Below are 57,671 nucleotides of genomic sequence, written 5' to 3' on the forward strand. Positions count from 1 at the left end.
ATTCGACTAAATTCTAGTGGTTTTTTCAAATCTTCCGATTCTATTACTCTTATTCTTTTGTTCTAAGATCTCTCTTAAAACGGCTGTCAATTCAATATGTCTAGGAACGTGTTCTTATCTTGTTTTTAACTCCTTTTAACACTTGTTAAAGTGTTTCTCGAAGCGGGTGCAAAAGTACAACTTTCTTTTTAACTGGCAAGAAAAATTTGAAGTTTTTTTGAAATAAATTTTATCTCATTTTCTTCTCTTTTCTTATCAATCTATCAAGGAACTTTGCGCGTTTTGCGGGGTGCAAAGGTAACATCCGTTTTCTAATCTCACAAGCTTTTTTAATCTTTTTTGAAAATAAATTTTCTACTTTGATTAACTTTACTTGCCAGTATTTAAAAGAACCTCTGCGTCATTGCGGGTGCAAAACTAGCACCTTTATTGTGTTATTCAAGCTTTTTTAAACCTTTTTTTTACCCTTTTCTTAACTTTATCTTTAAACTACTGAAAACATGCTTTTTGAAGTACGAAGTTTTTCAAACAAAACAACAATCTAATAGCCGATGAACGTCATTTCTAATCAAAATCACCTATTTCAGTACGATCGGATGCTTTCAACTTCCCTCTTTTATTTACCATAGCTTTCAAAATTCAATCTCTATTCATGTTATAACAGCTCTTCAACGTGCATTACTCCTTCAAAGCAGTCTGCCTTTACAGTATTCGAACAAAAAAACTACTCTAGATCAATAAAATGGTTTTATCCTATACCTTATATAGTAACAAACATCCCTTTTCCATTCGCTCCTATATATTAGGTAAGATCATATACGTCAAAACAACAAAAAGCTCTGGTGTATCGAAATCCGCGTTAGGGATAGCAGCGTAAAGCCCACAGTCCCGTTGAGTCTCAAACTCAATGGAACGAGGACTTGAAGCGAATAGCCCGACTCATTATATAAAGAAAGGCGATTACCCTTTACGATAATCGCCTCTCTGTATTTTATAAGGAACGCCAAAATGAAACTCTAATTGAAACGGATGACAGGAAACAGCTCGCAATAGAAAAAACATCTCTTTACCTATATATAAGGAGTCCGACTTTGTATTTAGACCTATATAGCAACAAACCTTACATATATATTGTATGTATTTCTGCAATGCTCTATATTTGCATTCTTAAAATAATAAACAATGATTAAGATTACTTTACCCGATGGGTCAGTTAAAGAGTTTGCTTCAGGGGTAACACCGATGGATGTTGCCAAAAGCATAAGTGAAGGATTTGCCAGAAATGTGATTTCGGCATCATTTGATGGTACAACTGTAGAAACCACAACTCCTTTGACGACGGACGGTAGTCTTATATTATATACATGGAATGACGAAGGTGGAAAAAAGGCTTTTTGGCATTCTACTTCACACGTAATGGCACAGGTTTTAGAGGAAATGTATCCAGGGATAAAATTAACTCTTGGACCAGCAATATCTAATGGATTTTATTATGATGTAGATTTTGAAGATCAAAAAATCACAGATGCTGACTTCAAAAAAATTGAAGATCGTGTTCTTGAAATAGCAAGAGGAAAGCATGAGTTCAAACTACGACCTGTTTCTAAAGCTGACGCTTTGGAACTATATAAGGATAACGTTTACAAAACTGAATTGATCACTAATCTTGAGGATGGAACAATTACGTTTTGCGATCATGATACCTTTACTGATTTATGTCGCGGTGGTCACATTCCAAATACCGGAATAATCAAAGCGATGAAAATAATGAGCGTTGCCGGTGCTTACTGGCGTGGTGATGAAAAAAACAAACAGTTAACCCGTGTTTATGGAACTTCGTTTCCCAAACAAAAGGATTTAACAGAATACCTTCTATTATTAGAAGAGGCAAAACGTCGCGACCATAGAAAACTAGGAAAGGAATTGGAGTTATTTGCTTTTTCACAAAAAGTTGGAGCAGGTTTACCATTATGGTTGCCAAAAGGTGCTGCGTTGAGAGATCGTTTAGAGCAGTTTTTGAAAAAAGCACAGAAGAAAGCGGGTTATGAGCAAGTAATCACACCACATATAGGTCAAAAAGAATTGTACGTCACTTCAGGTCATTATGCGAAATATGGTGCAGATAGTTTTCAACCCATAAGTACTCCAGCTGAAGGAGAAGAGTTTTTATTGAAACCGATGAACTGCCCTCATCACTGTGAAATATATAATGTAAGACCATGGTCTTACAAGGATTTACCAAAGCGTTATGCTGAATTTGGTACAGTTTACAGATATGAGCAAAGTGGCGAATTACACGGTTTGACTCGTGTAAGAGGGTTTACTCAGGACGATGCACACATTTTTTGTACTCCTGAACAACTGGACGAAGAGTTTAAGAAAGTAATCGACTTGGTACTCTATGTATTTGGTTCATTAGGATTCGAAAACTTTACGGCTCAGATTTCTTTGAGAGATAAAGAGAATAGAGATAAATATATAGGGAGTGATGAAAACTGGGAAAAAGCAGAAAATGCCATCATTAATGCCGCTGCAGACAAAGGTTTGAAAACCGTTGTTGAATATGGCGAAGCTGCTTTCTATGGCCCGAAGTTAGATTTCATGGTGAAAGATGCTTTGGGAAGACAATGGCAGTTAGGAACTATTCAAGTAGATTATAACCTACCAGAACGTTTTGACTTGACCTATAAAGGATCTGACAACGAATTACATAGACCGGTGATGATCCATAGAGCTCCTTTTGGTTCAATGGAACGATTTATAGCTATTTTACTGGAGCACACTGCAGGAAATTTCCCGCTTTGGTTAATGCCAGAACAAGCTATAATATTGTCTTTGAGCGAGAAATATGAAATATATGCGAAAAAAGTTTTAGATTTGCTAGAAAATCACGAAATTCGCGCCCTCATTGATAATAGAAACGAGACAATCGGGAAGAAAATCAGAGATGCCGAAATGCAAAAAACCCCGTTTATGTTGATCGTAGGCGAGGAAGAAGAGAAAAACGGAACCATCTCTATCCGTCGTCACGGACAAGAAGGAAAGGGAAATATCAGCGTTACAATAGAAGAATTTGTTGCTATTGTAAACGAGGAAATCAATAAAACATTAAAAGTATTCACAGTTTAACTTAAATTATAAAGTCATAGCAATAAGAAGCAACAGAGGTTACCAACCTCGCGTAGAAAAAAAAGATGCCCACAGAATAAACAGTCTTATTCGTGGTGTACAAGAAGTGAGACTTGTAGGTGAAAATATTGAGCCAGGAGTTTTTAAACTTTCAGAAGCTTTAAGATTAGCTGACCAATTTGAATTGGATTTAGTTGAGATTTCCCCTAATGCTGAACCTCCGGTTTGCAAAATCATGGATTACAAGAAATTTGTTTACGAGCAAAAGAAACGTGATAAAATCCTAAAAGCGAAATCTACACAAGTAGTCGTTAAGGAAATTCGTTTCGGACCTCAAACAGATGAGCATGATTATGAATTTAAGAGAAAGAATGCAGAAAAATTCTTGAAAGAAGGAGCCAAATTGAAAGCTTTTGTTTTCTTTAAAGGGCGTTCTATTATTTACAAAGATCAAGGTCAAATCTTACTGTTAAGATTAGCAACTGATCTTGAGGAATTTGGAAAAGTGGAAGCCATGCCAGTTCTGGAAGGAAAGAGAATGATTATGTTCATTGCTCCGAAGAAGAAGAAATAAATACGTCATAAGTTCAAAAGTCTTAAAGTTAGACTTTATGACTTTTGACTTTAAGACAAAACGATAAGTAAGTAAGAATAAATTAAAACACTAGGAAAAAATGCCTAAAATGAAAACCAAATCTAGCGCCAAGAAACGTTTTAAAGTTACTGGTTCTGGAAAGATTAAAAGAAAGCATGCTTTTAAAAGTCACATCTTGACTAAAAAATCTAAAAAACGTAAATTAGCATTGACACACTCTGCGCTAGTTCACAAAACAGATATGAAAAGCATCAAACAACAATTAAGAATTATTTAATAATTCTTTAGGTTAAAACAATTTAAAATAACCTTGGAGTATGGCCATTAAGTGCTTTTGATTCAATTCAAGCCGCCTACTACAAAAAAACAATAAAATTATGCCAAGATCGGTAAATTCAGTTGCTAAAAGAGCAAGAAGAAAAAAAATAATGAAGCAAGCCAAAGGTTTCTTTGGTAGACGTAAAAACGTTTGGACAGTTGCTAAGAATGCGGTAGAGAAAGCAATGTGCTACGCTTACCGTGACAGAAAAGTGAACAAAAGAAATTTCCGTGCTTTATGGATTCAACGTATCAACGCTGGAGCTAGATTGGAAGGAATGTCCTATTCACAATTCATGGGTAAAGTAAAAAAGCATAATATCGAATTGAACCGTAAAGTTCTTGCCGATTTAGCGATGAACCACCCAGAAGCTTTCAAAGCAGTACTTAATAAAGTAAAATAAACGTTTTATCAACTCAATTTAGATTACTTACTTATAGAAAAACCTCAATCGAAAGATTGGGGTTTTTTGTTTATAATTCCATTCAAAATTGATACTATATACTCATCAAACAACTTTTATAATAAATTTATTTTAAGTAATTTCGAAAAATGTTTTTTAAAAAATTATACTTCCCAGTTTACATCGCCGTATTAATAGTCTTTACCTTTTTACAATTCTGTAATAAAAAGCCTAAAGACAACACTCCAAAAAAATTTGATCGAGTAGAAATTAATAAAATTTTAGAACTAGGTTATAAACACCATGAAATCTTAAAATATGACAGTTCTTATTATTATTTTAATAAAGCTAAGTTTGTTGCTGAAATAAAAAAGGATACTTCCATAATTATTCATTCACTAGGATGGATGGCACAAATTCAAAATAATTTAGGAGATTATTCTGGCAGTGAGACTACAGCTATCGAAGCCCTTCATTTGTTAGAAAACACAGACAAATATCCTTATGGAGAAACGAACATTTACATCACTTTAGGTAATACTTATTTACAAACATATGATAATGACAATGCCATATTTTATTTCAATAAGGCAATAAACTCAAAAACGGATGAAGATATAAAATCTGGTATAAAAAATAATATAGCTATGGCCTACACGGAAAAAGGTAATTATAAAAAAGCTATCAAGATTCTCATTCCGTTACTTTTAAATAAAAAAGAAATAAACAGCCCAGAAACATTGGCTAGGATTAACGATAATTTAGGACATGCCTATGACAAAACAGCAAACCCTAAAGCATTATACCATTTAAATCTAAGCTTAAATATTAGAGAAAAAATAAAAGACAGCAGGGGCATCACTTCTAGCTATACAAATCTATCACAATATTATAATAAAAAGAATAAAACTATATCTCTCTATTATGCAAAACTAGGTTATTTCTCAGCCGTTAAGCGAAAAAATATACTTGATCGTATGAACTGTTTAGAACTATTAATACAAAACAGTTCAGGAGATGAGCTAAAAAAACATTCACTCGCTTTTATCCATATAAATGACAGCATCAACAAAGTTAGGCAAAAAGCCAAAAATCAATTTGCAAAAATAAAATACGATTTTAAAAAAGAAAAGGATGAAAATCTAAAATTAAAAGCGCAAAAAGAACTTGAATCCGAAAAACAAAAAAATAAAAATATACTTTTATATGCTATAGTTGCAATTATTACTGTGGTTAGTATCGTGATAACAAATCTAATACTAATTAAAAACAGAAAAGAAAAAATAAAAGTCTCCTACAATACTGAGATTCGAATTGCAAAAAAATTACATGACGAATTGGCCAATGATGTGTATCATACAATGGCTTTTGCTGAAACACAAGATTTATCGGATAATCACAATAAAGAAATACTCATTTCTAATCTAGATACCATTTATTTAAGGACACGAAATATTTCTCGTGAAAACAATACTATGGAAACTGGTCCTTTATTCATGTCAAATTTGAAAGAAATGATGTCTGGATTTAATACAGACAATGTAAACGTAATATCAAACGGTATTGAGACAATTAATTGGAAAACCTTAGAACTAAATAAGAAAATAATCGTTTACAGGGTGCTACAAGAAATACTCGTCAACATGAAAAAGCATAGCCAAGCTAGTTTAGTTGTATTAACTTTCAAAGAAAATAAAAATAAATTACAAATAGATTACACTGATAACGGGATAGGAGCAACATTTGAACAATTAAATTCAAAAAATGGACTACAAAATGTGGAAAACCGTATTAAAGCTATAAAAGGAACAATTACTTTTGAGAGTAAATCCAGCAAAGGATTTCGAATACATATTGTTTTCCCAATATAATACCAATTCCTATGTTCAAAAAAGTTTTAGTTGCCGAAGATTTAGACTCTATCAGCATTTCCATAGTTAAAGTACTTGAAGAACTTGATATCCTAGAAATTCATCATGCCAAATACTGTGATGACGCTTTTTTAAAAATACAAAAAGGATTACATAACAGTACACCTTATGACTTACTAATTAGTGATTTATCATTTAAACCAGACCATCGAGAAAGTAGATTTTCATCTGGAGAAGAACTTATTGAAGCTGCAAAAAAACTCCAACCAGACCTCAAAACTATTGTATTTTCTATTGAAGATAAATCCTTTAGAATAAAATCTCTCTTTACAAACTTAGAAATAAATGCTTATGTTTCTAAAGGTAGAAATAGTATACCCGAACTCAAAAAAACAATTCAACGTATTTATAACAATAAAGAAGAAAAATTATCTACTGAATTGTCTTTAGCTTTAAGAGATAATTCTCTTTTTGAAATTGAATCGTATGACATAGCGCTTTTGAAATCATTATCAAAAGGATTTACTTTAGAGAATATCTCATCTGAATTTAAAAAATCAGGAATTGTACCTAATGGCAGTAGTAGTTTGGAAAAACGTATCAATAAGCTCAAAATATATTTCAAAGCTAATAATAATGTTCATCTTATCGCAATAACAAAAGATTTAGGACTGGTCTAGTCTACATTTTTACTCTTCATAAAGCGAAAGTCTAAAGAATAATTGAATTATTTCTGCAATTGTTTAATGTTTTTATTAAAAAAATAATGCTTTTACGGTTTCCCGTAAGGATATGATTTATAAAGATCTTAGGTTTATCCCATAAATTTAAATCAATATAAATGGCCAATTTTACAAGAGAAGATTTAGCATTTTCAGGATATTCTCAAACTATAAATCTGCAAAATAACACAAATCATATTGAAATTCTTAACCGAATTTATGTTGATAAAGTAGAAGAATATGAAGTAATTCATTTTTGCAATGAATTTTTGAAAAAATATAAAGTACCCAAAACAAAAGCAAGTTTTCAAAAAGTAGAAAGCTTTTTACAACATTCCGCATTAGAAAACGAGGTTTATAGAACTCAATTACAAGACTGGATTGCGAGCAATTGGATAAAAATATAACAATTATTTTATTTTTTATCAGATTTAAAAATCGGAATGAAATTGAAAATATCATACTTCTTAAAATGAAAAAAAACATCCTGTTAGGTCTTCTACTTGTAATATTGTTTTCTTTTCCTTCAAAACAATCGTTACAAATTCATTTAGAAAAGGTTCCTAAATATGAAGGTGATGGTTCATTGACTGACAAACTTAACAACAAAATTTTAATCTCTGAACAAGCTATTAATCTTGAAATTTTTGAGAAATGGAATAAAAAAAACACAGTTGGCATTTTTACAAATCAAAAACCAATGAAATGTTCCTCAAGACAACGAAAAGGGAAAATTATTTATTCCAAATACTGCACAGAAAATTATAAAACAGAATTTGAATAATATTTTTATCGGCAAATGAGGAAAACCGTAGACTAATGATTTTTTAAGTTTGTAAGTTTGAAATCACTTACTAATCTAATGGAATTATTACTTTTTTTCAATTTTGATCTATTATTTTCACTACAAGTTGCTGTAATCCTAATAGGAGCTGCTTGGCTCTTTTATTTGGTATATCAGATTTTGAAAAATAAATAAGATTATTGAACATGAACCAACAAAAATGTAGAATGACCAGATCATAGAAATGAATAAAAATAAACTCTACTACAGAATAATTTTTAAAAATAAATTCAAGGAAATTACTTTAGCAGAACGCGGAATAATTTTAAATAAAAGAAGAAAAATAAAAAAAGAAGCATTATTTTCTGAATTGGATCAAATTTATATTTCAGTACATAAAATGAACCTCAGTAATAAATTTTTAATAATTTTAGTGCTACTCTTTGCCGGACTATATACTCACTTATATCTACAAGTTGATATACCAATCATTCTCGCGTACTTGACAGTTATTATTTTCATTTTAGAAATGAATAAATTCAGGAACTATACTTTAAAAATACGTCTAAAAAACGGAAAGACTTTTGAAAAAAAAATAGCTGAAAAATTAAAACAAGAAGCTATAGATCTTATAAATGAAATTTGAAAAGAGATTTATTACTCTAAAATTGATATCAGTACTAAAATCTCACTTGAAATTTGAGCCTAAATAATATATCCTTAGAAACTGCTAACTCTTAATCAAATAGGTATCTTCAATACGATTCCGTTTTAAATCAAAATAAATAATCTTCTTAACAAAACAAGAGACAGTTTATCATTAAAGTGAATCCTTACCTATCTTTACATTCAAATCTGAAATAAAAACTAGAACTTATCGTGAAGTTTCTTTTTTTACAAAGTCATTTTAAATTAAAATATTCTGTTCCTAATAAATGAAATACAGCTATTCCTTCCTGTTCCTACTCATTGCTTCTTTTACTTTCTCCCAAACGAAACTCGTTTCCTGGAATATCGAAAACTTTGGTAAATCTAAAACTGAAGAATCGATCAACTATATTGCAAATTCACTGAGAGAATATGATATTGTCGCCATACAGGAAGTCGTGGCAGGATATGGTGGCGCGCAGGCTGTAGCCAGATTGGCGGATGAACTTAATCGTAAAGGAGCAAAATGGGATTATGTGATTAGTGATCCTACCAGTAGCAGTGCTTATAAAACGGAAAGATATGCTTTTATCTGGAAAACGAATAAAATTAAAAAAATAGGAAAAGCCTGGTTGGAAAAAAAATACCATTTAGAAATAGACAGAGAACCCTATTTCTGTACGTTTCAATATGAAAACAAACAATTTACAGTCGTTAATTTTCATGCAATAACAAAGAAAAGACAACCTGAAACCGAGATTAAATATTTTAAATTTCTACCGGATGAATATCCCAATTTAAATTTAATTTTCGCGGGTGATTTTAATTGTCCGCAATCACATACTGTTTTTAATCCTTTGAAAAAAATGGGCTATCAGTCAATTTTGGTTGACCAAAAAACATCGCTGAAACAAGAATGCAAAAACGATAATTGTCTGGCTTCGGAATTTGATAATATGTATTTCAAATCTTCGAAAGTAAATACTATAAATTCAGGAATTATTCCGTTTTATAAAAACTTCAATTCTTTAAAAGAAGCCCGAATAATCTCTGATCATATTCCAATTTGGTTTGAATTTTCTTTGAATTAATACTAAATAAATATCCCTTTGAACAGAGAATATTACTCAAAAACTTCAAATTTTTCGCCGTCAAAACTGGCAAAAACCATACTCGGGTGCGAATCCTGATGAAATACATTTCCTTTATTATCAATGGCAATGGCACCGGCAAAACCATCATAAGGTTTTAATTCATTGAACGTTTTAGTAAAAGCTTCCTGTAATGAAAAACCATCGGTAACTCGAGTCACAATTTTTGTTGCTGTGGCGTTACTCACAATATCCTCACCTACTCCCGTCAAACTCACGCCACAAAATGCATTGGCATAATTACCGGCTACGGTTGCTGAATCAGAAATACGTCCCGGAATTTCAAATCCTTTTCCACCGGTTGAAGTTGCGACAGCAATTTTTCCAGTGGCATCTAAAGCCACACATCCCACAGTTCCTGTTCCCAATGATTTCAGTTTCGCTTCATACTCCGCTCTTCTTTGCGGAATTTCGGTTGAAAAAGCTTCAAAACCATGTTGCCGTGCAAAATTAGTAGCTCCACTTCCGCCTAAAACTCTGTCGTCATATTGCATCAATAATTGGGCAATATGAACAGGGTTTTTCACTTCTTCGATATTGATAACGCCACTCATTTTCTGAGTTTCGCCATCCATAATTGCGGCGCTCATTCTAATTTTTCCGTCACTTTGTATTTGGGATCCAATTCCGGCATTGAATAATTCGTCATCTTCCAAAAGAGAGACCGCATAAACAACTGTTTCTAATGCAGAATGCGTTTGTAGAAAGGCATAGGAATCTTTTACAATTCTTTCTAATGCATTTTGCTTGGCAACTTTTGTTTCGTGATTGGTTGATGATTCCGAAAAAAAACCACCATGTATAATTAATTTCATAATTGATTGAAGCCTTTTAGTTTACTGTATAAAAATCTACTATTCGCAAACTAACTATTATAGGTAATGAGAAGATTGAATGTGCATTTTATGCGTTTCAAGATTGTAAGTGTCAAATTTACTCATAACGTGTGTTACCAAATGTGAAATGGATATTGGTTGTCCTAATTCTACTTTCGTTAAATTAGTATCTTTTATTTCGCGACCGTCTACTAAAATAACCAAACCGGAACCTATAGCTTCCATTTCTTTATTATTAGTAATTAGCAATCCTGTATCCTCACCTAAACCTATTCCAAGCACTCTCGGATTTCCTACAACAGCTTGAAAAAGTCTGCCGATTCTTCCACGTTGTACAAAATGAGTGTCGATAATGACACCATCAATTAAACCCAATCCGCTCGAGATTTTTACTTCACCTTTCAATAAAGCTTCGGAGCTACTTCCCTGATAAATCATGTTATTAGAAGCTGCTGCCGCTCCAGCCGAAGTTCCTGCATAAATGAATTCTTCATTATGGTATTTATCCAATAACAGATCATGAAACGGTGTTCCTCCTAGAATAGAACTCAATCGCAACTGATCGCCTCCGGTAAACATAACAATATCTGCCGCCTGTAATCGAGCCAAAACCTCAGGATCAGCGGCTTGTTCTCGCCTTTCGATATGCAAAACAGCAATGTTTTTTGCATTCAAATATTCAAAAGCCTTTACATACTCAGGTCCGATTTCGCGTGGAATAACAGAGGCGGTTGTAATAACCTCTATTCGTGATTTTTCTTTATGTTTTGATTCATTTAATATCCTTTTTAGAATTCCAGTTTCAAAAAAGTTTAAATTATTGGTTGCATTTTTATCTAAATCGGTTTCCGTAAAACTTCCTTTATCTACTGCACCGCCTATTATTATAAGTTTTCCTAATATATTCATTTGGTAAAAATAACCAAAAAGATAAAAAAAGGGCCTTTGAAGTTCTATTTTTTTCAATAATTGCAAACAGAAATACTATTAATTAATTTTGAAAGAATAAATTTTGATTCGTATTGTAAAAAACTTTACTTTAGTTGCAATCTAACTTATTTAGATTGAGTTGTTAGATTGTACTTTACCTTGTTTTGTCCAAATCAACATTGGTCAAAAAATGAAAATTTAGCCTTTGTAATCAACTATTTTTTTACACAAAAATTAATCGTCCCATTTTTATGAAAATAATTAAAGTACAAGCCCTCCGTGGTCCGAATATCTGGAGTATTCAAAGAAAAAAATTAATCCAAATGCGCTTGGATTTGGAAGAAATGGAGCAATTCCCCACAAATAAAATTGACGGATTTAAAGAACGAATTGAAGCTATGTTTCCTTCAATGATTGAACACCGTTGTTCAGAAGGTTGTCGTGGCGGATTTTTTTCCAGAGTAGAACGCGGCACCTGGATGGGACATGTAATTGAACACATTGCACTTGAAATTCAATCTCTTGCCGGAATGGAAACCGGTTTTGGCAGAACCAGAGAAACTAAAACTCCAGGGACTTACAATGTAGTTTTCAGTTACACCGAAGAAAATGTAGGCCTTTTTGCTGCGGAATCCTCTGTTGCCATAGCTGAAGCTTTAATAACCGGAACTGAATATGATGTTGATGCCGACTTGCAGAAAATGCGTGAAATACGAGAACGTGTTCGCCTTGGGCCAAGTACCGGAAGTATTGTAGAAGAAGCCGTTTCTAGAGACATACCATGGATTAGACTTGGAACAAATTCTTTAGTACAACTTGGATATGGAATCAATCAAATGCGTTTTCAGGCTACAATTACCTGTAAAACGAGCAGTATTGCAGTAGACATTGCCTGCAACAAAGAACAAACCAAAAAAATGCTGGAGATGGCTTCTATCCCAGTGGCCAGCGGAAGCATTTGTGTAGATGAAGAAAGTTTAGCCGAAGTGATACAAAAAATTGGCTATCCTATTGTTCTAAAACCTTTGGGAGGAAATCACGGAAAAGGCGCTTCCATTAATGTTACCAATTGGGAAGATGCAGTGGCTGGTTTAGCTTTTGCACAAACATACGGTAAACGTGTCATTGTAGAAAAATTCATAACCGGTTTCGATTTTAGAATATTGGTTATCGATAATAAATTAGTTGCTGCAGCAAAGAGAGTTCCGGCTCACGTAATAGGTAATGGAACCGACACTATTCAGCAATTAATTGAAACTACCAATCAGGATCCAAGAAGAGGTTATGGCCATGAAAATGTGCTGACTCAAATCGATGTTGACAGAGATACCGAGGATTTATTGGAAAAACTAAACTATACATTGGAAACGATTCCTCGAATTGGCGAAATTGTATTTTTGAAATCAACAGCAAATTTAAGCACCGGCGGAACTTCTGTAGATGTTACTGATATGATGCACCCAGAAAATATCTTTCTGGCCGAAAGAATTTCAAGAGTAATTGGACTTGATGTTTGCGGAGTTGATATTATGGCCGAAAATTTGACGCAACCCTTAAAAGAAAATGGCGGCGTAATTCTTGAAGTCAATGCGGCTCCCGGTTTTAGAATGCACCTTGCGCCTTCTGAAGGCTTGCCTCGAAACGTTGCCGCACCAGTGATCGACATGTTATATCCCCCGGGAAAATCGTGTCGTATTCCTATAATCGCCGTAACGGGAACTAATGGAAAAACCACCACTACCCGACTATTGGCACATATTGTGAAAAATAATGGTTTCAAAGTAGGTTTCACCACATCAGATGGGATATATGTCCAAAACCACATGATGGAAAAAGGAGATACGACAGGACCTCTTAGTGCCGAATATATTTTGAGGGATCCAACTGTAGAATTTGCAGTTCTGGAAACTGCCAGAGGCGGAATTCTTCGATCTGGTTTGGGTTTCAGTCGCTGTGATATCGGAGTAATCACGAATATTCAAGAAGACCATTTGGGTTTAAGTGACATTCATACGTTAGACGATTTGGCAAGAGTTAAAGCAACAGTTGTCAAAAGTATCAAGAAAAACGGCTGGGCTGTTTTAAATGGTGACGACGAACATTGTATAAAGTTAGGAAAAGACCTTAATTGTAATGTCGCCTATTTCAGTTTGAGCGAAGACAGCGATTTTATAAAAAAACTTTGTGCGGAAGGAAAAACAGTTGCAGTCTATGAAAATGGCTATATCACTATCAAAAAAGGAGAATGGAAAATCCGAATTGAGCGTGCAACTCATGTACCTTTAACATTGGGCGGAAAAGCAAAATTCATGATTGCCAATGTCCTTGCCGCTACTCTAGCAAGTTATTTATGGGGTTTCAAGACTGAAGATATCAGTTTGTCCCTTCAAACTTTCATTCCAAGTGCCGCACAAACTCCGGGTCGTATGAATATTTTTGAATTCAAAAAATTCAAAGTCCTTATTGATTTTGCTCACAATGCATCCGGTTATAAAGGTGTCGAAGAATACCTTCAAAGCGTAGATGCTACCAAGAAAATTGGAATAATAGCAGGTGTTGGTGATCGCAGAGACGAAGACATCAGAGAATGTGCCAATATAGCAGCCCGAATGTTTGACCATATTATAATTAGACAAGAAAAATACCTGAGAGGAAGAACCGAAGATGAAATTATTAATTTAATTCTCGATGGAATCAAAACTTCCGGTAAAACGGTTACCTATGAAATTATCCCTAAAGAAACTGAAGCTATAAAACATGCTATAAACTCTGCTGAAGAAGGAAGTTTTATCACCGCATTAAGTGACGTGGTGACCAATGCCATTGATATTGTACAAGAATATTTAGACAAAGAAAATGAACACGGAGTGGTGTAATTTTTTCGGGAGCTAATCCTGCTGTTCGTTATATCTTTGTTTGCCTAAAGAAGGCAAACAAAGGATGCCACTGCCATCAGGGCTAAAAAACAAAAGCCAATCGAATTCCGATTGGCTTTTGTTCTATATTATGTTTTCAATTTTTTCTTTCTTGCTGCCGGAAATAAAACGTTATTCAAAATCAAACGATACCCAGGTGAATTAGAATGCAAGTCCAGAACTGTTGGTGGATCACCTACCTGATGCTGAAAATCTTCCGGATCGTGACCACCGTAGAATGTAAACATTCCTTTTCCCTTTTGACCATGAATGTAACGTGCTTCCCCATTTAGCTCACACGTCCCCATCACCAACACATTTGACTTGATTAAGGGCGCATCAAATGCGGTAGTTTGTCCCATAAACCCTTTGACCAACTGTGTATGATTTTGACACAACATACTTGGAATTGGATCCCACTTAGCCGAAAATTCCATTAAAGTAAAATAATCTTTCTCCATAGGAATTCTTCTTTTTGAAGTCATATCGATATCGGAAAATTCATATTGCTCCGGTTTTCTTTCCAATGTAAAATCTTTGAAAGCAAACGAATTACTATAATTCATTTTAGATTGGTAATTTCCTTCACTAGGATCTCCATCAAACATGGCTTCGCAAATATCTAAGCCATCCGCTACCAAAGCAATATCAAAACTATCCGTTGCAGAACACATGGCAAACATAAATCCACCACCAATTACAAAGTCCCTGATTTTTTTGGCAACAGCTCCTTTTTCCTGAGACACTTTAGCATATCCTAATTTAGTTGCTAAAGTTTCCGCCTCTTTCTTTTGCTCGATGTACCAAGGTACATTCTTATAAGCTCCGTAAAACTTGCCGTATTGACCCGTAAAATCTTCATGATGTAAATGCAGCCAATCGTAAAGCAACAGTTGATCACTTAATACTTCTTCATCATAAATTGCGGTAAAAGGGATTTCAGCATACGTTAAAACTAACGTTACAGCATCATCCCAAGGTTGTTTTCCTTTAGGAGTATACACCGCAATTTTAGGTGCTTTTTCCAGCACCACAGATTCCATATTTTGGGAAGGACTCGAGATTTCATTTAAGATTGTCAATTCTTCCGCATCAGAGATAATTTCAAAACTGACACCGCGTATCTGGCATTCTTTTCGGATTTCCTCGGCATCAGGCAATAAAAAAGAACCTCCGCGATAATTAAGTAACCAACTCGCTTTGTAATTTTTATCCAAACACCAAAATGTAATTCCGTATGCTTTCAAATGGTTTTGCTGCGTAGTTTCATCCATTGGAACCAAAATGAAAGAAGCTTTGGCAGTTATGGTCGATAGAAAAAGGAATATATAGAAGAGTTTTTTGAGCATCTTGCAATAATTTTTTATATCTCAAAGATAGAAAGTAAGGACTTCAAATGAATAAAATTTAACGTTTAAATGAAGCTTTATCATCGCTTTATAAAAAACCCGTAAAAATACGCATAGCCAAATTATTTCTTAATTATAAATTCGCATATATCCTTTAATAAACCAAAATGAAAAATTTAATGATGAATCCAAACGAAAGCAATGATCCGTTCAATCTTCTGAATTTATTAAAAAAAATAGGATTGTGTTTATTAGTAATCCTAATTATAACTTTTTACATGCTTTGCTACCAACATCTTAGCCTGTAACGGATGAGAATCATTCTCAAAAAATACAATTTTTTTGAGAAATTATTATATCGTTTTATCAGAAAAAATTATCGTCACTGCAAAAATAGATGGCGATTCAAGCTTGCTGAGAAGACAACTTTTCTATATCCGGGCAGCAAAACTGGAAAAAAGTCTGGATAGTGATGATTTGAGAAAGACCTTTTGGATAAATATCTACAATGCGTATTATCTCATTATTTCAAAAGAATCTACTGACAACATTACAATTTACAACTTGAAAAGAATAAAAATTGCTCGTTCTTAATTGTTATTAAACGTTATTGAACATTGGATTTTAAGGAAATCCAAATTTAAAAATGGGATTTGGTTATCTTACGAATTCATTTTATTCTGATTTTATAAAAACGTTTTCGGACAAGAGTTGGATTACAGAATCCATTTTCGTTTACACAGCATCGCTTTAGAAAAAGCTATCATTGATTATTATGAAAGTGAAATAATTGAAAACCAACTCGGCCAAATTACCCACAATTTCATTCAATCTGAAACTGAATTTGATCCAAAATTAAAATTAATCCGAACATCAAAATTTTTATTCTCTTAATATCGGGATTTTGGAGGTATGCGCTCTGTTAAAAAATTATTACAAGCAAGTTTAAAAAAAGACTTGAAAGGGTATACACTTCAGTTCAAAAACTCTGCAAAATAAAGAACAATTACTAATGCATCACAATTGCCGTTCCTCTAACAATTAACCAAATTTTCAAAAAAAATTATACTTCAAAATCCATAATTTCATTCTGAACAGCATAAACCACCAAACCAGCAATATTCCTGGATTCTGTTTTCAATAATAAATTATTGCGATGACCTTCTACCGTTCTTGGACTTATAAACAGCTTTTCGGCAATTTCAGCCGTACTTTTTTGCGAACAAATCAGTTTTAATACTTCAAATTCACGAGCTGTCAAAAAATTATTATCTAAAGCACTCTTTGTTTTTTTAGCAGTCAAGACATCATCCTGAATAATTTTCATGACATAATCCGTGTAGTAAAAACCTTTTGCAGCAACTTCATTTATAGTTATAATCAATTCTTGCGGGGTTGCATTTTTTATCAAATACGAAACCGCACCTACATCAATCATATTGGCAACAAAAGACTTTGAATCGTAACTAGTTAGTGCTATGATTTTTAGTTTTGGAAATTCCACATGAATAATCTTAGTTGCTTCAACACCATTAATTCCGGGCATTTTCAAGTCCATGATGATAACATCCGGATGATTATTTTTATTATTTTGGAGAAAAAAAATCAATTCATCCCCATTTGACGCTTCAAAAATGATGTCAATATTTGGTTCACGACCCAATAAAAAAGAAATTCCTTTTCTAAAAAGAATCTCATCATCCACCAATATTATTTTTATAGTTTTGCTCATTTTTTAAAAATTAAAAACTACCGAAACTCCTTTGTTTAATGCTGATTCTAAAGTCATTTTACCATTTAAAAAAGCAATTCTACTTTCTATATTCTTCATTCCTAAACCTTTTTTATTTTCGTCGGACTTCATTTCAAAACCAATTCCGTTATCTGAATAACAACAGTTTTTGATTCCATTTTTTTCCTCAAAAAGGACCGCAATAACAGTAGCTTTTCCGTGCCGAAGCGAATTATTCATCAGTTCCTGCAGAATTCTAAAAACATGCAAATGTTTATCAATGTCTTTGATATCAAATGCAGTTTTGTTTTCATAATTTACTTTCACGGCTTTGGAACTGCTAAATTCCAAACATAATTCCTCTACTCCTGCATGAAGTCCAAATTTTTCTAAAACGGGAGGCAACAAACCGTGTGCAATTTTTCTTGAATTATCTAAAGCTTTCCCGGTTAGGTTGATAATGTTTGCTGTAATCTCATGAATCTCGTTTTGAGATAAATTAGGTGTGGTCAACAAGTGAGAGTTTAGCGCAACGATATTCAGTTTAGAACTAATGTCATCATGCAAATCTTGTGCAATACGCTTGCGCTCCTCTTCCTGAGTAATAATTACAGCACTTAAAAGTTCTTTTTGATACTGAATTTCTAAGTCCTTTTTTTCTAATTCCTTTTGAATAATTTTCTTTCTTGAAAAATAAAAAAACAAAATTAAAACCAATCCCATCAGAAGGAAAGCGATAAAACTATACACTATGATTTCAATTATTTCACTTTCCTGCAGCGTATTGAATTTCATAAAATTGTTTTAAATTCTCTTTTTTTAGAAAAACTTTTTTTCCATTCTACCAATATAAAAATCTGATACAAAATATACAATATACTGTTCAAAATCCACGTAATTTTATTCATTTTTGGGCTTAAAGCAATTGTCAGATTCCCTACCAGAAACAAAATTGTACTGCCGAACAAATAGAATAAAATGCCCATATTTATGAAATAGAATTCTTTTTTTTCATTTAACATATTGTAAAAATGAAAAGTGGCATACAGAATCAATAATATGGAAGTAATGAATATTTCGAAAAGATTAAATTTTAAAAACAAAGAAAAGTCATTCACATATTGTACTGCTAAAGACATTAAGACTATGATCAAACAAACTTTCACTATTTTTTTTTGTAATTCTCCTTTTAAAATATTTATATAAAAAAGACTCAGAAGTATAAACTGGCCGATAAAATAAAAATGCGAGAGATACAAGTTATTAATATTGAATTTTTTCAAGGTCATTGAAGTAATTTGGACTAAAAAAATAACACCAAGATACCATGTAAAAATTGAGTATGCTTTCCCGTAATTTCGGGCGCCTTTAATAAACAGAATTAGGTTAAGGAATAAAATTAAGTAACCAATATTTGCAAATAAACTCCACATGTCAATTAGTAATTTAAAGGACTTTCAGGATCACTCGCCGGCGGGCAAGGCTCTGTAAAATCGTATATATTATCTTCTCCTCCTGTTGAATTTCCCAGAGTTTTAGAAATCATATCTACATAAATTCCTGTTTCCGGATTGAATTTTGTTCCTACGATCATTAACTTTTCAACACCTGCATCATCCACTCCAATATAAGCTCTCACCGCATCTACTCCTTCTACTAAAACTTCCAGTAAATCTACTTTTGGAATCAAAAAAGCATTGACATGATGGTGTTTGTTGTAATTCCCTTCTTGTTTAGTCCAACGTTTAGCCCATTTTTGTGCTGTTTTTAATGGAATGGCATTGATCGATTTTCCTTGAGTTTGCAATTCCGAGGTAGTTTGCTCCGACATACGTACTATTTTTTAGTCAAATTGATTTAAAATCTAAAAGCTAAACTACTATATTTTATTGTTTTAACAAAACTAGATGTGTATTTAAAATCAAAAAGCCAAAATCAGAAAAGATTTTTAATACTCAGTGAATTAATCAATAACTATACTTTTTAAAGTTACTTTATATTTTTAGTTTAAAATTACTACAGAATATACGAAATCATAAAACACATTGCGATGTAATTTTATATCAAGTTCTAGATCAGTGTATACAAGACAGACAACCGATAGAACACTAAAACTTTTCAAGTTGATTGTAAATCCAAAGTGTGGATTTTTAGAAATTATATTCAAGATAAGAGAAAGTATCATGCTAATGCAAGCTTATCAAATCCTTTTTTTTTTTTCTATTTGGTTTATTGGATTTATAGTTTTATAAAATATCTATTTCAAACCCAAAATTTAGCAGAAAAAACACCAAACTTTTACAAATAGCCAACCTAGCGGCAATGTCAAAATCTCGAAACGAAACCTAATCTTAAACTAACCTTATAATTACTTTACTTAATCCTTCAAAACACCTAATAACCTCATTATGTAGAATTAGTTATATAGTATTAAAAATCGCTCCGATAATTGTCACAACTCGTTAGTTTTTCTTTAAATATAAGCATTATTATTAGAATAATATTATCGCTAAAAAAACACTTAAATTCATTGTCGAAACTAACAAAAATTAACTCACAGTTTTTATCTTGTCATTTAATAAAAACATACACCATGAAATTCGATAGAGAAGATAAATTAGAAATATTTGAAAATGCTATTACTTGGATTGTAGTGTTTGCAATGTTTATTTATGGTGGTGGTAAACTAGTACAATTTGATGGAGCTTCTGAGATCAACAAAACAGTTTCTGAAATGACTGGAATGGAATTGATGTGGGCATTTTATGGTTATTCAAAATTATATGCAATAACTTTAGGGCTTTTTGAAATAATTGGAGGAACATTGATGTTAATTAAAAAAACTAGAATTATTGGTTGTTTATTCACGTTAACAATACTTATAAATGTGATATTACAAGATGTATATTTCGAAGTGCATCTTGGTGCTCTAAAAGCAGCGATTCTTTATCAATTTTTCATCCTACTGATTCTATGGTTAAACAAAGACCTTCTTGCCCAAAGTATAAAGTCTTTGTTAAATATCAAAAAATCTCAACAGTCAAAATATAAATTGATGATTAAATTAGTTCTTGCTTTCATTGGTTTTATAATACTGAGAATAACAGAATACTACTTAACAATTAAATATTAAAGCCAGTTGCCAAAAGCCTGAGCTATTAATCCTAACAAGCATTAAAATGCAAAAATTATATATTGTTTAGTGTTTTGAGACAACCATTTAACACAGAATTGCATTTCTTATTTAAACCAGTAGTTATTAACGACGGATCAAGAATCCCCAAACAAAAGCGAAATATGCGAATTCTAAATAAAATAAAAAACTACCACAAACAATTAGAGTTCCGTTGGATTCTTAGCTCGAAATTTCAAGAGGATTATACATGCTCTTTTTTGGAACGATTTATGTTCTTTTTTACTCTATTTCATTCATTACCAAAACTTAACTTTCTTCCCTTAAATAATTTTCATTATATTTTAAATTACATATATTTACTTTGTGATTAGACAAACACAGTTTGTTTAGAGGTTTTAGAAGAACAAAAGTTAGCAAAAATCGACAATAGGAATTAATCATATTATAATATAATAAATTATGTCAAGAGTTGGAATGGTAATAGGCTTGGTAATTGCCTTTATAGGTTGGATTTTATACCATCTTGTAATTAAAAAAGACTTAAAGAAAAATTTAAATAATGTATATGTTGGATTGTTTTTTATAGGAATATGGGTTTTATTTTATTTTTTCATTGTTGAAAATTTTTAAAAACTATGAATTAGTGGTTATGCACCTGCAGCGTTAGAGAAATCAGAAATATTTTTGAAAAAGAGACAAGAATATAGATTTCTGACACAACAGAAATCGAAAATAATTTGATTTAAAACAACAAGCCATCACACCTATTCAAGGCAGTGTCAATATCTTCCCTATAAACAGCAACTTCCTTCCAAAACCTGATAGGTTACTTGGCAAAATTATTATTAAAGCACTTGTTAATTCAATTTAATTCACTAACTTTCATATACTTATATCAGAATAATTAATTCTGAATATCGAACAGATCTCTTTTAATTTTTATACTGGACGAATATGAAAATTTCATTAGAAAAAAAAATAATCATTGGATTTATCCTCAACCTGTTTGTCGTTTTTGCGATAGCTGGGGTTTTTATTTTAAGAATCAATAAGAATAGAAATCCAGAGTTAGATAATTCATTGAATTGGATTGAAATTTCATTGATTTTCCTGTCCCTTATTTTGCTGACCGTTGTTTATTTTATCATTCGGTCCCAACTTCGAGCTAAAAATCGATCTCAGGAATTACTTTTAGAAAACAAACAATTACTACAATCTATTATTGACAATACTTCAAGTCCAATTTTCATAAAAAAAATAAATGGAGAATATTTATTAATAAATAAGGAATTTGAATCTCTATTTAAAATTACAAATCAGGAAATTATAGGTAAAACCGATCATGACTTTCTACCTCCAAACGTGGCAGATGCTTATCGCAATACCGATTTTGAAGTTGTGAAGGCTTTGAAAGAATTAAAAACAGAGGAAGTTATAGAACAAACTGACGGGAAACATACCTACATTGCCGTGAAATTCCCTTTACACGACTCTTTTAATAGGATTTACGCCATAGGTGGGATTTTTACTGATATTTCCGAAAGAAAGAAACTGGAAGAGTCGTTCACGGCCGCTGAAAAATTCTTTACCATGTCAGTAGATATGATGATTATCTCATCGATGGAAAGATTTGTGAAAGTAAATCCGGCTGTTAGTAAAACATTAGGATATTCAGAGGAAGAACTCTTGCGCAAAAATTTCTTGGAATTTACGCATCCAGATGATATAGAAATCACTAAAAAAGAAGTACAAAAATTACAGACTGGAGCTGCCTCCATTAAATTCGAAAACCGATATATTTGTAAAGACGGATCTATCAAATGGCTCGTTTGGTCCGTATTCCCTGAGGTGAAAAGTGGATTACTATATGCCGTAGCCAGTGATATCACAGATAAAAAAGAAATCGAAAACGCTCTAAATGTAGCCAATACCTTTTTTTACATGTCATTTGATATGTTTGTCGTGATTAAAGACGAGAATTTTGTAAAAGTAAATCCTGCATTTACCCGAATTTTAGGATATGATCAGCAAGAAATAATAAACAAACCGTTTTTAAGTTTCATACATCCTGATGACGCGTCAATCTTTATGGATGGTGTCAAAAAATTAAGAATCAGCGATTCTGTGGTTACTCATAGAGTTCGGGAACGCTTGAAAGACGGCTCCTATAAATGGTTTGACTGGACCAGCACAATCGATATTCATACCGGAATTATTTACGCGGTTGCACGCGATGTATCTGAATTGATTGCAAATGAAGAATCGTTAAAAATAGCAAATATGTTTTTTGATATGGCTTTCGATATTTTAACAGTGGCTAAAGAGGAACATTTCATTAAAATAAATCCCGCTTTTACAAAAACGCTTGGTTACAATCAATATGATATGGACCGCATTAAATTCATAGATTTAATTCACCCTGATGACAAACAAACTGCTGGTGAAATATTGCAAAGACATTTAAAAGGAGAATCCGTTGTCAATTTCAGGACACGGTTTCTATGCAAAGACGGCTCGTTTAAATGGCTGGATTGGAATAGTAATATTGATGTTAAAAACGGGGTATTTTATTCCGTTGCCCGAAATGTTACAGAGCTAGTGGAGTTAGAAAACGAGCAACAAACAGCCATAGAGAATCTTTATGAAAATGAGGAAAAATTACGGTTAATAGTCGAAAATATCAGCGAAGGTATTATTGTGGCTAATGCCGATAAAAAGATAATTATGGCCAACAACATGGCCAACGAGATTTTTGGAATCGAAGAAGACGACAAAATTTCAACTAATTTAAGCAATCACTTTGAACTGTATTTTCCGGATGAAAAAACCATTTTTCCTTCCCAAAATTTACCCATGGAACGTGCTCTAAGCGGAGAAGTCACAACTGATGTCGAAATCATTCTTTGGAATCCCGTAGCGCAGGAAAAGAAAAGAGTATTAATTAGCGGCCGCCCGTTAGTAGATCAAAACAACACAGTAGTTGCAGCTGTTGTAACCATAAAAGACATCAGTAAATACAAACAAATGGAGGAAGATTTGAAAGAATCTGAATCAAAATACCGACAATTAATAGGTTTCCGAAAAGGAAATACTGATACAATGCTGTAAACTTGAAAGCTACATTTGGAAAGGATTGTTTATGCTATAATCTCCTTTTTAGATTCTCTTTCACTTCATCAAACCATTCATTTTTTAAAATACTTAAAATAATACTATCCCTCCGAGCGTCACTTCCTAAAGTTGGCATGTGATTGCGTAATATACCTTCCACTTTGCAACCTATGCTTTTCATGGCTGCAATACTTCGCTCGTTATTATTGTCAGCTCGAAATTCAACCCGCTCCATTCCTAGCGTTTCAAATGCATATTGCAAAAGTAAATATTTACAATGCTTATTCAGTCCTGTTCCCCGAAATGATTTTCCATACCAAGTATAGCCCAATTGCAACGTTTTAAACTGAAGATTGATATCATAAAAACGAGTACTTCCGGCATATTTTCCAGATTTTTTATCGAAAACTATAAAGGGAAATTCGGTTTTCATCTCTCTGGCTTTTAGCGCAATCTGAATGTATTTTTCCAGATTTTCTCTGCCATTGGCACGTACCAATGAATATTGCCAAGTCTCCGGTTCATTAATGGAAATTTTCAATAGATTTTCGAAATCTGATTCTTGTAAGGAACGCAATAAAACGGTTTGGTCCTCCAAAACTAGGGGATGTGAAAAGTTAAAATCCATATTGGTATTCATTTTAGTGTTGTAAACTTAAGACGACCAAATATAAACGATATTAGATTAGTTCTGAAAACTATTTTACGCTCAGATTAAAATCTACCAAATACCTTGTTGATTGGGCAATAGCCACAAACCAAAATTCAATTGCGTTCTTTCTACTGTTTTACTATTTTATTTTTTCTTACTTTTAGTGTCTAAAGCAAAAATTTCTTTTACTGTTAAAATATCGTTGAACCTAAATTTAAAAAATGAAACCAATCCAGTTATTAGCGTTCTTTTTACTACTTTTTAGTACTTTTTCCTCCAACTCCCAAAATCAAAAATCAAAAGAATTCAAAGTAGAATTTGAAAAATTCACACTTGAAAATGGATTACAAGTTATTTTGCATATTGACCGATCAGACCCTGTAGTTGCAGTTGCTTTGACGAGTCATGTAGGATCCGCCAGAGAAAAAGAAGGCCGTACAGGATTTGCGCATTTGTTTGAACATTTACTTTTCTTGGAATCGGAAAATTTAGGAAAAGGAGGGCTTGATAAAATGAGTGCTCGTATTGGCGGAGCTGGTGCCAATGGTTCTACTAGCAGAGACCGCACTAATTATTTTCAGACCGTTCCTAAAGATGCTTTAGAAAAAATGATTTGGGCCGAAGCTGATAAACTAGGTTATTTCATCAACACGGTCACAGAACCGGTTTTAGCCAAAGAAAAACAGGTTGTTAAAAATGAAAAAAGACAGAGTTATGATAACAGACCGTATGGTCATAATTTTTCAGTAATATCAAAAAATTTATATCCGGCAACGCATCCTTATAACTGGGACGTTATTGGTTCTTTAGAAGATTTGCAAAATGCTACGCTTGAAGATGTAAAAAGTTTCTATAACCGCTGGTATGTACCAAACAATGTTACGCTGACTATTGCCGGAGATTTTAATGTAAAACAAACTAAAGCTTGGGTCGAAAAATATTTTGGAGACATCAGACGTGGAGAAGCGATTCCAAAAATGGTAAAGCAGTCTGTGATATTGACCGAAACTAAAAAATTATATTACGAAGATAATTTTGCTAAGTTGCCTCAACTTACGCTAACATGGCCGTCAGTTTACGAATACCATCCTGACAGTTATGCGTTAGAAGTTTTGGCAAGCTATCTTTCCAAAGGTAAAAAAGCACCTCTATATAAAACCTTGGTAGAAGACAAAAAAGTAACTGATGCCACCGATGTTTTTCAATACAATTCAGAAATAGCGGGTCAATATATGTTGAGCGTAACCGCTTTTGAAAAAACAAATTTGAATGACGTAATGAATGGCGTAAACGAAGCTTTTAAAAACTTTGAAGCTGAAGGAATTTCTCAACAAGATTTAAATCGAATTAAAGCGGGACAAGAAACTGCTTTTTACACCAATTTATCTAGTGTATTAGGAAAAGGGTTTCAACTGGCGCAATATGAAATTTTCGCGGGAACTCCGGATTATATCAATCAAGATGTCAAAAATATTCTTGCTGTAACTACCGAAGACGTAATGCGTGTATATCAAAAATACATCAAAGGAAAATATTTTGTAGCCACCAGTTTTGTTCCAAAAGGAGAGGCCAATTTAATTCTGGCTGGTTCAATAGTAGCCGAGGTTGTAGAGGAAAAAATCATTGAAGGCAAAGAAGATTCCTTTGATGCCAGCATTGCTGCTACGTATGAAAAAACACCTTCTAAATTTGACCGAAGCGTTGAGCCCGCTTATGGAGAAAGTCCTGATGTAATATTACCAACAGTTTGGAAAAGCAAGTTGTTATCCGGTCTAAACGTGTTAGGAATTGAAAACCACGAAGTGCCGCTTGTTCAATTTCAATTGCAAATAAAAGGCGGAATGTTACTTGAAGAAGCAAATAAAATAGGAGTTTCGAATATGCTGGCGGAACTGATGACAAAAGGAACTAAAAACAAAACTCCGGAGCAACTTGAAAATGCGATTGAAAGTCTGGGAGCAACTATAAGAGCTTATGCAACTGATGAATCTTTATTTATTTCAGGCAATACTTTAGCCAAAAATTACGCTGCAACTATGGCATTAGTTCAGGAAATAATTTTACAACCACGCTGGGATAGTACCGAATTTGATTTGATTAAACAAAGTACGTTAAGCCAAATCACACAGCAGAAAGCAGATCCAAATAGTGTTGCCAGAAATGAATTCAAAAAATTAATCTATGGCAAAGAATCTATTTTAGCGAACAACCGCATTGGTACTGAAAATTCGGTAAATAGCATTACAATTGCCGATTTGAAAAATTACTATACTAAAAACACTACTCCATCAGTTACTAATTTTCAAATTGTGGGTGCTATTTCAAAAGCAGATGTGACAAATTCATTAGCTGATTTAAATAAAAATTGGGAGGCTAAAAAAGTTATAGTTCCTAAAGTGACAACAACAACTACAATAGCATCCTCAAAAATTTATTTTTATGATGTTCCAGGTGCAAAACAATCTGTAATCCGAATTGGATATCCTGCTCTTGCCTCAACTGATGAGGATTTTTATCCTGTTCAAATCATGAATTACCGTTTAGGCGGTGGCAGCTTTGCTTCGCAATTGACGCAAGAATTACGTGAAGGAAAAGGATATACGTACGGAATAAATTCGTCCTTTGATGGTTCTGTAAACAAAGGTCCATTTACTGTTGCAAGTGGTGTGCGTTCGAATGTAACTTTTGAATCCGTTAGCTTAATCAAAGAAATTCTTTCGCAATATGGAAAAAACTTCAACGAGAATGATCTTGAAGTGACGAAAGGATACCTAATAAAAAGTAATGCGAGAGCGTTTGAAACACTTTCCGCTAAATTGGAAATGCTATATGATATCAGCAACTACAATTACGCTGATGATTACGCAAAGCAACAGGAAAACATTGTGAAAAACAGCACTATTGACGCTATAAAAAAGCTTTCAGAAAAGTATTTGAATGCTGATAAAATGATCTATTTAGTGGTAGGTGATGCTGAAACACAATTAAAAAAGTTAGAGCAAATTGGTTTTGGAGAGCCAATTCTTCTGAATAAACCAGCAGTAAAATAAGTTGGTTTTAAACGAATTTGGGTTATACATCACTGATTGATATAGCCCAGATCGAAGTGAAAATCCCGACTGCAAAAAAGATAATTTTTCTTGTCCTGAAAGAGCGACCAACGGAAGCTCCTTTCAGGACAAGAAAAATTATCTTTTTAAGGGAGTATTGTAACGGATTGCTGGATAAGCTCCTGAAAATTTTATTCATTCATTTCGTCATGACGCTCCGGAACTTGCGGATCATATAGTGGACATTTGAATTCATCCATTATATTCACTAAAGAATCCATTGTTTTTCCTTCAGTACCATAACAATCAATTTTTATACTTTGAGGCGTCGTCCTGATATGAAAAGCACCTACACCATTGTTATTTTTCCAACTTTTCTCGTCTACTTTTTCCCATTTGGAAAATACCGAAGCGATTCGATTTAAGATAACTTGAACAGGAAGTTCTTCAAGGCCTTCAATTTCAGCTTGCTCCTCAGTAATAGTTTCATAAACTAAGTGATGGTTGAGATAAATTCCCTCAAGATATTTCCAAAAAACCAATTCGTACATAGATAAAAAATTAAAAGATTAAAGAATTGAAAGATTGAAAATAAACTTCAATTGAAGTTTATTTAATATTCGAAAGTTCCATATTCACTGGTAATAGTCAGTTTTTTTGAAGTAGCAACTTCTACCCTACCTACAATTTGTGCATCAACATTGAATGATTTTGAAATTGCGATAATATCTTGTGCAACAGCTTCCGGAACATAAATTTCCATACGGTGACCGCAATTGAAAACTTGGTACATCTCTTTCCAATCCGTTTTTGATTGCTCCTGAATTAATTGAAACAAAGGTGGAACCGGAAATAAATTATCTTTTATAATGTGTAAATTTTCTACAAAATGTAAAATTTTAGTTTGCGCTCCTCCACTGCAATGCACCATTCCGTGAATTTCATTAGAAGAATATTTATCTAAAATTTTCTTGATGATTGGCGCATAGGTTCTGGTTGGCGAAAGTACTAATTGACCGGCATCGATTGGAGAATTTTCAACTGCATCCGTCAATTGTACTTGACCGGAATAGATTAATTCCTCCGGAACTGCAGCATCAAAACTCTCAGGATACTTTGTTGCCAAATACTTCCCAAAAACATCATGACGCGCTGATGTCAATCCGTTGCTTCCCATACCACCATTATAACTTTTCTCGTACGTAGCCTGACCAAAAGAAGCCAATCCTACAATTACGTCACCTGCTTTAATATTGGCATTATCAATTACTTTGCTACGTTTCATGCGAGCTGTAACTGTTGAATCTACAATTATTGTTCGAACAATATCACCTACATCTGCCGTTTCACCACCTGTAGAATGTATGGTTACCCCAAAAGAATCCAGTTCTTTAATAAGTTCTTCAGTTCCGTTGATAATCGCTGAAATTACTTCGGCGGTGATCAAATTTTTATTTCTTCCAATAGTCGACGAAAGCAAAATATTATCAGTTGCTCCCACACACAATAAATCGTCAATATTCATGATTAACGCATCTTGAGCAATGCCTTTCCAGACAGAAATATCTCCGGTTTCTTTCCAATACATGTATGCCAAAGAGGATTTAGTTCCTGCTCCATCAGCATGCATAATCAGACAATAGTCTTCGTCTTGAGTTAAATAATCAGGGACAATTTTGCAGAAAGCTTGTGGAAATAATCCTTTATCAATGTTTTTTATGGCATTATGAACATCTTCTTTAGATGCCGAAACACCTCTAAGTGCATATCTTTTTGACGTATCTGAACTCATGTAGTATAGTTGTGAAGCCTGCTTTTAGGCAGGTAGTTGTGCGGCAAAGATAATTATTTTTTTGGGTTTTGCCTATCGAGTCATAAGAAGTGTTTCGTGATAAATTTGTCCCGCAAAGAAAATTCATGCACACCTTACGTTTAGGATCTAAGAGAGGAATATCTTAAAAATGCATGTCAAAAAAAATGTCTATCCGAAACAGATAGACATTTTCACAAAAAAGATGAATTATTACTTCCACTCTGGCATAGAGCCGCCGGTAAATAAAGTGGTACGGGAATCAACGTCACTGATACTGGCTTTTTGAATATTTTTTATAGAAATTCCATCATTAGACGTATTTGTAAAAATCACGTCTGCTTCATTAGGAGAAAATTTAACATCCAAGTCATTGTAGCCATCTGGCTTCTTAGTATCTAATTCGGTTGAAGTGTTAGTGATACGATTGTAGATAAAAATTCGAGAATCTAATCTTCTGTAATTTGAGCTTTGATAACCTGAAATGTCCCTTGTATAAACAATTTTTTGATTATCCACAGAAATATTTAATCCACTTACCGCTCCATTTAATCCGGAGAGCACTTCATAAAGAAAAGCTCCAGCGCTATTTATGACATAAATTTCTACATTATAACCTGAAATATCATTTACTTTCAATACGATTTGAGTTCCATCCTGACTCCAGTCACATTCAGATATAAACTTACCATTTGGTGTTTTAAATAATTCTATCAATCCTCCTCCATTTGCATCAATCCGGTAAAGTTTGTCAAAATTCGGATAAATCAACTGACTTCCATTAGTACTCCAGCAGTAATTAATGTGTTCCATATTAAATCCTGCAATAGGAATTGAATTCGTAACTTTAAAAACATTTGAACCATCTGGATCCATTGTATAAATTTGATTTTGAGATCCATCTGAACTAATATAGGCAATCTTATTTATTTGCAAATTTTTTCTGGGCCTAAAACTATTCACCTCAGAAGAAGACAATTGTAATTCATTTCCAGCTTCGTCAGCAGTGAAAATAACATTATTACTGTTTACCTTTTTGATGTACAAAAATCTAGGATTTGGAAATGCCAAAGTTGTAAAGGTATTTGTTACACTATTTGACGGACTATTTATACCATCTGAAGAAGAAACTTGCCAATAATACTTTGTACTATAACTCAAACCTGATATTTCAAACGTAGTAGTTTTTATATCTTTATAAGTAGTTATAACATCAGTAGTACCATTTTTAAGTGTTACGGTATACATTAACGGATCAGACTCTTTATCAGTAGCGGTCCAAGTTAAATTCAGTTTTAAACTTTGACTTTTTGCATTATCTAAAGGTGCTGTTAATACAGGAATATCTGGTGGTTTATTATTTACTGTTGATATGTCCAGTTCAAAAATAATTTGTACGGTCACATCTTTAGTGATAGTAGCAGGTTCAAATTTAGATATGTAACCATCTTTTTGTGCCTGAAAAGAATATTTTCCAACGAGAATTTCACTAAATTCAAAGTAGCCGTCTTTGTCTGTAAAAAAGGTGCTGGTGGTTGGACTGGTAGAAATTCTTGCGTTCGCTAAAGGCTCAAAAGTTTCTGCATCAACAACTCTGCCTTTAACTTTCCCCATACCGCTATCATCAATTAGTTCTTCACTGCAAGAAACCAAGAAAATAAAACATATAACTATTTTTATCCCTATTTTTTTCATCTTTAGATTGTATTATTTTTATTAGACAACCAATCATTAACATAAAACATGCTGATTTTAATCCTAACGTTTTTTTGTCTTTATTTTTGATTTATTTGGAAAATAATAAGTGATTCCAGCTCCAAAACGCCAATAATAATCATCTCTTTTGCCACTAATTACATAATCGACATTATCAGAAAAATTTAAATTATGTTCCCCATAAAATTTGAATCCAAAATTATTGGTAATTAAGTATTCTAAACCAGCTCCATACTGAATTTTAGTGTGCAAATTTTTATAATCTGAATTGAAACTTGTCCCTGTTCCTGCAAAAAAGTAAGGTGTCAATACATCGTAGGGAAGCACTAGATATTCTAAATTTAGATCTAATGAAGCATACCCTACATCCAATTTGTTTTTATTTCCAAGTAAAAATACATTGGTAGAGGCACTAATATTAAAATTTGGAGTCAAAGAAAATTTGAGAGCTCCTCTCACCATCGGTTTGGCTATCGGATTTGGATAATCTCCTGCCATGTAGGTTGCTCCTCCGACTAATTCCACTCCAAATCTACCACGTTTTTCATTTCGATTTCTACCGTAAAGCAAGGCCAAATCAGCTTCATCTTTTTCTTTGGTATAAGAATCTAAAAAGTTTTTGACTTGAATATTTGTGGCGTCTACTTCCCAAAGATTATCTTTAATTCCATCAACAATTAATCCTTCTACGGCTTTTTCAATTGCTTCAGTAACAGCAAGCTGAATTGGCTCATTTCTGGTAAAACCAGTTTCTACTTCAAGTAACCGTTTGATGTTTACATATTTGAATAAATTAGCATCAACGCTTTGAGATAAAATTGTTTTGGAAACATAAACAGTATTTAAAATTTTACCATTTGAGGTAGAAACTAATCTCAGATAAATTGAAATTCTGTCTTGTCTGTATCGAGTAGAACCGCCAGTTCCAAAATATCTGGCGCCAAACCCACCCGTTATAATATTAGAATCATAGGAAATTATACCTCCTTCCAATAAAACTCCAGCAAACAAAAGAGGGGTCAATTGTGATTCATTAGTATTTGAACTTGCTGCATATTCTTGCCGTGTAGACCTTATTATATTTCGTTCATTCAAAAGATTTCCTAGATTTTCTCTTTCTATAGGTACAAACCATTTTGAATCCCCTAAAGCCTTAATCAATATTGATGTAGCTCCTTGTGTAACTGCTGTGCTAAATGTACTCCCTTGCTCTATGGCTTTATACTGACCCGTTTGATCTTTAAATTTATAAACGCCAACAACAACAGGCTCTTTTGGCTTAGGTAATTTTAATAATGAAGAAGTCGCAGGAGTGTTCTCACCATAAATCGCTTTTTCGACGCCTACAGGTTGATTGAAATAAGCTGCACAACTAGAAAACAAAAATACAAGCAGAAGAATGACAGTAGGTTTTTTATTCATGATTATATCTTATATTAACTTATTTGGGAAGAAAAAATATTCTACAAGTTTCTTAGTGAAGAATAATTAGAGCACGGAGCTAATCCTCTAATTATAAAAAGTAGTTTAATCCAATCTAAAAAATATCAATTATTGCCAGGAATAAATATCTGTGTTTGCTCTCCCGTGTCTGTATCAAGTATATCAACAACTAAACCGAGGTTTGATGGGTAGATATCTACCGCTAAACTCCCAAAAACATAGGATCCTTCAGCAATACCTTTATCCCCAAACTGGTTTTCGAATAATGAGTTAGAAATTTTATTTAATAATTGATTATTGAGATTTTCTTTAAAGCGTTCCAACTCTGTTTTCTGTTCAAATCCTGTTTTGGTATCTTCTTTAAAATCATTTTGACTTTCAGCAGAACTAAGTAGCCACTGATAATTAAATGTATCACCGCCAAAAGCAGGATTCTTTGGTTTATAAACTAAATCTTGTGCATTTGAGTTTATAAAAACTCCTAAAAGTAATGCCATTAAAAGTAATGTTCTCATACTGAAATTGATTTAAATAAACATGATCGAGAAACCCCAAAAAAAAGTAACGCAGATATCGTTCGATGTAAGTCATTATAAAATTTTTAATAAGCTCCTTAATAAACATTCAATATTGAGTAATAAATTTATTTTGTTTTTCAATATTCTTGAAATATTTAAAAACTTTTGCTGAAGACGTTTCTGCCATAAATTTCAAAAAATCTTCATCAGGTTTTGCAATAAATTCTTCTATTACCTCACTATCTACATTAATAGAAATCTTAGTGGTTCTACCGAAGGTCAACTCTTCCTGAATGGAAATAATTTTGCTTGAATTTAATTTTAATTTAGAAAAGGCATTATAAAAAAGATCATAGAAATCATTACCTAATTTAGTTTTAGTATCATTAGATACAATCCCCACCATTTCTAATCCATCCTTAGGCTTAAGAATACCTAAGTTTGAATCTTCTTCCCCAAAAATTATTCGATCTTTACCTATTATTTTATTATCCTCATCATAAATCAATAATAATATAATAATCTGATCTTCTGTACTTTTATTAATTTGAGTTTTAGAAAGTGTAATTTTATTTAGAGGCTCTAAGGTAACTCTGCCATCTTGAGCATTACTTGATCTATTGGAATTAGATTTGTTTTTTCTAAAAACAGAAAGCTTAAATGAAATATTTTTAAATTCGGACTTTAAATTCTCAACAGTTCCAACAACTGACAAAGTATTTTCAATCTCTTCAACATCAATCTTGGCTTTAACTTCTTTATAAACAACTTGAGCTGCCAAAAATTGAATATTAAAATAGAAGAACAAAGCCACAATTTTAATTAAAAATCTTTTCATAACTTAATGATTAAAAATATAAATTGCTCCCGAATTTCCTGATTGAGTAATTTTCAAATCTTTAGATATTGAATTAGACCCATTGTTAAATAATGTCAAATTATTTCCTTCCTGATTTATCGTCATATTTATTGAACCCGAAGTATATGATGAAAAATCACTCACATAATTATTATTTCCGAACTGGGTTACTAATTGTGTTAAATCATAAGCATTTTTGTCAACAGATACATAATTATTTAATCCATATTGACCAATTACAATGGTAGAATTTTCATTATGTAAGCTTATATCTGAATAATTATTAAAACCTATTTGAGAAATATGTATTAAGTTATTATTCGATAGCAACTGAATATTTGATGACTGTTGAACTTGGCCAATTTCATTATTTCCAACGTATATCAAATCCTTACTCACTAAGTATAATGAATTTACAGGAGAATTTAATTCTTGTGCTTCTACGAAGCTTATCGTAAAAAACATGGATAGAAATAAAAAAATATCAAATTTTGGTTTCATGAGTCATTAATTATGAATTTTAAACCTAAATTTCCTTAAAATAGTTTCAACTATTCCTATTCAATCATTTGCAGTAAGAAAAAAGCTTTGACTATTGTTTATTAAAATCTATGCTTACTATTTATGATAACAAATAGTTCTTTAAAAAAAAAGGTGGAATTGTTAACCAATTCCACCTTTAAGAAAGTAATTAGTTAGATTGCATAACTAAACTCATATTTCCAGTTCCCCATTGGTTAACTGTACTTAAATGGTTATCACCAGTTTGTATAGTCCAAGCATTATTTGCTGTCCCATATTGATTGATGAAAGAAGTGTTATCAGTACCTAATTGAGTAGTAACTGCCATATTATATTCTCCATTTTGATAAACATTGGCATCATTTCCTAAACCAACTTGAAACACAAGAGAGTTATTATCATGTCCATCTTGCATTGTTTTGGCAGAATTCGCTATATCAAACTGCAAAGTAGTTGAAGAGTTGTCTCTACCTATTTGAGTTGTTCTAGCATAATTAAGGAAACCAGCTTGTCCTATAACAGCATCGTTTCTTCTTCCATCTTGAGTGATGTAAGCAGCATTACCAATTCCTAATTGACCTATGTAAGCATCATTTCGACGCCCTTTTTGGTCAACATTTGCATAGTTTAACGCTCCCCCTTGGTTGATGTCAGCTTCGTTATTTCTACCATCTTGATCTACTACAGATAAATTGGCAAATCCTAATTGCAAAACATCTGAATCATTTGCAATTCCAGACTGTGTAACAACAGCAGCATTTGCAATTCCAAACTGATTTACTGCACTAACATTTCCTTGTGCAAAACTAAATGAGGCCACAAGCATCGCGGAGATGCTTAAAATTACTTTTTTCATAATAAATATATTTAATTGGTTGTTAATACAAATTAATATATAGGTTCAAAAAAGTGATTTGGGATCTGCTTTTTTAAGTAATAATTAATAAGAAATACATTTTTAATTATTTGCTTATTTCATTACTACATATCAAAGATAAAAAACATAATTAAAAGAAAACACGTATAAATACCTGTTTTTCATCTAATTAAAATATTTTTCGATGAAACGTAATTCTGTATCGACGAACTACGTTTTTCATAAAATTCATAAACAAGAAAGAGACTACATAAACTAGATTTGCAAAAATACCTTACCTCATCAATACAATTAAAAAGAACTTCACAACAAAAAAAACAAATTATAATGAAGAAAAAGAAAAATAATACAATATTACATACACTATACATATTGTAGTACTCTGCGCTTAATATGGATAATTAAAACTAAATTAGTAACCACAGTAAAAGATACAAGGATATTTTAACTGCATCTATTAAATTACCTTAGATAAACTAAAACAGGAATACAATCTATTAACCAACCTTATCGTCCTATTATCCTCTATAAGAGTTTTTGACAAAAAAAAGCCCTTCCAAAACGGAAAGGCTTTTAAAAGTTTTAGAATTTGTACTTACTACTTAGTAAATAACAATTCTCTATATTTAGTTAAAGTCCAGATTTCATTATCAACTAATAACTCTAATTTATCACAATGATTTCTGATAATTTCAAAGTATGGTTTTACTTTATTACAATATGCTTCTGCCATTTCTTGCGCATCAGTCAAATTATTTGCTATCTTTCTTTCGTTTGTCATCTCCTCAACTTTTGAGTTAATGCCTTCAATATGTCCTGAAATTTCTTTAATCAAAACAATTTGCTCTTTAGCTATTGTTTCAAAATCATCCCCAAAAATATCTTTTAAACCTTTAACATTGGCAATCAAAGTATTTTGGTAACGAATTGCTGTAGGAATAACGTGATTTTTAGAAATATCACCTAAAACTCTACCTTCAATTTGGATTTTTTTAGTGTACTCTTCTAATTCAATTTCGTATCGCGCTTCAACCTCAACATGATTCATGATGTTTAATTCCGAAAACAAATCTAATGACTGCTTAGAAATTCTTGCTTTTAATGCTTCCGGTGTAGTTTTGAAATTACTTAAGCCTCTTTTTGCAGCTTCCGCTTCCCATTCCTCGCTATATCCGTCTCCTTCAAAAAGGATTTTTTTAGATTGTTTGATGTACTCTCTTAAAACATTGAAGATTGCATCATCTTTCTTCATGTCTTTAGAATCAATTAATGCATCAACCTCAACTTTAAAGTCTCTTAATTGTTTTGCAACAATTGCATTCAACGTAGTCATTGCATTAGAACAGTTTGCTGTAGAACCTACCGCTCTGAACTCAAATTTATTTCCTGTAAAGGCAAATGGGGAAGTTCTGTTTCTGTCTGTATTGTCTAAGAGAACATCTGGAATTTTCCCTACTACATTTAGTTTTAAATCGGTTTTTTCTTCAGGAGATAATTTACCAGTAGTGACACCTTCTAATTCTGCTAAAACTTTAGTCAATTGTCCACCAATGAATACGGAGATAATTGCCGGTGGTGCTTCGTTTGCTCCTAATCTATGGTCATTACTTGCAGAAGCTATTGCTGCTCTTAATAATGACTCATTATCATTTACCGCTTTGATGGTATTGATAAAGAAAGTCAAAAACTGTAAATTACTCATTGGTGTTTTGCTTGGACTCAACAAGTTTACACCAGTATCTGTAGCTAACGACCAGTTATTGTGCTTCCCTGAACCATTCACTCCTTTGAAAGGCTTTTCATGGAACAACACTTTCAATTCGTGACGTTCGGCTACTTTTTGCATTACATCCATCAACAAACAGTTGTGATCCACAGCCAAGTTTGTTTCTTCAAAAATAGGAGCCAATTCAAATTGATTTGGTGCTACTTCATTGTGACGTGTTTTTACAGGGATGCCTAACAACATACATTCTTGCTCTAAATCTCTCATGTAAGTCAATGCACGTGTTGGAATAGAACCAAAATAATGGTCATCTAATTGTTGCCCTTTTGCAGAAGTATGTCCTAATAAAGTTCTTCCTGTCATAATAAGGTCAGGACGAGAATTTGCTAACGCTCTATCTACTAAGAAATATTCTTGTTCCCAACCTAAAGTTGCAGTAACTTTTTTTACATTTTTATCAAAATATTTACATACTTCGGTAGCTGCATCATCCATAACCATAAGAGCACGCAACAAAGGTGTCTTATAATCTAAAGCCTCTCCGGTGTACGAAATAAAAACAGTTGGAATACATAAAGTAGTTCCAAAAATAAATGCTGGAGATGTTGGATCCCAAGCGGTATATCCTCTTGCTTCGAATGTGTTTCTAATTCCACCATTTGGAAAACTAGAAGCATCTGGTTCTTGTTGTACTAATTGAGCACCACCAAATTTTTCTACAGGATCGCTACCGTCATAAGATGTTTCAAAAAAGGCATCATGTTTTTCAGCAGTTGTCCCTGTAAGTGGTTGAAACCAGTGCGTATAATGAGTCACTCCTTTAGACAAAGCCCACTCTTTCATACCCATGGCGATATAATCAGCTAATTTTCTGTCTATTTTAGTTCCATGCTGTACTGCATCGCGCACTCCTTTAAAAGCATCAGAAGTCAAAAATTGCTTCATTGCTTTGTCATTAAAGACATTTGAACCAAAAATAGTAGATTTTCTATCAGATTCTTCAAATTTAACTGGCTTTCTGGTCGATGCTTCTCTCAAAGCTTGAAAACGTAATGTTGACATAAAAATTGTTTTTTAATTAATTAGACCCCTATTATATTGATGCAAATATAATTTAATTATTACTTTTATAAAATTTTACCTCAAATTTTTATGGGTTACAGACCGAAATTTATCAAATTATTAAAAATACATTCTTAAAATCACAACTTAGTAATTTTAAAGCCGTTATTTTCGGAAGTATCAGACCATGAAAAATCCAAAAGAGTAAAAAGTCAACAACTTTTCCTTAAATTTTTTAGTTAAGTTTAATAATCAAAAAGTATCTTTACGCAAAATATTAATACTTTAAATTTATGATTGTCTGGATTTCTTTTTTAACCGCAGTTTTGATTTTTTTAGCTCTTGATTTGGGAGTTTTTAACAAAACACCACACATTATAAGTTCCAAAGAAGCAGGGAAATGGACCGCAATATGGGTTACATTATCTTTTATATTCTCCGGAGTAATCTATTGGCTTTACACCACGGATTATATTGCCAATCCCGATTCTTTGAAACCTGCTGCCGCATCAATAAAGTTCATCACAGGCTATTTGATAGAATTGTCCCTTAGTATTGATAACATATTTGTTATCGCTATTATTTTTTCTGCCTTTAAAATTCCACAAAAATACCAACATCGAGTGCTATTTTGGGGAATCTTAGGAGCAATTTTATTTAGAGGTCTAATGATCTATTTTGGCGTTTTACTGATTAACAAATTTTCATGGATGACGTATATTTTTGGAGGTTTTCTAATTTACACCGCCATGAAAATGCTATTTAGTGGAGAAGATGAAAAATTTGAACCAAAAAAATCATTCATTTATAAAGCACTGAAAAAAGTCATGCCAATTTCTAATCACATCGATGGAGAGCATTTCTTTGTAAAAAGAAGACACATTACAGCTGCTACTCCTCTATTTGTAGCGCTAATCGTTATTGAAGTTATGGATGTCGTTTTTGCGATTGATAGTGTTCCTGCGATTTTAGCCATAACAAGCGATCCGTTTTTAGTTTTTAGCTCTAATATCTTTGCTATTTTAGGATTGCGTTCTATGTATTTCTTTCTGGCTCACATGTTAGACAAATTTGCTCATTTGGAGTACAGTCTTATTGCCATCTTGACTTTTGTAGGTGTCAAAATGCTGCTCCATGATTATCTTAAATTGCCTGAATGGGTTTCATTGGCTTTTATAGCCCTTTCCCTTATCGCGGGAATTGTTGCATCGCTTAGAAAGAGTAGTAAAGAAATGGTTTAAAACTAAAAAGTACAAGCAATAAAAAAAGGAAATCTCTCGATTTCCTTTTTTTATTATTAAAATTTCTCCTTACAAATTGATTTTCTTAACGCCACTCATATCAACTTTCAATGCAGACATTACCGAGTCAATATTATTTTTATTAATTGTTTTAGCAAAACCATCCGGTATTACAACAATTCTAAAGGTTTGATCTTGAGTCCAACTTGCTGGCAATGTGTTAAGATTAAAATTTGCCGAAAGATAGATATTTACATCAAATCTAGAATAATCAAAATTAAAATCTAGTGCACCTCCATCATTAAAATAATACGTTTGAGGCATTAACTTCCAAACATCCTGACCATTTACAGTATCGTATAAATGATATACTAAAACAGAATCCGAGGAATAAATTGGCGGATCAAATACGACCAATCTACTATAATTATTATTGGAATTGAATGAAGTCGTAACTTCAAACACTTCATTTCTTGGGGCATCATCATATACTTCTGTTACTTCACAACTTTGTAGTGCCATCATCCCGATGAAAACTAAAAATAAGGTAATTTTTTTCATTCGATTTCGTTTTTATAATTTATATAAAAGACTCTATTCATGAATTGTGCCAAACTTTATTGTGAAGAATAATGTACTTTTGAATTATGGAGAAGAAACTTAAATTATACATGATAATGCTAGGCTGCGTGCCAGAAGGACGGTTTACAGAACAGCATGATATTTTTTTTGGAATTGGTAATTCCTTGAAAGAATTGATTCCTCATATCAATCTTTTTTGGCCAGAAGCCAAAGGTAAAATTCATATTGATGTTTGGCGAGAAGTTTCTGTCGTTGATGACTTCGCTATTGAAATTGTTCCAAAAAATACTGAAGCACAAGTTCCCCCAGAACAATTATTTTTCATCAATTTAGGAGGGTATAAAGAAAATGAATTTGAAGAATACCATTATAAAATGATTACAGTTGCTACTAGTTTAGCATTAGCATCAAAAAAATCAAAAAAAACTGCATTTTACAAACATTGTGGTTTCAAAGAAGCACCTTCGCATATTGACGATCAATACGGAATTGATGTAGATGATATTTACAATGTTGCAGATATGCTGCCAGTACAATTCAAAGCTTTATATTCGTTAAAAATCATAAAGTCAGAAATACAATTAGAACAAAATCCGCTGCATATAGGCTATTTGAAATTGAAAAAAATTAAAGATTAATCAATAAAAAAGCCTTTCATTATTATCTATGAAAGGCCTTTTGAAATTTTTAAAGAATATAAATCTATTTCACCACTAGAGTATTATTTTTTAAGATTTTGCTGAAAAATAATACATGAGAAGGCAATGCATTTTCCCAATATTCCCAAGTATGCGCTCCTGGCCGTTCCGTGTAATCGTGAGCAACTTTACTATAAACAAGTCTTCGGTGTAATTCTCTATTAGATTCAATCAAAAAATCATCTACTCCACAATCTATAATCAATTCCAGCTTGTTACTTTTTATTTTATCCACCATATTCAAAACCGCATTAGAAGCATATACTTCCTGTGGCGCTCCTTCAATTCCAAAAACAGGCTCCATTAATTTAGTTACTCGTTCCTTTGATTCTGGATTAATTATACTTCCCATATCTACCGCTCCACTCATACTTCCAGCGGCACAAAACAGTTCCGGATGTCTTGTCGAAAGATACAAAGCTCCGTGGCCTCCCATGGAAAGCCCAGTAATTACACGCCCTTTTCTGTCATTTATGGTTCGATAGGTATTATCTACTTTTTCAATTACTTCTTTCGTAATATAAGTTTCAAACTGACTTCCTTTATTAACAGGACTATCCAGATAAAAACTGAATGTTTCTCCCTCCGGCATTACAATTATGATATTATATTGGTCAGCTAAATTGTGTAATAAATTCTTATCCGGAGTTTTAGATAACCAATCATTAAAATGACCATAAGCGCCATGCAACAGATAAAGAACAGGATAATTAGCTTTGCTTTTAGCATAAGAACTTGGTAAAACTACCGCAGCTTTATATGTTTTATTCATTGCCATGCCAGGAATTTGCAACGTATCGGCTTTTGCCGCATAAGAAACAGCTACATGCCCAAAAAGGAAAAATAAGAATACAATTTGAAATTTTTTCATTGGAACGTTTTTTAGATGATTGAAAAGTAAATATAATACTTTAGAATAAATAAAATAAAGCCACAATAATTACAAACAAAAAAAGCCTTTCATCGCTGAAAGGCCTTTTAAAAAAATTTATAAATTAATTCCAACTAAAAGTGGGATCAGCGATTCACACACTTTTTGCGATGCAAAAAGTGGTTCTCTGCTTACATATTTCTTCTATACTGACCACCTACTTCAAATAAAGCAGATGTGATTTGTCCCAAAGAACAAACCTTAGTTGCTTCCATTAAATGTTCAAATAAGTTTTCGTTTTTAATGGCAGCTTCCTGAAGCGTATTTAAATGCTCATTTACTAAATCTTGATTCGATTGATGCAAATGGTTCAACATATCAATTTGGTATTGTTTTTCTTCTTCCGTAGCACGAATAACTTCCGCTGGAATTACCGTTGGAGAACCTTTGGAACTCAAGAACGTATTCACACCAATAATTGGGAATTCACCTGTATGTTTCAACGTTTCATAATACAAACTTTCTTCTTGAATTTTACTTCTTTGGTACATGGTTTCCATAGCACCCAGCACTCCTCCACGTTCGGTAATTCTATCGAATTCCTGTAAAACTGCAGCTTCAACTAAATCTGTTAATTCTTCGATAATGAAAGCGCCTTGAATTGGATTTTCATTTTTGGCCAAACCTAATTCTTTATTGATAATCAACTGAATTGCCATCGCACGACGCACTGACTCTTCCGTAGGCGTTGTAATTGCTTCGTCATACGCGTTAGTATGTAAGGAATTACAGTTGTCATAAATAGCATACAAAGCTTGCAAAGTGGTACGAATATCATTGAAATCTATTTCCTGTGCGTGCAAAGAACGTCCCGAAGTCTGAATGTGGTATTTCAACATTTGCGCACGCTCGTTAGCACCGTATTTATTTTTCATGGCTTTCGCCCAAATTTTACGTGCTACACGACCAATAACGGCATATTCCGGATCTACACCATTCGAAAAGAAGAATGATAAGTTTGGTCCAAAATCATTGATGTTCATGCCACGACTCAAATAATATTCTACATACGTGAAACCATTTGAAAGTGTAAATGCCAATTGTGTAATTGGATTTGCTCCTGCTTCGGCAATGTGATACCCTGAGATAGAAACCGAATAGAAATTTCTAACATTCTTGGTAATAAAATATTCCTGTACGTCACCCATCAATCGCAACGCAAATTCAGTAGAGAAAATACAAGTATTTTGTGCTTGGTCTTCTTTTAAAATATCAGCCTGAACCGTTCCACGAACTTGAGACAATGTTCTTGCTTTGATTTCGTCATACACTTCCAAAGGTAAAACCTGATCTCCTGTAACGCCTAAAAGCATCAATCCTAAACCGTTATTTCCTTCGGGTAAATCCCCTTGATAATGCGGTCTTTCGACTCCTTTAGCTGCGTATATTTTGTTAATTTTTGCTTCAACTTCTTTTTCAAGACCATTTTCTTTGATGTAAAACTCACATTGTTGGTCAATCGCCGCATTCATAAAAAAGCCTAATAACATGGGTGCTGGTCCATTAATAGTCATACTCACCGAAGTCATCGCATGAACCAAATCAAAACCAGAATATAGCTTTTTAGCATCATCCAAGCAACATATAGAAACTCCGGCATTCCCTATTTTCCCATAAATATCAGGACGTACATGTGGATCGTTTCCGTATAAAGTCACACTGTCAAAAGCAGTTGACAATCTTTTAGCAGGCAATCCCGCACTCACATAATGAAAACGTTTGTTGGTTCTTTCCGGTCCGCCTTCTCCAGCAAACATTCGAGAAGGATCTTCTCCTTCACGTTTGAAAGGATACAACCCTGCAGTAAAAGGGAATTCTCCAGGAACATTTTCCTGCAGACACCAACGTAAAATATCACCCCAAGCTTTATACTTTGGTAATGCAATTTTCGGAATTTGAGAATGTGAAAGCGACTCTGTATGCGTAGCCATTTTTATTTCTCTGTCACGAACTTTAAACGTGTAAACTGGATTCTTATACTTGTTTACTTTCTCATCCCAAGTCAAAATGATTTCCCAATTGTACGGATCCAAATCCATTTTTACTTTTTCAAACTGATTCAGTAAAAGATTCAAAAATATTTTATCCTCGGCAGCACCCGATTTCTCCAATTCTATAGCTGTTGGCAAAACAGAATCATCATTGATTCCTGCTTTGTTTATTTCAGGTATTTTCTTGGCTACTGTTTCAATCGTTTTGAAAATTCCATATAATTTCTGTGCCACTTGTTCTTGGCTTACCGCAGTAACATCATATTTACGGTTACTTTCGGCAATTTCAGATAAATAACGGGTTCTATGTGGCGGAATAACGAAAATCTTCTCGCTCATTTCACGAGTGATTTGGAACGTTGATTTCAAATCAGAATTTGTTTTCTCATGGACTTTGTCCATAATCGCTTTGTACAGCGTATTCATTCCAGGATCGTTGAACTGCGAAGCAATGGTCCCGAAAACTGGAAGCGTATCTAAATTAGCATCCCATAGATTGTGGTTGCGTTGGTATTGTTTTTTCACGTCTCTTAACGCATCAAGAGAACCGCGTTTGTCGAATTTGTTTATTGCTACCAAGTCAGCAAAATCAAGCATGTCGATTTTTTCCAATTGGGTTGCAGCACCAAATTCTGGTGTCATTACATATAAAGAAACATCGGAATGATCCATAATCTCTGTATCGGATTGCCCGATTCCAGAAGTCTCCAAGATGATGATATCATAATTTGCCGCTTTAATTACTTGAATTGCATCGGCAACATATTTTGACAAAGCCAAATTCGATTGGCGTGTAGCCAATGAACGCATGTAAACACGAGGATTATTGATAGCATTCATTCGGATTCTATCTCCTAAAAGTGCTCCACCTGTTTTACGTTTGGATGGATCAACAGATATTAATCCGATTGTTTTTTCCGGGAAATCAATTAGAAAACGACGTACCAATTCATCCACCAAAGATGATTTTCCAGATCCACCGGTTCCTGTTATTCCAAGAACTGGAGTTTTACAACCCTTATTCTTTTTTTGGATGGTTTCCAAAGTTTTAGCAGCAACATCCGGAAAGTTTTCTGCTGATGAAATAATTCTGGCAATTGCTTTTGGATTTTTTTCTTCTAAATGATTAATTTCATCCGTCAGTTTATCGCCAACAGGATAATCCGATTTTTGTACCAAATCGTTTATCATTCCTTGTAATCCCATCGCACGTCCATCATCCGGAGCGTAAATTCTGGTGATTCCGTACGCTTGCAATTCAGCAATTTCTGAAGGCAGAATTACACCACCGCCACCGCCAAATATTTTGATTTGACCCGCTCCTTTTTCCTGAAGCAAGTCATACATGTATTTAAAATATTCGTTATGTCCTCCTTGATAGGAAGTTATCGCAATTGCATTCGCATCTTCTTGAATCGCGGTATTAACTACTTCTTCCACGCTGCGGTCGTGACCTAGATGAATCACCTCAACACCAGTAGATTGAATAATTCTACGCATGATATTGATTGCTGCATCGTGACCATCAAAAAGGGCTGCTGCGGTTACAATTCTTACTTTATTAACAGGGATATACGGTTTTACGGGTTCCATTTTATGAATATGATAATTTAAGTGTGCAATTTACAATTTTATTTTAAAAATTATTTGATGTTGCTGCTCGTTGTTAATAAATAAGGAAGAATTTTGTTATTTAGCCCCGATTGCAGCGACATCTCCCGATTTAGAAAAAGAAGGCTTTTTTTTAGCCGTAGTTTTTATTTATCGGGAATACAGCGGAAAGCGGGACAAATCGTCATTAATACTACTAAACTTTGTGCTCCTAAAGAATAGTTGGCTTTGTTTTTGAATAAGTAGTATTTTTACAAATGCCGGAAGGCGAATTAATAAATAAACAATTTACGATGAAGAAAATTTTAGTTTTAGCAGTAGCAATTTCACTTTCCAGTTGTGCCGAAATGCAACAAGTTATGAATCAATTTCCGCAAACGCAAGGAATTGGCGGTGTTGATATTGCCGGCGGATTAAAGGAAGCACTGAATAATGGGATTTCAAAACAAGTGACCAAACTGACTGCCACAGATGGTTTTTACAGAAATGAAGCCGTGAAAATTTTATTGCCGGAAGAATTAAGAAAAGTAGACGCCGGTTTGAGAAGAATTGGATTGAGTTCTTTGGCTGATGAAGGATTAAAAGTATTGAATCGTGCTGCTGAAGACGCGGTAAAGGAAGCGACGCCAATATTTGTTGACGCTGTTAGAAACATGACTTTTATGGATGCTAAAACGATATTGATGGGCAATGAAAGTTCGGCGACGAATTATTTACAAAACAGTACTTCGACGGCTTTATACGGAAAATTTAATCCAGTGATTAAAAATTCGTTTACTAAAGTTGGTGCCGATAAAGTTTGGACCAATATTATTACAAAATACAACAGCATTCCTCTAGTAAATAAAGTAAATCCTGATTTGACAGATTATGTTACGAATCAAGCGCTGAATGGCGTTTTCAAAATGGTTGCCGTTGAAGAGAAAAACATCAGAACGAATTTGAGTTCCAGAACTTCTGTTTTGTTGCAGAAAGTTTTTGCGATGCAGGATAACAAATAGATTGAAATTGGGCTGTTTTTTTTCAAACATTAAACAGCCAAATTCAACTTTTTTATAAAAACAAATACGTTTAGTTTTGAAAAATACTATTCATTACTAAGAACAAAGCTGAAAACAGAACGCTAATGCAGAAAATTACAATCCTAATCCATTGCGAAGATCAAAAAGCAATTATTGCCTCCGTTACTAATTATATTTCGTCCATTGATGGCAATATTATTTATTTAGACCAACATGTTGATGCCGATGAAAACGTATTTTTCATGCGTTTAGAATGTGAATTCAGTGCTAAAAACTGGAATATAGAAGCTATTAAAACTGATTTTCAAGCCAAGTTAGCTTCTCCGTTTAAGATGTCATGGGAAATGTATACCCAAAACGAAAAACCAAGAATGGCTTTGTTTGTTTCTAAATACGACCATTGTTTGTATGACATTTTAGGACGTTACAGCGCTGGCGAATTGCCTCTTGAAATTCCTTTGATCATAAGCAACCATGAAGATTTGAAGTGTGTGGCAAAACGTTTTTCTATTCCGTTTCATTATGTTCCTTTCACGAAAGATATTAAAGCGGAAGGCGAACAAAAGCATTTGGATTTATTGAAAGAATACAATATTGACTTTATCGTTTTGGCACGCTACATGCAAATTATCACTCCAAATTTGATTGCACAATATAAAAATCAAATTATCAATATTCATCACTCTTTTCTGCCTGCGTTTCCTGGAGCAAAACCGTATCATTCGGCTTTTAAACGCGGTGTAAAAATCATTGGTGCCACCAGTCATTATGTGACCGAAGGATTGGATGAAGGTCCGATTATCGAGCAGGATATTGCCCGTGTTTCGCACAGTCATTCAATAGAAGATTTTATTATGAAAGGACGTGATCTGGAACGCATGGTTTTGGCCAGAGCCATAAAATTGCATGCCGAGAGAAAAACAATGGTTTATGACAATAAAACGGTAGTGTTTTTATAAAAAACAATCCTTTTTCGAATTGTTTCTGCACTCAATATTGTCAACCATACACCAATACAATCTTTTGAAACTGGAATTAATTGTAAAGAATAAAAAGTGTAAAAAATCTTAACTTATGTGCAACAAAGTAATAACAAAATCTTAACAGCAAAACGTTTCCTTAAGTGTGATCTTTGCAGAGTAATAAACTGGTTATTTATTATTTTGGTTTTGGTTAGTTAAAGAATTGCCTGCATTCATAGTGCAGGCATTTTTTATTTAGTTGTATTTATAAAAGACAGAACCGCATCATTGAAAGCATTAGGTTGTTCCACATTGACTACGTGTCCACAGTTTTCTATTACGAAGAGTTTCGATGATTTATAATGATTCTCCACTACTTTACGCACCGAAGGTAAAAACATATAATCCTCCTCACCCATTACATAAAGCGTAGGAATATTCAATTCTACCTGACGGAACCATTTCAGCACGGGATTTATTTCAGCTGTGAGTTTAAACCACTTTATAAATTCTTTTTGGTATAACTTCTTGGCCTCATTGATAAAAAGGACACGTGATTGCTTATGACTTTTTTTAGGCATAATCACAAAGGCAAAAAACTTGTATAAAACCAAATAAGGCAAAACATATTTAAACATATTTCCTAATCGCATCAATACTTGAGAACGGAAATTCATTTTCAGTATTGCACCACCCAGAATCATGCTTTGCACGCGTTCCGGATACATTTCAGCCAATTGTCTGATGAGAATAGTACCCAATGAAATACCAACGAAATGTGATTTTTTTATTTTAAGAAAATCTAAGACTTCCAGAATATCATTGGCCAAAGCCGAAAAAGTATATTTCTGTTTGAAAGCCGTCTTCAAAGTGGGTTTTGATTCCCCGTGACCCCGCAAATCCAATAACAATACATTATATTGTTTCTTGAAATCGCGAATTTGCTTAAACCAGATAGACGAACTTCCTCCGGCACCATGAACAAAAGTTACCCACTGATCACTGTTTTTATTTTCGTATATGGTATAATTGATCACGTATTTTTTTTTGTAAAAATAGGACTTTAATTTTAAATCCCAATCTTAACAAAAAATAGTGCGTTTTTTATAATTGTATGCCGTAAATTTGCAAAAAAATTACACCGATGATTGGATTATTGAAAGAGAAAAGTGAAATAGAAAAACTTAAAAAAGAATACCAAATACTTGCGAAATTTAATTTCGACCTCGAAAAAAACCCTATAAATCCCACTGAAACTCCGGAAGAATTAATTTTAGAGGAATGCGAATTATAATTTTTGATGCATTTTTTTAAAATAATCAAACGCTTTTAGCAATCGGCTTCCGTACCAGGAAAACATTTCACCATCTACAAAAACCGTTTTTGCATGATGCGTAAAACGACCTATTTCAAAAGCATCTTCCTCTTTGAAAGGGTACGGCTCTGAAGAAAGGAAAACAAAATCCGGATCGCCCTCTAAACGCATTTTTTTGAGTTCGATTTCCGGATAACGCCCTTTGTTGTCATAAATATTCTGAAAGTGGTTCAGTTTCAGTAATTCATTGATGAAATTATCAGAACCAGCAACCATAAAAGGATTTTTCCAAATGAAATACGCTGCCTTTTTAACTGGTTTATCTTTGATGAAATTTTTAAAATCGCTAAAGGCAAAAGCCAATTTGTCGTTCCATTTCTGCGATTCGGTTCTGCAATTAAAGAGTTGACCAAAGTCGGTTATCATTTGAAAATTATCTTCAATCGTGATGATATTTGTCACCCAAACTGCACAGATTTTACGTAGTTCTTCTACTATTTCTTGAGTGTTTTCCTCTTTATTACAAATGATAATATCCGGTTGCAGCAATCTGATTTTCTCAAAATGAACTTTTTTGGTTCCGCCAACGATTTTCTTAACAGACTTAAAATGATACGGATGCACACAGAATTTGGTAATCCCAACAATTCGGTCTTCCAAACCTAAATCATAAAGTAATTCGGTTTGAGAGGGAACTAATGAAATAATACGTTTTGGAGACGTTTCAAATGAATGAGTTGTTCCTATTTGATCGATTAGATTTTTTTGTTTCAAGTTTATAGTTTAAAGTTCATATTATTAAAACATAAATTAGCAGCTTTTTAACCATTAAGAAATTAAGAAAAGTTCAGTTTTTTTACATACTGTCAATAAATACAAGTTAGCTCCAAAATAAAATTTAAAACATATAAGCCATATAAGTTCATTTAAGTTGCGAAATCTTCGAATCGTTTATCTTATATGTCCTAATATGGCTTACATGGTTAACTACTATATTGTGCTTTTTTTGCAATTAAGAAATTAAGCTTTAAAGTATTTCTTAAAGAAACTTAATGTCTTAATGGTTCTGAGAATTGTGGAGTAGTAATAACATTTCGTGCTGACAAAAACTTAAAGGTTTAATGTTCAAAGTTGGGCAACCTGAAACTTTAAACTTTAAACTTTAAACTCATTATCTCTTCCATTTCCTGTTGCATTTTCAACGCTTCTCCTCTAGCCTTTTCAGCAAAATCAGTTTCATTTGAAGCATAAATAATTGCTCTTGAGGAATTGATCAGTAACCCAACATTGGAGTTCATTCCGTATTTAGATACTTCAGCAAGACTTCCGCCTTGCGCACCAACTCCGGGAACAAGTAAGAAACTATCTGGAACAATTTTACGGATTTCAGTGAAGTATTCCGCTTTGGTAGCGCCTACAACATACATCAGGTTTTCACTGTTTTTCCATGTTTTAGACGTTTCTAACACCTGTTTGTACAATTCTTTTCCTCCCGAAGCGTCGGAAAAATTCAACGTCTGAAAGTCGAATGCACCTTCATTAGAAGTCAAAGCCAACATAATCGTATGCTTATTTTCGAAAGCCAGAAAAGGCTCTACCGAATCTTTGCCCATGTAAGGCGCAACGGTAACACTGTCAAAATTTAAATCTTCAAAGAAAGCTTTCGCATACATTGACGATGTATTTCCAATATCACCGCGTTTTGCATCAGCTATAGTGAAGATATCAGGATATTTTTCGTTGATATAGTTAATAGTTTTTTGAAGTGACATCCACCCTTTTATACCGTACGCTTCATAAAAAGCGGTATTGGGTTTATAGGAGACCGTTAGGTCATGTGTGGCATCAATAATTGCTTTATTGAATTCGAAAATAGGATCTTCCAATTCTAATAAATGCTTTGGAATTTTGTTCAAATCAACATCTAAACCTACACATAGGAAGGATTTTTTGAGTTGTATTTGTTGAATTAATTTTTGTGTTGTCATTTTATCTGTAGTTGTGGCGCAAAATTACGAACATAGAATCAATATCACTTATAATCCTAAAACAATATTTGAATTCTTTAGAACATTGCAGGTATAATCCGTTGCAATGGAATTTATGAAGAGGAAATAAAAAATATTTAAAACCCCGTTATTAAATACAAAACAAGTATACTCGAGAGAATTTTTACTGACAAAAATCAGTATCAATTGATTGCTTTTTAAATTTCACTACTGTTAAAAAAAACACAAAATTAACTATTGTTGAATGTTTTCAAATTTTATCATCATAGCTTAAAAACAAGAAAATGATCATGTAAAACATTAATAATCAATAAAAATATAAAATTTAGTTACAAAAAAACTGGCACAAAATTTTACTTATAACCCTTTTCGGTTTTTAAATTCAATTTTCTCTAAAACTCAAGATGAATTTGAAAGCAACCTTTTTATATCTTTACCCTTAAACAAAAATATTTATGAAAGTATATTTGAAGTTTGACTATGCTCAACTGACAAAAAAAATTGTTCAAGAAAAGCTATCCGAATTAGGATATAAATTTAATATTATCGGTTTTGGTGAATTTAATTTTTTAGAAAAAATACCCTCTGAAAAAGTAGCTGAAATCACTGCTGTTTTTAAAGAATATGGCATAGAAATAGTTGAAAACCAGAAAAGTGTTTTGGTTCAAAAAATAAAAGACGCTATCGTTGAAATGGTCAACAGTGATAAGCCGTTAAACATAAAAAGCTCCGTGTATATTGCGGATAAATTAAATCTTAGTTATGCCTATTTGTCCAATGTTTTTTCTGAAGTAACCTATACTTCTATTGAAAATTTTATCATTATTCAAAAAATAGAATTAGCGAAACAATTGATGATCAACACGCCACTTAATTTGACTGAAATTTCTATCCAGTTGAATTATTCTAGTGTAGCACATTTAAGCACGCAATTTAAGCATACCACTGGAATGACGCCTTCTGCTTTCCAGCGCATTATTTCGAAACGAAGAGAATTATCCAATAAAAACAACAATTAAACCAATAGTATATGACTACTGATTTTATAAATATTTGCCTTGCAGACGATGACGAAGATGACAGATTGTTTTTTACGGATGCATTTGAAGAATTAAAAATAAACACCAAAGTGAGCACCTTCAACGATGGTGTTGAGTTAATGAATTATCTTAATCATGAAGATTCTGTTTTGCCAAACGTTTTGTTTCTGGATTTAAACATGCCAAAAAAGAATGGAGTTGAATGTCTATTGGAAATTAAAAAGAACGAAAAACTGAATGACATTGCAATAGCCATCTATTCTACTTCATCATCTGAAGAGCATATTGAAGAAACGTTTATAAACGGTGCCAATATCTACATTAAGAAACCAAATGATTTCGATAATTTAAAAAAAATCCTTTCAGAAGTAGTGACCATCAATTGGCAATACCATACCTCTGGCCTGAATAAAGATAATTTTTTAATGAGAATGTAAAATGAATTATTTGCAACTTCACAAATCACCGCTTTTTTTAAAAATAATTTTTATTATTTCTGTTGCAGTAATATTTTTTATTGGCGGTATTACTTTCAAACATATTACGGTTTTAAAAAAATCGTCCAATTATGTAAGTAATAGTCATGAAGTGAATACTGAACTTGAACGCTTGATTTCATTCATAAAAGATGCTGAAACCGGTCAAAGAGGTTATATCCTAACTCGGGACAAAAAGTTTCTGGAACCCTACCTAAAATCAAAAAATTTAGTTAAGAAATCTTTTAACGAAGTATCTAAACTTACTAAGAATAGCAGAACACAGCAGGCAAATCTAAAAAAGTTATTGTTTTTTATTAATAAAAGGCAAAATTACCTCTCAAAAACCTTATACCTCACAGAGCAGAAAAATTATGATGAAAAACAATTAGTTTCTAATCTTTTAATAGGTAAACAGGCTATGGATTCTATTAGATTGAAGATAGAAGACATGATGATTGCCCAAAAAAACCTACTGAATAACAGACAAAAAGAGTATGAATCTACAATGAATTATACGCCTTTACTCATCTATTTAACGCTAATAGTTACGCTTATTTTAATCACAATTGCTTTTATCAAAATGAACCGGGATTTAATCATCCTAAAAAGCACTATAAATACTCTTTCTGTTGCGATTGAAGCCAGTAAACTGGCAGAAATTGTAGGAGGTTTTGGAAGTTGGCAATACAATCTTGAGACTCATGAATACACTTTCTCTGATAACGAATACCGATTATTAGGATGCGAGCCGCAGTCCTTCACAGCAAGTGTGGAAGAGTTTTATAAATTTGTGCATCCTGATGATCTACAACACGTAATTGATAATGCAAATATTATTCCTACCGACTCTATATTGCCGCCTTTTACCTATAGAATTATACGAAAAGATGGTGAAGTCAGATATTTTAGAGCTTTGGGGAGGGTTGTAACCGTTGCTTCTGGTGAGAAAACACACATCGGAACTACCAGCGATGTAACCGAAGAGATGTATGCTCAAAATTTTATTGAGGAACGTAATAGAGAACTGGAAAGCAACAATAAAGAACTTACCGCATTCAATTATATTGCCAGTCATGACTTACAGGAACCGCTAAGAAAAATAGAAACTTTTCTTTCCAGACTAGTGAGTAAAGATTATGATAATTTATCTAAATCCGGTCAGCAATACGTTTCCAGCATTCAATCTTCAGCAAAAAGAATGCGCGTTCTTATTGAAGATTTATTACAATTCTCCCGAACTAATAAAGCTGAAAAAGTTTTTGAAGAGGCTAATTTGAATTCCTTATTAGATAATGCAAAACAAGAATTAGCTCAAGTCATTGAGGAGAAAAATGGAATCATAGAAAGCAACACCCTGCCTACCCTGCATGTAATTCCTTTCCAAATACAGCAGTTATTCATTAATCTTATCAGCAACTCATTAAAATATAGCAAACAAGATGTCGCGCCAGTTATTAAAATAAATTCGACGCTAATCAGTGCGCAGGAAGATAATTTTCTTCCTAACAACAATAACAATGCTAAATATTACAAAATTACTATCGAGGACAACGGTATAGGCTTTGAACAAGAATATGCTAAAAAGATTTTTATTCTTTTTAACCGACTGCACAACAAAAATGAATACGCAGGAACAGGAATTGGTTTAGCAATCTGTAAAAAAATAGTAGAAAACCACAAGGGATTTATCGTAGCGAATGCTGAACTTAATGAAGGAGCCACATTTACTATTTATATTCCTGCTGAATAAAAAACCATTCCCTTCTTCTGAAAATACTACGTTCTCCTTAAATTTTTAAGGAAACCTATTATCAAATACTTTTACGTACCTATTTTGGTTTTGTAAAAGTATTTTTTTTTTATATAAAAACTCAATAATCAACACATTCGATATTTATTTTCAAAATATCATCCATCATCTTCTAAACACGACTGAACCCACTCTAAAACTAATTGTTATTGCCGGTATTGCTTGATAAAAAACCAAATTCTATAATGCCACATTTAAATTCTGTAACAATATTCGAAATTGATGTAACATGCAATTGCAATCGCCATCGCATCTTTGTAAAACAGAAACAAACAATTAAAAATATACAAAGATGAAAAATTTAAAGAGAGTCTTAGCCGTTGTTTTAGTAACATTAGGAGCTGCAAATGCAATTCAAGCACAAGAAAGTGGCGCATCATTGGGAATAAAAGGAGGTTTGAACATGTCCAATTTATATACAGAAGATGTTGATGACGAAAATGTTTTAGCCGGTTTCAATATTGGTTTATTCGCACAACTTCCTTTAACTTCAAGCCTATCATTGCAACCAGAAGTTAGTTACACTACAAAAGGAGCGGAACTGCAATACAACAACGCCTTTGCTGAGGGAACAGGAAAATTCAGACTGAACTACATTGAAGTTCCTGTATTGTTGAAAGCAAATCTTACAAAGAATTTCAATGTTCAATTTGGACCTTACGCAGCATTTCTGGTAAACTCAAAAATCACCAACGAATCCACAAATGGATCGTACAACTTTGAAGAAAATGTTAATGAAGACGACTTAAATAAATTTGATTTCGGTGTAGCTGCAGGAGTTGGATTTGATTTTGACAGCTTTGGAATAGGTGCCCGATATAATTACGGACTAAGCACTGTTGGAAAAGAAAGAACAGTTCTTGGACAAACATACACTTTTCCAGATTCTAAAAACAGCGTTTTGAGTATATACGCAGCGATAAAATTTTAATACTAAACAGTAATTCAATAACATCATGTCAAATCTATTATACGCAGTTGCAGTGGTGCTCGTAATCCTTTGGGCGTTAGGATTCTTCGTTTACAGCGTGGGCAGCATGATTCATATTTTATTGATCATAGCAGTAATAGCCATTTTACTGCGAGTAATAAGAGGATAAATAATTTAAATTTTAAAAAAATAAAGCCATGAAAAATAACAATATAGCATTAGGAATACTTGGAGGATTAGCAGTAGGAGCGGTATTAGGAATACTATTTGCTCCGGCAAAAGGTTGCGAAACCAGAAAGAAAATCGTGGATAAAAGCACGGACTTAGCAGAGTCGCTTAAAGATTCATCGGATAAATTATCCAATGTGATTTCGCAAACAATAAATGATCTCAAAAACGAATCCCAACAATTGTTAGGAAATACAAAGGAGGTCATTAAGGCAGAAATTGCAAATGCAGACAACTTGAAAAACATCAATAAGCCAACGCTTTAAGAGACAACTTCCGTTCAGCGGAAATGTATAAAAGGTATAATTCAAAAATTAAGCTCAAAAATTTATTCATTAAAGTAAATTATTATGAAAAACACATTCAATATCAAAACAGTTTTCACAACGTTAGCTATCGTATTAGGAATAGCGACGACAAGTGCGCAGGAAGTACAAAATTACGATCAGGGATTTCGTCTTGGAGTTGGAATCAACGGAGGACTTCCTCTTGACAATCCGTACGATTTCAGTTTGGGTGCCGATGCAAGACTTCAGTATGATTTATCCCAAAAATATTCGCTGACCCTAACCACAGGATTCAGCAATATGTTTGTGTCAGGTGACAATAATGACTTGGGTTACATTCCTGCAAAAGCCGGTTTCAAAGCTTTTGTCCTTAAAGACCAATTGTATTTAATGGGAGAAGTTGGTGCTGCATTTGCAGTTACAAACGGATACAATGATACCTCTTTGTTATTGAGCCCATCCATTGGATATGCTACGGATAAAATTGACATCAGTTTGCGATACGAACACTTTAATGACTTTCCAGTTGTTAAAAACGACGTAGCTAAAGATGGTTTAGGACAAATATCGCTTCGATTAGCATACGGTTTCAAATTATAAGAAAAAACCCAAAATGAAAAATGCACTAGTACTATTCGGTTTTTTTTTCCTGACAATCACTTTTACCTCGTGTCAAAGTGAAAAGGAAAAGAAAGCCGAATTGGTTACAAATAAATACATTCGCTTTATTGATTCGGTTACCCAAAAAACTACTGCTGATGCAGCGGCAAATTGGTCCACTATTGAAAAATATTTCGAGAAACAATCCACGGAACTCAATAGCACGATTGACGACTTAGAAGATACAGCGGCCTTTGATGCCAAAATTGATTCCGCAACCGCCAAATATGAAGCGTTCAGGAATTCTATTCGGCAACAAAAAGGAATTTTAAAAGGCGCAAACCTTTTAGAAAAATAATATTGGTTAGTTATGGATGCAAAAAAACCAGCGGAAAATTTCTTTTCGCTGGTTTTTGGTTTTGTAGCATTCTGGTTTGTTAGAAAGCCTCGCTGGCTTCTTTTAATTTCTCCATGTTATTTACCAATTGAAGCTCATCAATCAATTTTTGAATTTTACCATTCATTACACCGTCCATATCAAAAACATCCATTCCTACCCTATGATCAGTAACACGACCTTGAGCATAATTATAGGTACGGATTTTTGCTGAACGGTCACCAGAACTTACTTGTGAGGTACGTTTTGTTGCATCTTCGGCTTGCTTTTTAGCTAATTCTTGTTCGTACAAACGAGAACGCAAAACACCAAAAGCTTTGTCTTTATTTTTATGTTGCGATTTCTGATCCTGACATTGTGCTACCAATCCGGTAGGAATGTGGGTCAAACGAACCGCCGATTTCGTAGTATTTACCGATTGTCCACCAGGTCCTGACGAACAAAAGAAATCCACACGCACATCATTCATATCAATTTGTACGTCAAATTCCTCCGCTTCCGGAAGAACCATAACTGTCGCTGCTGATGTGTGAACACGTCCTTGCGTTTCGGTTTGCGGTACACGTTGCACACGGTGCACACCAGCTTCAAACTTCAAAGTTCCGTAAACATCCTCACCGGTAACTTCAAAAATCACCTCTTTGAAACCACCCGAAGTACCTTCATTCATATCTACCACAGAAGTTCTCCAACCTCTGTTTTCACAATATTTTGTGTACATACGGAACAAATCTCCCGCAAAAATACTCGCTTCATCCCCACCCGTTCCGGCGCGAATCTCGACCATCACGTTCTTGGCATCTTCCTCGTCTTTCGGAATCAACATAAACTTGATTTCATCCTCTAGTTCCGGCAATCTTCCCTTGGCTTCGTCGAGTTGCATTTTGGCCATTTCGGTCATATCTGCATCACTGTTATCAGCAATTATTTCGTTTGCTTCATCGATATTCGCCATCAAAATAACGTATTCATCGCGCTTTTCAGCCAAAGCTTTTAAACTTTTGTACTCTTGATTCAATTGCACATAACGCTTCTGATCCGAGATTACATCCGGCTGAATAATCAAATCCGAAATCTCATCGAAACGTTGTTTTACTATTTGAAGTCTATCTAACATTTTCTTAGTCCTTTATTTAGACTGCAAAATTACGAAAAAAGTATTCAGTTTGCAAGGTTCGCAATTTAGATTGTCATTGCGAACAATGAGAAAAGAATTGTGTGGCAATCAGGAGCTGTTTCCTGCTCTCATTCCAATCTTTTTTATAAAACTTGCTTCGCGTTTTATCAAAAAAGGATTTTCCCTTCCATCAGGGCTATGGCATTTGTGTTAAAATAATTGCATTTACGGTTTTCCGTAATATTACTGGAAGGAAAGAAGTTAGTTTTGAATTGAGATTTAAACTTGAAGATTTTTTATCAGTATTTTCGGAAAAAAATTATATATTTGAAAATAACTAGGCTCTGATGTTTATCATACATATCTATCCAATTTTGCGATGACATGTATGATGTTGTCAGTATTATATATTAGTTAGCATTCATGTTACAAAATTGAGAAACCTATCAAATGAATTACGATTTCAGTTTACAAGAATTACTAAAACTTATTGTTCCTTTAAAAGAACTTGAAAACTCAAATCTTGATAGATTAGATAGAGAAATAGGAATATA

General features: G+C 33.2%; 52 protein-coding genes (1 of these 52 running past the window's edge). 29 read left to right on the forward strand and 23 right to left on the reverse strand.

Translation table 11 applies throughout. The features are described 5' to 3' along the window. The first annotated feature begins 1,182 nt into the window (after window positions 1–1,182). The 10 genes from thrS (at window position 1,183) to DR871_RS00050 (ending at window position 9,562) form a co-directional block, all read left to right on the forward strand. Window positions 1,183–3,129, forward strand: a complete 1,947-nt coding sequence (thrS, locus tag DR871_RS00005) for a threonine--tRNA ligase (protein ID WP_113665417.1) — start codon at window positions 1,183–1,185, stop codon at window positions 3,127–3,129. 16 nt (window positions 3,130–3,145) lie between these two features. Next, window positions 3,146–3,703 (forward strand): translation initiation factor IF-3, encoded by a 558-nt coding sequence (gene infC / locus DR871_RS00010; RefSeq protein ID WP_370273076.1) that lies wholly within the window; start codon window positions 3,146–3,148, stop codon window positions 3,701–3,703. A gap of 100 nt (window positions 3,704–3,803) precedes the next feature. Further along, window positions 3,804–4,001, forward strand: coding sequence for a 50S ribosomal protein L35 (gene rpmI, locus DR871_RS00015; RefSeq protein ID WP_022827375.1), 198 nt, complete (start codon window positions 3,804–3,806; stop codon window positions 3,999–4,001). A 100-nt stretch (window positions 4,002–4,101) separates the two neighbouring features. Continuing rightward, window positions 4,102–4,446 (forward strand): 50S ribosomal protein L20, encoded by a 345-nt coding sequence (gene rplT / locus DR871_RS00020; RefSeq protein WP_073016805.1) that lies wholly within the window; start codon window positions 4,102–4,104, stop codon window positions 4,444–4,446. Window positions 4,447–4,595: 149 nt separating this feature from the next. Then, window positions 4,596–6,317, forward strand: a complete 1,722-nt coding sequence (locus tag DR871_RS00025; protein ID WP_113665416.1) for a tetratricopeptide repeat-containing sensor histidine kinase — start codon at window positions 4,596–4,598, stop codon at window positions 6,315–6,317. An 11-nt stretch (window positions 6,318–6,328) separates the two neighbouring features. After that, window positions 6,329–6,997: a DNA-binding transcriptional response regulator gene (locus DR871_RS00030; RefSeq protein ID WP_113665415.1), complete on the forward strand. Its 669-nt coding sequence runs from the start codon at window positions 6,329–6,331 to the stop codon at window positions 6,995–6,997. Window positions 6,998–7,158: 161 nt separating this feature from the next. Further along, the gene (locus DR871_RS00035; protein ID WP_113665414.1) at window positions 7,159–7,446 is read left to right on the forward strand and encodes a hypothetical protein; all 288 of its coding nucleotides are present in this window, start codon (window positions 7,159–7,161) and stop codon (window positions 7,444–7,446) included. Window positions 7,447–7,511: 65 nt separating this feature from the next. Further along, window positions 7,512–7,823, forward strand: coding sequence for a hypothetical protein (locus tag DR871_RS00040; RefSeq protein ID WP_129752512.1), 312 nt, complete (start codon window positions 7,512–7,514; stop codon window positions 7,821–7,823). A 244-nt stretch (window positions 7,824–8,067) separates the two neighbouring features. Beyond that, complete coding sequence (locus tag DR871_RS00045; protein ID WP_113665412.1) at window positions 8,068–8,469, forward strand: hypothetical protein; 402 nt, start codon at window positions 8,068–8,070, stop codon at window positions 8,467–8,469. Window positions 8,470–8,758: 289 nt separating this feature from the next. Next, window positions 8,759–9,562 carry an endonuclease/exonuclease/phosphatase family protein gene (locus tag DR871_RS00050; RefSeq protein WP_113665411.1) on the forward strand — a complete coding sequence of 268 codons (804 nt, stop codon included), beginning with the start codon at window positions 8,759–8,761 and terminating at the stop codon, window positions 9,560–9,562. Between the two features lie 32 nt (window positions 9,563–9,594). On the opposite strand, the gene DR871_RS00055 is transcribed toward DR871_RS00050, so the two are convergent. Both DR871_RS00055 and DR871_RS00060 read right to left on the reverse strand, forming a co-directional pair. After that, complete coding sequence (locus DR871_RS00055) at window positions 9,595–10,437, reverse strand: isoaspartyl peptidase/L-asparaginase (RefSeq protein ID WP_113665410.1); 843 nt, start codon at window positions 10,435–10,437, stop codon at window positions 9,595–9,597. Window positions 10,438–10,494: 57 nt separating this feature from the next. Next, the gene (locus tag DR871_RS00060; protein WP_113665510.1) at window positions 10,495–11,367 is read right to left on the reverse strand and encodes a cyanophycinase; all 873 of its coding nucleotides are present in this window, start codon (window positions 11,365–11,367) and stop codon (window positions 10,495–10,497) included. Window positions 11,368–11,639: 272 nt separating this feature from the next. Here DR871_RS00060 and cphA point away from each other — a divergent pair, with 272 nt between their 5' ends. Continuing rightward, window positions 11,640–14,264: a cyanophycin synthetase gene (gene cphA / locus DR871_RS00065; RefSeq protein WP_113665409.1), complete on the forward strand. Its 2,625-nt coding sequence runs from the start codon at window positions 11,640–11,642 to the stop codon at window positions 14,262–14,264. A 128-nt stretch (window positions 14,265–14,392) separates the two neighbouring features. Here cphA and DR871_RS00070 read toward each other — a convergent pair whose 3' ends face one another. Next, a complete protein-coding gene (locus DR871_RS00070; RefSeq protein WP_113665408.1) occupies window positions 14,393–15,652 on the reverse strand; it encodes an asparagine synthetase B in 1,260 nt (419 codons plus the stop codon). Between the two features lie 342 nt (window positions 15,653–15,994). On the opposite strand from DR871_RS00070, the gene DR871_RS00075 reads away from it, so the two are divergent. Next, on the forward strand, window positions 15,995–16,246 hold the full coding sequence (locus DR871_RS00075; RefSeq protein ID WP_113665407.1) for a hypothetical protein: 252 nt from the start codon (window positions 15,995–15,997) through the stop codon (window positions 16,244–16,246). Window positions 16,247–16,715: 469 nt separating this feature from the next. Here the strand turns inward: DR871_RS00075 and DR871_RS00080 are convergent, their stop codons facing one another. The 3 genes from DR871_RS00080 to DR871_RS00095 form a co-directional block, all read right to left on the reverse strand. Beyond that, complete coding sequence (locus DR871_RS00080) at window positions 16,716–17,384, reverse strand: response regulator transcription factor (protein ID WP_113665405.1); 669 nt, start codon at window positions 17,382–17,384, stop codon at window positions 16,716–16,718. 3 nt (window positions 17,385–17,387) lie between these two features. Next, entirely contained in the window at window positions 17,388–18,179 is a 792-nt protein-coding gene (locus DR871_RS00085) for a sensor histidine kinase (protein WP_113665404.1), read from the reverse strand. 643 nt (window positions 18,180–18,822) lie between these two features. Then, window positions 18,823–19,215 carry a hypothetical protein gene (locus tag DR871_RS00095; RefSeq protein WP_113665402.1) on the reverse strand — a complete coding sequence of 131 codons (393 nt, stop codon included), beginning with the start codon at window positions 19,213–19,215 and terminating at the stop codon, window positions 18,823–18,825. A gap of 762 nt (window positions 19,216–19,977) precedes the next feature. Between DR871_RS00095 and DR871_RS00100 the strand changes: the two genes are divergently transcribed. Then, window positions 19,978–20,517, forward strand: a complete 540-nt coding sequence (locus tag DR871_RS00100; protein WP_113665401.1) for a hypothetical protein — start codon at window positions 19,978–19,980, stop codon at window positions 20,515–20,517. Window positions 20,518–21,474: 957 nt separating this feature from the next. Continuing rightward, window positions 21,475–23,628, forward strand: coding sequence for a PAS domain S-box protein (locus DR871_RS00105; protein ID WP_113665400.1), 2,154 nt, complete (start codon window positions 21,475–21,477; stop codon window positions 23,626–23,628). Between the two features lie 34 nt (window positions 23,629–23,662). Here DR871_RS00105 and DR871_RS00110 read toward each other — a convergent pair whose 3' ends face one another. Further along, window positions 23,663–24,259 (reverse strand): GNAT family N-acetyltransferase, encoded by a 597-nt coding sequence (locus DR871_RS00110; RefSeq protein WP_207209790.1) that lies wholly within the window; start codon window positions 24,257–24,259, stop codon window positions 23,663–23,665. A 245-nt stretch (window positions 24,260–24,504) separates the two neighbouring features. Here DR871_RS00110 and DR871_RS00115 point away from each other — a divergent pair, with 245 nt between their 5' ends. After that, a complete protein-coding gene (locus DR871_RS00115; RefSeq protein ID WP_113665398.1) occupies window positions 24,505–27,333 on the forward strand; it encodes a M16 family metallopeptidase in 2,829 nt (942 codons plus the stop codon). A gap of 191 nt (window positions 27,334–27,524) precedes the next feature. Here the strand turns inward: DR871_RS00115 and DR871_RS00120 are convergent, their stop codons facing one another. The 9 genes from DR871_RS00120 to DR871_RS00160 all read right to left on the reverse strand — a co-directional run bounded on the left by DR871_RS00120 (window position 27,525) and on the right by DR871_RS00160 (window position 37,866). Next, the gene (locus tag DR871_RS00120; RefSeq protein WP_113633500.1) at window positions 27,525–27,884 is read right to left on the reverse strand and encodes a hypothetical protein; all 360 of its coding nucleotides are present in this window, start codon (window positions 27,882–27,884) and stop codon (window positions 27,525–27,527) included. 62 nt (window positions 27,885–27,946) lie between these two features. Beyond that, window positions 27,947–29,125 (reverse strand): AIR synthase related protein, encoded by a 1,179-nt coding sequence (locus DR871_RS00125; RefSeq protein WP_113665397.1) that lies wholly within the window; start codon window positions 29,123–29,125, stop codon window positions 27,947–27,949. 231 nt (window positions 29,126–29,356) lie between these two features. After that, window positions 29,357–30,838 carry a carboxypeptidase regulatory-like domain-containing protein gene (locus tag DR871_RS00130; RefSeq protein ID WP_242497055.1) on the reverse strand — a complete coding sequence of 494 codons (1,482 nt, stop codon included), beginning with the start codon at window positions 30,836–30,838 and terminating at the stop codon, window positions 29,357–29,359. 63 nt (window positions 30,839–30,901) lie between these two features. After that, window positions 30,902–32,281, reverse strand: coding sequence for a CsgG/HfaB family protein (locus tag DR871_RS00135; RefSeq protein WP_113665396.1), 1,380 nt, complete (start codon window positions 32,279–32,281; stop codon window positions 30,902–30,904). A gap of 125 nt (window positions 32,282–32,406) precedes the next feature. Next, the gene (locus DR871_RS00140) at window positions 32,407–32,817 is read right to left on the reverse strand and encodes a curli production assembly/transport component CsgF (protein ID WP_113665395.1); all 411 of its coding nucleotides are present in this window, start codon (window positions 32,815–32,817) and stop codon (window positions 32,407–32,409) included. Window positions 32,818–32,926: 109 nt separating this feature from the next. Next, the gene (locus DR871_RS16510; protein ID WP_242497056.1) at window positions 32,927–33,658 is read right to left on the reverse strand and encodes a CsgE family curli-type amyloid fiber assembly protein; all 732 of its coding nucleotides are present in this window, start codon (window positions 33,656–33,658) and stop codon (window positions 32,927–32,929) included. A gap of 3 nt (window positions 33,659–33,661) precedes the next feature. Further along, window positions 33,662–34,180: a hypothetical protein gene (locus DR871_RS00150; protein WP_113665394.1), complete on the reverse strand. Its 519-nt coding sequence runs from the start codon at window positions 34,178–34,180 to the stop codon at window positions 33,662–33,664. A 190-nt stretch (window positions 34,181–34,370) separates the two neighbouring features. Beyond that, window positions 34,371–35,057, reverse strand: coding sequence for a hypothetical protein (locus tag DR871_RS00155; protein WP_113665393.1), 687 nt, complete (start codon window positions 35,055–35,057; stop codon window positions 34,371–34,373). A 619-nt stretch (window positions 35,058–35,676) separates the two neighbouring features. Next, on the reverse strand, window positions 35,677–37,866 hold the full coding sequence (locus DR871_RS00160; RefSeq protein WP_113633507.1) for a glutamine synthetase III family protein: 2,190 nt from the start codon (window positions 37,864–37,866) through the stop codon (window positions 35,677–35,679). Window positions 37,867–38,159: 293 nt separating this feature from the next. On the opposite strand from DR871_RS00160, the gene DR871_RS00165 reads away from it, so the two are divergent. Further along, the gene (locus tag DR871_RS00165) at window positions 38,160–39,107 is read left to right on the forward strand and encodes a TerC family protein (protein ID WP_113665392.1); all 948 of its coding nucleotides are present in this window, start codon (window positions 38,160–38,162) and stop codon (window positions 39,105–39,107) included. Window positions 39,108–39,176: 69 nt separating this feature from the next. Here the strand turns inward: DR871_RS00165 and DR871_RS00170 are convergent, their stop codons facing one another. After that, window positions 39,177–39,668 (reverse strand): hypothetical protein, encoded by a 492-nt coding sequence (locus tag DR871_RS00170; protein WP_113665391.1) that lies wholly within the window; start codon window positions 39,666–39,668, stop codon window positions 39,177–39,179. Between the two features lie 86 nt (window positions 39,669–39,754). Here DR871_RS00170 and DR871_RS00175 point away from each other — a divergent pair, with 86 nt between their 5' ends. Next, the gene (locus DR871_RS00175) at window positions 39,755–40,327 is read left to right on the forward strand and encodes a DUF1543 domain-containing protein (protein ID WP_113665390.1); all 573 of its coding nucleotides are present in this window, start codon (window positions 39,755–39,757) and stop codon (window positions 40,325–40,327) included. 64 nt (window positions 40,328–40,391) lie between these two features. On the opposite strand, the gene DR871_RS00180 is transcribed toward DR871_RS00175, so the two are convergent. Next, window positions 40,392–41,258: an alpha/beta hydrolase gene (locus tag DR871_RS00180; protein WP_113665389.1), complete on the reverse strand. Its 867-nt coding sequence runs from the start codon at window positions 41,256–41,258 to the stop codon at window positions 40,392–40,394. A gap of 191 nt (window positions 41,259–41,449) precedes the next feature. Beyond that, window positions 41,450–44,902 carry a methylmalonyl-CoA mutase family protein gene (locus tag DR871_RS00185; RefSeq protein ID WP_113665388.1) on the reverse strand — a complete coding sequence of 1,151 codons (3,453 nt, stop codon included), beginning with the start codon at window positions 44,900–44,902 and terminating at the stop codon, window positions 41,450–41,452. A gap of 311 nt (window positions 44,903–45,213) precedes the next feature. On the opposite strand from DR871_RS00185, the gene DR871_RS00190 reads away from it, so the two are divergent. Beyond that, on the forward strand, window positions 45,214–45,921 hold the full coding sequence (locus tag DR871_RS00190; RefSeq protein WP_113665507.1) for a DUF4197 domain-containing protein: 708 nt from the start codon (window positions 45,214–45,216) through the stop codon (window positions 45,919–45,921). A 125-nt stretch (window positions 45,922–46,046) separates the two neighbouring features. Then, a complete protein-coding gene (gene purU, locus DR871_RS00195; protein ID WP_113665387.1) occupies window positions 46,047–46,901 on the forward strand; it encodes a formyltetrahydrofolate deformylase in 855 nt (284 codons plus the stop codon). 254 nt (window positions 46,902–47,155) lie between these two features. Here purU and DR871_RS00200 read toward each other — a convergent pair whose 3' ends face one another. Further along, window positions 47,156–47,941 carry an alpha/beta fold hydrolase gene (locus DR871_RS00200; protein WP_113665386.1) on the reverse strand — a complete coding sequence of 262 codons (786 nt, stop codon included), beginning with the start codon at window positions 47,939–47,941 and terminating at the stop codon, window positions 47,156–47,158. Between the two features lie 107 nt (window positions 47,942–48,048). Here DR871_RS00200 and DR871_RS16360 point away from each other — a divergent pair, with 107 nt between their 5' ends. Then, window positions 48,049–48,198: a hypothetical protein gene (locus DR871_RS16360; protein ID WP_165355290.1), complete on the forward strand. Its 150-nt coding sequence runs from the start codon at window positions 48,049–48,051 to the stop codon at window positions 48,196–48,198. Here the strand turns inward: DR871_RS16360 and DR871_RS00205 are convergent. Then, complete coding sequence (locus DR871_RS00205) at window positions 48,193–48,993, reverse strand: ABC transporter substrate-binding protein (protein WP_165355291.1); 801 nt, start codon at window positions 48,991–48,993, stop codon at window positions 48,193–48,195. The genes DR871_RS16360 and DR871_RS00205 overlap by 6 nt on opposite strands. A gap of 374 nt (window positions 48,994–49,367) precedes the next feature. After that, window positions 49,368–50,207 (reverse strand): orotidine-5'-phosphate decarboxylase, encoded by an 840-nt coding sequence (pyrF, locus tag DR871_RS00210; protein WP_113665385.1) that lies wholly within the window; start codon window positions 50,205–50,207, stop codon window positions 49,368–49,370. A 476-nt stretch (window positions 50,208–50,683) separates the two neighbouring features. On the opposite strand from pyrF, the gene DR871_RS00215 reads away from it, so the two are divergent. The 8 genes from DR871_RS00215 to DR871_RS00250 all read left to right on the forward strand — a co-directional run bounded on the left by DR871_RS00215 (window position 50,684) and on the right by DR871_RS00250 (window position 55,961). Next, complete coding sequence (locus tag DR871_RS00215) at window positions 50,684–51,247, forward strand: helix-turn-helix domain-containing protein (RefSeq protein ID WP_113665384.1); 564 nt, start codon at window positions 50,684–50,686, stop codon at window positions 51,245–51,247. Between the two features lie 11 nt (window positions 51,248–51,258). After that, a complete protein-coding gene (locus tag DR871_RS00220) occupies window positions 51,259–51,705 on the forward strand; it encodes a response regulator (RefSeq protein WP_113665383.1) in 447 nt (148 codons plus the stop codon). Between the two features lies 1 nt (window position 51,706). Then, window positions 51,707–53,497, forward strand: a complete 1,791-nt coding sequence (locus DR871_RS00225) for a sensor histidine kinase (protein WP_113665382.1) — start codon at window positions 51,707–51,709, stop codon at window positions 53,495–53,497. 352 nt (window positions 53,498–53,849) lie between these two features. Beyond that, window positions 53,850–54,488 (forward strand): porin family protein, encoded by a 639-nt coding sequence (locus tag DR871_RS00230; protein ID WP_113665381.1) that lies wholly within the window; start codon window positions 53,850–53,852, stop codon window positions 54,486–54,488. A 25-nt stretch (window positions 54,489–54,513) separates the two neighbouring features. Beyond that, a complete protein-coding gene (locus tag DR871_RS00235) occupies window positions 54,514–54,657 on the forward strand; it encodes a lmo0937 family membrane protein (protein ID WP_113665380.1) in 144 nt (47 codons plus the stop codon). Between the two features lie 28 nt (window positions 54,658–54,685). Continuing rightward, window positions 54,686–54,982 (forward strand): YtxH domain-containing protein, encoded by a 297-nt coding sequence (locus DR871_RS00240; protein WP_113665379.1) that lies wholly within the window; start codon window positions 54,686–54,688, stop codon window positions 54,980–54,982. A gap of 84 nt (window positions 54,983–55,066) precedes the next feature. After that, a complete protein-coding gene (locus tag DR871_RS00245) occupies window positions 55,067–55,603 on the forward strand; it encodes a hypothetical protein (RefSeq protein ID WP_113665378.1) in 537 nt (178 codons plus the stop codon). Between the two features lie 13 nt (window positions 55,604–55,616). Beyond that, window positions 55,617–55,961 carry a hypothetical protein gene (locus DR871_RS00250; RefSeq protein ID WP_113665377.1) on the forward strand — a complete coding sequence of 115 codons (345 nt, stop codon included), beginning with the start codon at window positions 55,617–55,619 and terminating at the stop codon, window positions 55,959–55,961. Between the two features lie 79 nt (window positions 55,962–56,040). On the opposite strand, the gene prfA is transcribed toward DR871_RS00250, so the two are convergent. Then, window positions 56,041–57,117, reverse strand: coding sequence for a peptide chain release factor 1 (prfA, locus tag DR871_RS00255; RefSeq protein WP_113665376.1), 1,077 nt, complete (start codon window positions 57,115–57,117; stop codon window positions 56,041–56,043). Between the two features lie 450 nt (window positions 57,118–57,567). Between prfA and DR871_RS00260 the strand changes: the two genes are divergently transcribed. Continuing rightward, a protein-coding gene (locus DR871_RS00260; protein WP_113665374.1) for a hypothetical protein crosses the window boundary here: on the forward strand, window positions 57,568–57,671 show its 5' end (the start). The gene runs 700 nt beyond the window's last position; only the first 104 of its 804 coding nucleotides appear in the window; its start codon is at window positions 57,568–57,570; its stop codon lies beyond the right edge, outside the window.

Origin of the sequence: Flavobacterium petrolei (assembly GCF_003314435.2) — a bacterium.
Taxonomy (GTDB): domain Bacteria; phylum Bacteroidota; class Bacteroidia; order Flavobacteriales; family Flavobacteriaceae; genus Flavobacterium; species Flavobacterium petrolei.

What these genes read in the sequence shown, in the direction of transcription:
- thrS (WP_113665417.1), top strand. Translation starts at nt 1,183, where the DNA reads ATGATTAAGATTACTTTACCCGATGGGTCAGTTAAAGAGTTTGCTTCA.
- rpmI (WP_022827375.1), top strand. Translation starts at nt 3,804, where the DNA reads ATGCCTAAAATGAAAACCAAATCTAGCGCCAAGAAACGTTTTAAAGTT.
- rplT (WP_073016805.1), top strand. Translation starts at nt 4,102, where the DNA reads ATGCCAAGATCGGTAAATTCAGTTGCTAAAAGAGCAAGAAGAAAAAAA.
- DR871_RS00025 (WP_113665416.1), top strand. Translation starts at nt 4,596, where the DNA reads ATGTTTTTTAAAAAATTATACTTCCCAGTTTACATCGCCGTATTAATA.
- DR871_RS00030 (WP_113665415.1), top strand. Translation starts at nt 6,329, where the DNA reads ATGTTCAAAAAAGTTTTAGTTGCCGAAGATTTAGACTCTATCAGCATT.
- DR871_RS00035 (WP_113665414.1), top strand. Translation starts at nt 7,159, where the DNA reads ATGGCCAATTTTACAAGAGAAGATTTAGCATTTTCAGGATATTCTCAA.
- DR871_RS00040 (WP_129752512.1), top strand. Translation starts at nt 7,512, where the DNA reads ATGAAAAAAAACATCCTGTTAGGTCTTCTACTTGTAATATTGTTTTCT.
- DR871_RS00045 (WP_113665412.1), top strand. Translation starts at nt 8,068, where the DNA reads ATGAATAAAAATAAACTCTACTACAGAATAATTTTTAAAAATAAATTC.
- DR871_RS00050 (WP_113665411.1), top strand. Translation starts at nt 8,759, where the DNA reads ATGAAATACAGCTATTCCTTCCTGTTCCTACTCATTGCTTCTTTTACT.
- DR871_RS00055 (WP_113665410.1), bottom strand. Translation starts at nt 10,437, where the DNA reads ATGAAATTAATTATACATGGTGGTTTTTTTTCGGAATCATCAACCAAT.
- DR871_RS00060 (WP_113665510.1), bottom strand. Translation starts at nt 11,367, where the DNA reads ATGAATATATTAGGAAAACTTATAATAATAGGCGGTGCAGTAGATAAA.
- cphA (WP_113665409.1), top strand. Translation starts at nt 11,640, where the DNA reads ATGAAAATAATTAAAGTACAAGCCCTCCGTGGTCCGAATATCTGGAGT.
- DR871_RS00070 (WP_113665408.1), bottom strand. Translation starts at nt 15,652, where the DNA reads ATGCTCAAAAAACTCTTCTATATATTCCTTTTTCTATCGACCATAACT.
- DR871_RS00080 (WP_113665405.1), bottom strand. Translation starts at nt 17,384, where the DNA reads ATGAGCAAAACTATAAAAATAATATTGGTGGATGATGAGATTCTTTTT.
- DR871_RS00085 (WP_113665404.1), bottom strand. Translation starts at nt 18,179, where the DNA reads ATGAAATTCAATACGCTGCAGGAAAGTGAAATAATTGAAATCATAGTG.
- DR871_RS00095 (WP_113665402.1), bottom strand. Translation starts at nt 19,215, where the DNA reads ATGTCGGAGCAAACTACCTCGGAATTGCAAACTCAAGGAAAATCGATC.
- DR871_RS00100 (WP_113665401.1), top strand. Translation starts at nt 19,978, where the DNA reads ATGAAATTCGATAGAGAAGATAAATTAGAAATATTTGAAAATGCTATT.
- DR871_RS00105 (WP_113665400.1), top strand. Translation starts at nt 21,475, where the DNA reads ATGAAAATTTCATTAGAAAAAAAAATAATCATTGGATTTATCCTCAAC.
- DR871_RS00110 (WP_207209790.1), bottom strand. Translation starts at nt 24,259, where the DNA reads ATGGATTTTAACTTTTCACATCCCCTAGTTTTGGAGGACCAAACCGTT.
- DR871_RS00115 (WP_113665398.1), top strand. Translation starts at nt 24,505, where the DNA reads ATGAAACCAATCCAGTTATTAGCGTTCTTTTTACTACTTTTTAGTACT.
- DR871_RS00120 (WP_113633500.1), bottom strand. Translation starts at nt 27,884, where the DNA reads ATGTACGAATTGGTTTTTTGGAAATATCTTGAGGGAATTTATCTCAAC.
- DR871_RS00125 (WP_113665397.1), bottom strand. Translation starts at nt 29,125, where the DNA reads ATGAGTTCAGATACGTCAAAAAGATATGCACTTAGAGGTGTTTCGGCA.
- DR871_RS00130 (WP_242497055.1), bottom strand. Translation starts at nt 30,838, where the DNA reads ATGAAAAAAATAGGGATAAAAATAGTTATATGTTTTATTTTCTTGGTT.
- DR871_RS00135 (WP_113665396.1), bottom strand. Translation starts at nt 32,281, where the DNA reads ATGAATAAAAAACCTACTGTCATTCTTCTGCTTGTATTTTTGTTTTCT.
- DR871_RS00140 (WP_113665395.1), bottom strand. Translation starts at nt 32,817, where the DNA reads ATGAGAACATTACTTTTAATGGCATTACTTTTAGGAGTTTTTATAAAC.
- DR871_RS16510 (WP_242497056.1), bottom strand. Translation starts at nt 33,658, where the DNA reads ATGAAAAGATTTTTAATTAAAATTGTGGCTTTGTTCTTCTATTTTAAT.
- DR871_RS00150 (WP_113665394.1), bottom strand. Translation starts at nt 34,180, where the DNA reads ATGAAACCAAAATTTGATATTTTTTTATTTCTATCCATGTTTTTTACG.
- DR871_RS00155 (WP_113665393.1), bottom strand. Translation starts at nt 35,057, where the DNA reads ATGAAAAAAGTAATTTTAAGCATCTCCGCGATGCTTGTGGCCTCATTT.
- DR871_RS00160 (WP_113633507.1), bottom strand. Translation starts at nt 37,866, where the DNA reads ATGTCAACATTACGTTTTCAAGCTTTGAGAGAAGCATCGACCAGAAAG.
- DR871_RS00165 (WP_113665392.1), top strand. Translation starts at nt 38,160, where the DNA reads ATGATTGTCTGGATTTCTTTTTTAACCGCAGTTTTGATTTTTTTAGCT.
- DR871_RS00170 (WP_113665391.1), bottom strand. Translation starts at nt 39,668, where the DNA reads ATGAAAAAAATTACCTTATTTTTAGTTTTCATCGGGATGATGGCACTA.
- DR871_RS00175 (WP_113665390.1), top strand. Translation starts at nt 39,755, where the DNA reads ATGGAGAAGAAACTTAAATTATACATGATAATGCTAGGCTGCGTGCCA.
- DR871_RS00180 (WP_113665389.1), bottom strand. Translation starts at nt 41,258, where the DNA reads ATGAAAAAATTTCAAATTGTATTCTTATTTTTCCTTTTTGGGCATGTA.
- DR871_RS00185 (WP_113665388.1), bottom strand. Translation starts at nt 44,902, where the DNA reads ATGGAACCCGTAAAACCGTATATCCCTGTTAATAAAGTAAGAATTGTA.
- DR871_RS00190 (WP_113665507.1), top strand. Translation starts at nt 45,214, where the DNA reads ATGAAGAAAATTTTAGTTTTAGCAGTAGCAATTTCACTTTCCAGTTGT.
- purU (WP_113665387.1), top strand. Translation starts at nt 46,047, where the DNA reads ATGCAGAAAATTACAATCCTAATCCATTGCGAAGATCAAAAAGCAATT.
- DR871_RS16360 (WP_165355290.1), top strand. Translation starts at nt 48,049, where the DNA reads ATGATTGGATTATTGAAAGAGAAAAGTGAAATAGAAAAACTTAAAAAA.
- pyrF (WP_113665385.1), bottom strand. Translation starts at nt 50,207, where the DNA reads ATGACAACACAAAAATTAATTCAACAAATACAACTCAAAAAATCCTTC.
- DR871_RS00215 (WP_113665384.1), top strand. Translation starts at nt 50,684, where the DNA reads ATGAAAGTATATTTGAAGTTTGACTATGCTCAACTGACAAAAAAAATT.
- DR871_RS00220 (WP_113665383.1), top strand. Translation starts at nt 51,259, where the DNA reads ATGACTACTGATTTTATAAATATTTGCCTTGCAGACGATGACGAAGAT.
- DR871_RS00225 (WP_113665382.1), top strand. Translation starts at nt 51,707, where the DNA reads ATGAATTATTTGCAACTTCACAAATCACCGCTTTTTTTAAAAATAATT.
- DR871_RS00230 (WP_113665381.1), top strand. Translation starts at nt 53,850, where the DNA reads ATGAAAAATTTAAAGAGAGTCTTAGCCGTTGTTTTAGTAACATTAGGA.
- DR871_RS00235 (WP_113665380.1), top strand. Translation starts at nt 54,514, where the DNA reads ATGTCAAATCTATTATACGCAGTTGCAGTGGTGCTCGTAATCCTTTGG.
- DR871_RS00240 (WP_113665379.1), top strand. Translation starts at nt 54,686, where the DNA reads ATGAAAAATAACAATATAGCATTAGGAATACTTGGAGGATTAGCAGTA.
- DR871_RS00245 (WP_113665378.1), top strand. Translation starts at nt 55,067, where the DNA reads ATGAAAAACACATTCAATATCAAAACAGTTTTCACAACGTTAGCTATC.
- DR871_RS00250 (WP_113665377.1), top strand. Translation starts at nt 55,617, where the DNA reads ATGAAAAATGCACTAGTACTATTCGGTTTTTTTTTCCTGACAATCACT.
- prfA (WP_113665376.1), bottom strand. Translation starts at nt 57,117, where the DNA reads ATGTTAGATAGACTTCAAATAGTAAAACAACGTTTCGATGAGATTTCG.